61 protein-coding genes and 2 pseudogenes (2 of these 63 only partly in view) are annotated in these 56,846 nt (G+C 70.0%); 30 read left to right on the top strand and 33 right to left on the bottom strand.

What is annotated here, in order from left to right; translation table 11 throughout:
- The 5 genes from R2E43_RS33960 to R2E43_RS33940 form a co-directional block, all read left to right on the top strand.
- A protein-coding gene (locus R2E43_RS33960) for a M15 family metallopeptidase (protein WP_332056909.1) crosses the window boundary here: on the top strand, positions 1–421 show its end. Its footprint begins 815 nt before the window's first position; the window shows 421 of its 1,236 coding nt (coding positions 816–1,236); its start codon lies off the left edge, out of view; its stop codon occupies positions 419–421.
- 68 nt (positions 422–489) lie between these two features.
- Entirely contained in the window at positions 490–927 is a 438-nt protein-coding gene (locus tag R2E43_RS33955) for an ASCH domain-containing protein (RefSeq protein WP_264335109.1), read from the top strand.
- 24 nt (positions 928–951) lie between these two features.
- The gene (locus R2E43_RS33950) at positions 952–1,434 is read left to right on the top strand and encodes an NUDIX domain-containing protein (protein ID WP_264335108.1); all 483 of its coding nucleotides are present in this window, start codon (positions 952–954) and stop codon (positions 1,432–1,434) included.
- A gap of 32 nt (positions 1,435–1,466) precedes the next feature.
- A complete protein-coding gene (locus tag R2E43_RS33945; RefSeq protein WP_264335107.1) occupies positions 1,467–2,642 on the top strand; it encodes a bifunctional class I SAM-dependent methyltransferase/NUDIX hydrolase in 1,176 nt (391 codons plus the stop codon).
- Positions 2,643–2,991: 349 nt separating this feature from the next.
- On the top strand, positions 2,992–3,351 hold the full coding sequence (locus R2E43_RS33940) for a glutamate ligase domain-containing protein (protein WP_264335106.1): 360 nt from the start codon (positions 2,992–2,994) through the stop codon (positions 3,349–3,351).
- Positions 3,352–3,706: 355 nt separating this feature from the next.
- Here R2E43_RS33940 and R2E43_RS33935 read toward each other — a convergent pair whose 3' ends face one another.
- The gene (locus R2E43_RS33935) at positions 3,707–4,162 is read right to left on the bottom strand and encodes a DUF6228 family protein (RefSeq protein ID WP_264335105.1); all 456 of its coding nucleotides are present in this window, start codon (positions 4,160–4,162) and stop codon (positions 3,707–3,709) included.
- A gap of 400 nt (positions 4,163–4,562) precedes the next feature.
- Positions 4,563–5,267: an MmyB family transcriptional regulator gene (locus tag R2E43_RS33930; protein ID WP_264335104.1), complete on the bottom strand. Its 705-nt coding sequence runs from the start codon at positions 5,265–5,267 to the stop codon at positions 4,563–4,565.
- Between the two features lie 1,598 nt (positions 5,268–6,865).
- Here R2E43_RS33930 and R2E43_RS33925 point away from each other — a divergent pair.
- From R2E43_RS33925 to R2E43_RS33885, 9 genes are all read left to right on the top strand, one after another.
- Positions 6,866–7,762 carry a helix-turn-helix domain-containing protein gene (locus tag R2E43_RS33925; protein ID WP_264335103.1) on the top strand — a complete coding sequence of 299 codons (897 nt, stop codon included), beginning with the start codon at positions 6,866–6,868 and terminating at the stop codon, positions 7,760–7,762.
- Between the two features lie 2 nt (positions 7,763–7,764).
- Positions 7,765–8,481: a zinc finger domain-containing protein gene (locus tag R2E43_RS33920; RefSeq protein ID WP_264335102.1), complete on the top strand. Its 717-nt coding sequence runs from the start codon at positions 7,765–7,767 to the stop codon at positions 8,479–8,481.
- A gap of 158 nt (positions 8,482–8,639) precedes the next feature.
- Positions 8,640–9,281, top strand: coding sequence for a WhiB family transcriptional regulator (locus R2E43_RS33915; protein ID WP_264335101.1), 642 nt, complete (start codon positions 8,640–8,642; stop codon positions 9,279–9,281).
- Positions 9,278–10,867, top strand: a complete 1,590-nt coding sequence (locus R2E43_RS33910; RefSeq protein WP_264335100.1) for a hypothetical protein — start codon at positions 9,278–9,280, stop codon at positions 10,865–10,867. Before R2E43_RS33915 ends, R2E43_RS33910 begins: the two co-directional genes overlap by 4 nt.
- The gene (locus R2E43_RS33905; RefSeq protein ID WP_108990598.1) at positions 10,864–11,055 is read left to right on the top strand and encodes a hypothetical protein; all 192 of its coding nucleotides are present in this window, start codon (positions 10,864–10,866) and stop codon (positions 11,053–11,055) included. Before R2E43_RS33910 ends, R2E43_RS33905 begins: the two co-directional genes overlap by 4 nt.
- Positions 11,056–11,580: 525 nt before the next feature.
- On the top strand, positions 11,581–11,976 hold the full coding sequence (locus R2E43_RS33900; RefSeq protein ID WP_061446781.1) for a plasmid mobilization protein: 396 nt from the start codon (positions 11,581–11,583) through the stop codon (positions 11,974–11,976).
- Positions 11,973–13,715 carry a relaxase/mobilization nuclease domain-containing protein gene (locus tag R2E43_RS33895; RefSeq protein ID WP_332056908.1) on the top strand — a complete coding sequence of 581 codons (1,743 nt, stop codon included), beginning with the start codon at positions 11,973–11,975 and terminating at the stop codon, positions 13,713–13,715. The genes R2E43_RS33900 and R2E43_RS33895 overlap by 4 nt, the downstream gene beginning before the upstream one ends.
- A 212-nt stretch (positions 13,716–13,927) precedes the next feature.
- Entirely contained in the window at positions 13,928–14,371 is a 444-nt protein-coding gene (locus R2E43_RS33890) for a hypothetical protein (protein ID WP_332056907.1), read from the top strand.
- A gap of 79 nt (positions 14,372–14,450) precedes the next feature.
- Positions 14,451–15,143: a hypothetical protein gene (locus tag R2E43_RS33885; RefSeq protein ID WP_332056906.1), complete on the top strand. Its 693-nt coding sequence runs from the start codon at positions 14,451–14,453 to the stop codon at positions 15,141–15,143.
- A gap of 169 nt (positions 15,144–15,312) precedes the next feature.
- On the opposite strand, the gene R2E43_RS33880 is transcribed toward R2E43_RS33885, so the two are convergent.
- From R2E43_RS33880 to R2E43_RS33870, 3 genes are all read right to left on the bottom strand, one after another.
- Positions 15,313–16,134: a DUF317 domain-containing protein gene (locus R2E43_RS33880; protein ID WP_332056905.1), complete on the bottom strand. Its 822-nt coding sequence runs from the start codon at positions 16,132–16,134 to the stop codon at positions 15,313–15,315.
- Between the two features lie 15 nt (positions 16,135–16,149).
- Positions 16,150–16,440, bottom strand: coding sequence for a hypothetical protein (locus R2E43_RS33875; protein ID WP_332056904.1), 291 nt, complete (start codon positions 16,438–16,440; stop codon positions 16,150–16,152).
- A 105-nt stretch (positions 16,441–16,545) separates the two neighbouring features.
- On the bottom strand, positions 16,546–16,899 hold the full coding sequence (locus tag R2E43_RS33870; protein ID WP_332056903.1) for a DUF317 domain-containing protein: 354 nt from the start codon (positions 16,897–16,899) through the stop codon (positions 16,546–16,548).
- Between the two features lie 279 nt (positions 16,900–17,178).
- Here R2E43_RS33870 and R2E43_RS33865 point away from each other — a divergent pair, with 279 nt between their 5' ends.
- Positions 17,179–18,039, top strand: coding sequence for an abortive infection family protein (locus R2E43_RS33865; RefSeq protein ID WP_332056902.1), 861 nt, complete (start codon positions 17,179–17,181; stop codon positions 18,037–18,039).
- A gap of 671 nt (positions 18,040–18,710) precedes the next feature.
- Here the strand turns inward: R2E43_RS33865 and R2E43_RS33860 are convergent.
- The 28 genes and pseudogenes from R2E43_RS33860 to R2E43_RS33725 all read right to left on the bottom strand — a co-directional run bounded on the left by R2E43_RS33860 (position 18,711) and on the right by R2E43_RS33725 (position 42,131).
- Positions 18,711–19,584: pseudogene (locus R2E43_RS33860) on the bottom strand (LysR substrate-binding domain-containing protein).
- Between the two features lie 221 nt (positions 19,585–19,805).
- Entirely contained in the window at positions 19,806–20,954 is a 1,149-nt protein-coding gene (locus R2E43_RS33855) for an FAD-dependent monooxygenase (RefSeq protein ID WP_332056901.1), read from the bottom strand.
- Positions 20,955–21,228: 274 nt separating this feature from the next.
- Entirely contained in the window at positions 21,229–22,209 is a 981-nt protein-coding gene (locus tag R2E43_RS33850; RefSeq protein WP_332056900.1) for an SMP-30/gluconolactonase/LRE family protein, read from the bottom strand.
- Positions 22,210–22,400: 191 nt separating this feature from the next.
- Positions 22,401–23,285: an aldo/keto reductase gene (locus R2E43_RS33845; protein WP_184761978.1), complete on the bottom strand. Its 885-nt coding sequence runs from the start codon at positions 23,283–23,285 to the stop codon at positions 22,401–22,403.
- 57 nt (positions 23,286–23,342) lie between these two features.
- Complete coding sequence (locus R2E43_RS33840) at positions 23,343–24,131, bottom strand: SDR family NAD(P)-dependent oxidoreductase (protein WP_332056899.1); 789 nt, start codon at positions 24,129–24,131, stop codon at positions 23,343–23,345.
- A gap of 47 nt (positions 24,132–24,178) precedes the next feature.
- On the bottom strand, positions 24,179–24,493 hold the full coding sequence (locus R2E43_RS33835; protein WP_184761980.1) for a putative quinol monooxygenase: 315 nt from the start codon (positions 24,491–24,493) through the stop codon (positions 24,179–24,181).
- Positions 24,494–24,717: 224 nt separating this feature from the next.
- On the bottom strand, positions 24,718–25,491 hold the full coding sequence (locus tag R2E43_RS33830) for an SDR family oxidoreductase (protein WP_332056898.1): 774 nt from the start codon (positions 25,489–25,491) through the stop codon (positions 24,718–24,720).
- Positions 25,492–25,621: 130 nt separating this feature from the next.
- Complete coding sequence (locus R2E43_RS33825; protein WP_332056897.1) at positions 25,622–26,602, bottom strand: aldo/keto reductase; 981 nt, start codon at positions 26,600–26,602, stop codon at positions 25,622–25,624.
- Positions 26,603–26,737: 135 nt separating this feature from the next.
- A complete protein-coding gene (locus R2E43_RS33820) occupies positions 26,738–27,583 on the bottom strand; it encodes an SDR family oxidoreductase (protein ID WP_332056896.1) in 846 nt (281 codons plus the stop codon).
- 34 nt (positions 27,584–27,617) lie between these two features.
- Complete coding sequence (locus R2E43_RS33815; protein WP_332056895.1) at positions 27,618–27,950, bottom strand: carboxymuconolactone decarboxylase family protein; 333 nt, start codon at positions 27,948–27,950, stop codon at positions 27,618–27,620.
- Between the two features lie 283 nt (positions 27,951–28,233).
- Positions 28,234–29,496, bottom strand: a complete 1,263-nt coding sequence (locus R2E43_RS33810) for an MFS transporter (protein WP_332056894.1) — start codon at positions 29,494–29,496, stop codon at positions 28,234–28,236.
- A 238-nt stretch (positions 29,497–29,734) separates the two neighbouring features.
- Positions 29,735–30,616, bottom strand: a complete 882-nt coding sequence (locus R2E43_RS33805; protein WP_332056893.1) for a helix-turn-helix transcriptional regulator — start codon at positions 30,614–30,616, stop codon at positions 29,735–29,737.
- 163 nt (positions 30,617–30,779) lie between these two features.
- A pseudogene (locus tag R2E43_RS33800) lies at positions 30,780–31,253 on the bottom strand (HAD family phosphatase); the annotation flags it as partial.
- Entirely contained in the window at positions 31,250–32,401 is a 1,152-nt protein-coding gene (locus R2E43_RS33795; RefSeq protein ID WP_332056892.1) for an MFS transporter, read from the bottom strand. The gene R2E43_RS33795 and the pseudogene R2E43_RS33800, both read right to left, overlap by 4 nt.
- Positions 32,398–33,642 (bottom strand): ATP-grasp domain-containing protein, encoded by a 1,245-nt coding sequence (locus R2E43_RS33790; RefSeq protein WP_332056891.1) that lies wholly within the window; start codon positions 33,640–33,642, stop codon positions 32,398–32,400. The genes R2E43_RS33795 and R2E43_RS33790 overlap by 4 nt, the downstream gene beginning before the upstream one ends.
- A 52-nt stretch (positions 33,643–33,694) precedes the next feature.
- A complete protein-coding gene (locus R2E43_RS33785; protein ID WP_332056890.1) occupies positions 33,695–33,997 on the bottom strand; it encodes a hypothetical protein in 303 nt (100 codons plus the stop codon).
- Between the two features lie 29 nt (positions 33,998–34,026).
- Positions 34,027–35,214, bottom strand: coding sequence for an MFS transporter (locus R2E43_RS33780; protein ID WP_408649130.1), 1,188 nt, complete (start codon positions 35,212–35,214; stop codon positions 34,027–34,029).
- Between the two features lie 44 nt (positions 35,215–35,258).
- Entirely contained in the window at positions 35,259–35,774 is a 516-nt protein-coding gene (locus R2E43_RS33775) for a regulator (protein WP_332056888.1), read from the bottom strand.
- A complete protein-coding gene (locus tag R2E43_RS33770; RefSeq protein ID WP_332056887.1) occupies positions 35,771–36,613 on the bottom strand; it encodes a winged helix-turn-helix transcriptional regulator in 843 nt (280 codons plus the stop codon). Before R2E43_RS33770 ends, R2E43_RS33775 begins: the two co-directional genes overlap by 4 nt.
- A gap of 43 nt (positions 36,614–36,656) precedes the next feature.
- Positions 36,657–37,070 (bottom strand): hypothetical protein, encoded by a 414-nt coding sequence (locus tag R2E43_RS33765; RefSeq protein WP_332056886.1) that lies wholly within the window; start codon positions 37,068–37,070, stop codon positions 36,657–36,659.
- A gap of 10 nt (positions 37,071–37,080) precedes the next feature.
- Positions 37,081–37,524, bottom strand: coding sequence for a hypothetical protein (locus tag R2E43_RS33760; protein ID WP_332056885.1), 444 nt, complete (start codon positions 37,522–37,524; stop codon positions 37,081–37,083).
- The gene (locus tag R2E43_RS33755) at positions 37,521–38,003 is read right to left on the bottom strand and encodes a hypothetical protein (RefSeq protein WP_136236450.1); all 483 of its coding nucleotides are present in this window, start codon (positions 38,001–38,003) and stop codon (positions 37,521–37,523) included. The genes R2E43_RS33760 and R2E43_RS33755 overlap by 4 nt, the downstream gene beginning before the upstream one ends.
- Before the next feature lie 100 nt (positions 38,004–38,103).
- Positions 38,104–38,424, bottom strand: coding sequence for an SH3 domain-containing protein (locus tag R2E43_RS33750; RefSeq protein WP_408649145.1), 321 nt, complete (start codon positions 38,422–38,424; stop codon positions 38,104–38,106).
- A 180-nt stretch (positions 38,425–38,604) separates the two neighbouring features.
- Positions 38,605–39,348: a hypothetical protein gene (locus tag R2E43_RS33745; RefSeq protein WP_332056883.1), complete on the bottom strand. Its 744-nt coding sequence runs from the start codon at positions 39,346–39,348 to the stop codon at positions 38,605–38,607.
- A gap of 25 nt (positions 39,349–39,373) precedes the next feature.
- On the bottom strand, positions 39,374–40,072 hold the full coding sequence (locus R2E43_RS33740) for a hypothetical protein (RefSeq protein WP_332056882.1): 699 nt from the start codon (positions 40,070–40,072) through the stop codon (positions 39,374–39,376).
- A gap of 18 nt (positions 40,073–40,090) precedes the next feature.
- The gene (locus tag R2E43_RS33735; protein WP_054100375.1) at positions 40,091–40,576 is read right to left on the bottom strand and encodes a hypothetical protein; all 486 of its coding nucleotides are present in this window, start codon (positions 40,574–40,576) and stop codon (positions 40,091–40,093) included.
- Positions 40,573–41,124 carry a DUF4913 domain-containing protein gene (locus R2E43_RS33730; RefSeq protein ID WP_179342576.1) on the bottom strand — a complete coding sequence of 184 codons (552 nt, stop codon included), beginning with the start codon at positions 41,122–41,124 and terminating at the stop codon, positions 40,573–40,575. Before R2E43_RS33730 ends, R2E43_RS33735 begins: the two co-directional genes overlap by 4 nt.
- Positions 41,125–41,375: 251 nt before the next feature.
- Positions 41,376–42,131 carry a DNA-methyltransferase gene (locus R2E43_RS33725; RefSeq protein ID WP_054100374.1) on the bottom strand — a complete coding sequence of 252 codons (756 nt, stop codon included), beginning with the start codon at positions 42,129–42,131 and terminating at the stop codon, positions 41,376–41,378.
- Positions 42,132–42,645: 514 nt separating this feature from the next.
- On the opposite strand from R2E43_RS33725, the gene R2E43_RS33720 reads away from it, so the two are divergent.
- The 15 genes from R2E43_RS33720 to R2E43_RS33650 form a co-directional block, all read left to right on the top strand.
- Positions 42,646–43,767, top strand: a complete 1,122-nt coding sequence (locus R2E43_RS33720) for a C40 family peptidase (RefSeq protein ID WP_164379538.1) — start codon at positions 42,646–42,648, stop codon at positions 43,765–43,767.
- Between the two features lie 138 nt (positions 43,768–43,905).
- A complete protein-coding gene (locus R2E43_RS33715; protein ID WP_114873026.1) occupies positions 43,906–44,220 on the top strand; it encodes a DUF6112 family protein in 315 nt (104 codons plus the stop codon).
- Positions 44,220–44,912 carry a hypothetical protein gene (locus R2E43_RS33710; protein ID WP_332056881.1) on the top strand — a complete coding sequence of 231 codons (693 nt, stop codon included), beginning with the start codon at positions 44,220–44,222 and terminating at the stop codon, positions 44,910–44,912. Before R2E43_RS33715 ends, R2E43_RS33710 begins: the two co-directional genes overlap by 1 nt.
- Before the next feature lie 36 nt (positions 44,913–44,948).
- Positions 44,949–46,316, top strand: coding sequence for an SCO6881 family protein (locus R2E43_RS33705; RefSeq protein WP_332056880.1), 1,368 nt, complete (start codon positions 44,949–44,951; stop codon positions 46,314–46,316).
- A gap of 82 nt (positions 46,317–46,398) precedes the next feature.
- On the top strand, positions 46,399–47,871 hold the full coding sequence (locus R2E43_RS33700) for an SCO6880 family protein (RefSeq protein WP_332056879.1): 1,473 nt from the start codon (positions 46,399–46,401) through the stop codon (positions 47,869–47,871).
- A 100-nt stretch (positions 47,872–47,971) separates the two neighbouring features.
- Positions 47,972–48,433, top strand: coding sequence for a DUF6238 family protein (locus R2E43_RS33695; RefSeq protein ID WP_332056878.1), 462 nt, complete (start codon positions 47,972–47,974; stop codon positions 48,431–48,433).
- Between the two features lie 28 nt (positions 48,434–48,461).
- On the top strand, positions 48,462–49,976 hold the full coding sequence (locus tag R2E43_RS33690; protein WP_332056877.1) for a VirB4 family type IV secretion system protein: 1,515 nt from the start codon (positions 48,462–48,464) through the stop codon (positions 49,974–49,976).
- Positions 49,977–50,585: 609 nt separating this feature from the next.
- Positions 50,586–51,203, top strand: coding sequence for a hypothetical protein (locus R2E43_RS33685; RefSeq protein ID WP_332056876.1), 618 nt, complete (start codon positions 50,586–50,588; stop codon positions 51,201–51,203).
- Between the two features lie 184 nt (positions 51,204–51,387).
- Positions 51,388–51,954 carry a hypothetical protein gene (locus tag R2E43_RS33680; RefSeq protein WP_332056875.1) on the top strand — a complete coding sequence of 189 codons (567 nt, stop codon included), beginning with the start codon at positions 51,388–51,390 and terminating at the stop codon, positions 51,952–51,954.
- 10 nt (positions 51,955–51,964) lie between these two features.
- A complete protein-coding gene (locus R2E43_RS33675) occupies positions 51,965–53,041 on the top strand; it encodes a hypothetical protein (protein ID WP_332056874.1) in 1,077 nt (358 codons plus the stop codon).
- A gap of 144 nt (positions 53,042–53,185) precedes the next feature.
- Positions 53,186–53,695 carry a hypothetical protein gene (locus R2E43_RS33670; RefSeq protein WP_332056873.1) on the top strand — a complete coding sequence of 170 codons (510 nt, stop codon included), beginning with the start codon at positions 53,186–53,188 and terminating at the stop codon, positions 53,693–53,695.
- A 42-nt stretch (positions 53,696–53,737) separates the two neighbouring features.
- On the top strand, positions 53,738–54,481 hold the full coding sequence (locus R2E43_RS33665) for a glycosyltransferase (protein ID WP_332057142.1): 744 nt from the start codon (positions 53,738–53,740) through the stop codon (positions 54,479–54,481).
- A complete protein-coding gene (locus tag R2E43_RS33660) occupies positions 54,474–55,580 on the top strand; it encodes a hypothetical protein (protein WP_332056872.1) in 1,107 nt (368 codons plus the stop codon). Before R2E43_RS33665 ends, R2E43_RS33660 begins: the two co-directional genes overlap by 8 nt.
- A gap of 36 nt (positions 55,581–55,616) precedes the next feature.
- Positions 55,617–56,075 (top strand): hypothetical protein, encoded by a 459-nt coding sequence (locus R2E43_RS33655; protein WP_332056871.1) that lies wholly within the window; start codon positions 55,617–55,619, stop codon positions 56,073–56,075.
- Positions 56,072–56,846: the 5' portion of a hypothetical protein gene (locus tag R2E43_RS33650; RefSeq protein ID WP_332056870.1), read on the top strand. Its footprint extends 416 nt past the window's final position; 775 of the gene's 1,191 nt are visible here — the first part of the coding sequence; it begins with the start codon at positions 56,072–56,074; its stop codon lies off the right edge, out of view. Before R2E43_RS33655 ends, R2E43_RS33650 begins: the two co-directional genes overlap by 4 nt.

Genomic DNA, 56,846 nt, shown 5'->3' with positions numbered 1-56,846 from the left:
GCTGGCCCTCCAGCAACGCTACTTCACCGAGTACCGCGACGAGCTGGCCGCCGCCCACCCTGACTGGACACCTGAGCAGCTGCACCGGGCCGCCAGCCGGTACGTGTCACCGCCAGAGATCGCGCCTCACTCCGCGGGCGCGGCCGTGGACGTGACCCTCGTCTGCCAGGACGGCCACGAGCTCGACCTCGGCACCCGCGTCAACGCCTCCCCCGAGGAGAGCGACGGGACCTGCTTCACACACGCCCCGAACCTCAGCGACCACGCGCGCCACCACCGCACCCTGCTGCTCAACGCCATGGAAGGCGCGGGATTCACGAACTACGGGACCGAGTTCTGGCACTTCTCGGCAGCAGACCGGTACGACGCCCTGATGCGGCGCCAGCCGCACGCGCGTTACGGACCGGTCGAACTGCCGTAGCTCGCCAATGGGCTCGTCCACGTCGCGCCCACGACCGACCGGCCGGAAAGCATCGAACGGAGGCACGTATGCCTGACGACACCCAGCAAGCCATCCCAGCCATCCCGAGCCCGGCGGCCGGAGACGAAACGCCCGAGCATCACATGCACCTTCTCGGGCGGTACTACCGGCAGGTGGAAGCAGGGCGCAAAACGATCGAAGTGAGGGTGGCCACCCCGGGCAGGCGCGCCGTCGCCGTGGGCGACACGCTCGTCTTTCACGACCGGGACCCCGGGCGGGAACTCGACGTCATCGCGCAGCGGATCACCCCGTACCCCTCCTTCGACGACCTGCTCCGCTCGGAGGACACCGCACGCATCAACCCGGACGGGTCGCCCGGCGAGCTGCTCGCCAACCTCCGCGGCATCTACCCGCCGGACAAGGAAGCCCTCGGCGTTCTCGCCCTCGCCTTCGACCACCGCCCGGCCCGGCCCGGCCGCCCTATCCCGATGACAGCCGAGGAGTAAGCGCGGACCGTCCCTCACCACACGGTGTACGGCTGCCTGTACATCCGTGACGAACACGACCGTCCGGTCCAGCTCCGTTCGGTCTACGGCTCAAGACTCTGGCAGTTCCCCGGCGGCAATCTGGATGCCCCGGGCGAGGACCCGCTGCAGACCGCCCGGCGGGAGACGGTCGAGGAGACCGGCCTGGAACTCACCCTCAACACGCCGCCCCTGCTCCTGACGCACTTCCTCCACGCCGGACCACGCCAGCCGCTGAACAAGGTGGGGCTCATCTTCGACGGAGGCCGGCTGACCGCCGCCCAGCTCGACCGGATCCGCCTCGACCCCGCGGAACACGACCTGTGGGCCGTCCACGACCTCGCGACCTGGCAGGAGCTGATGGCCCCGCGCGCCTCCCAAACCCGTGAACAACGGGCTTCACAACCCGTGAATAAAGCCACGCGCCTCGACGCCATCGAACGAGCCCGACGCGGCGAAGGTCCCGCCTACCTGATCACACACACCTGACCCCCAGAACACCCGCCCACCAGGAGGCAACCGTGCCCGCCGAGGACACCAACACCCGGGCCTGGCAGATCTACGGCCAGCGCCAACTCGCCCGCGCATACACCCCGCCCGTCCCCGAACGGCTCCGCTGGACGCCCTGGCAAGGCATCGGGCCAGGAGCAGAAGTCCTCGGCGACGTCACCGGCCGCCGCGTCCTGGACATCGGCTCCGGGGCCGGCCACCACGCCGTCCACCTCGCCCGGGCACACGGAGCGCGGGTCACCGGCATCGAGCTGTCCCCGACCCAGCACGAGCGCGCCGTCTCCACCCACGCAGGCGTGGACGGCGTGGAGTTCGTCCGAGCAGACGTGGCCGAGTACCTGGGCGGAGCCGAGCCGTTCGACGCCGCGTACGCGATCGGGACGCTCGCCTTCATCGACCCGCACCGCTCGCTGCCTGCGCTGCGCGACGGCCTGCGTCCCGATGCCCCGCTGATCCTTTCGCTCCTACACACCGATCTGCACGGCCACGGTCCGTCCACGGCCGTGGCGCCGCGCGAGGAGATGATCCTGCTGCGCGACGACCCGCCGTTGCCGACGCAGATGTGGGTCCTGGCACCGCAGCTGTGGGAGGACCTGCTCACCGAGTACGGCTTTCGCGTCGAAGCCATCGACCTGTTCCCGCACCCTGACGAGAACGCCAAGGTAGTCCAGCAGCTCATCCGCGCCCGGCGCCTTCCCGACCGGCCGACGCGCGTCTCCAGCCGACCACGCAGCACCCGAGCCCCGGCCGCCCACGCGGCAGTCGGCGTCGGAGCGATCCTGCTCAGCGAGCAGGGCATCCTGCTGGGCCGACATCGCCGCGGCACCCTCGAACTACCCGGCGGCAGCGTGGAGGCCACCGGAGAATCCTTCGAGGAGACGGTCGTCCGAGAACTCGCCGAGGAGACCGGCCTGGTCGCTCGGACCGGCGACGTGGAACTGCTGGGCACGCTTGTCGATCACGTCGAGGGGGTCCTGCGGGTCACCGTCGGCGCGCTCGTCCACGCCTGGCAAGGGCAGCCACTGACGCAGCCGGACGAGAGCGTCGGCGACTGGGCGTGGTACCCCCTCGACCAGCTCCCCAACGGCCTGTTCGCCTGCAGCGCCCAGATCCTCACGTCCTGGCGGCCCGACCTGCCCATCGACCACCCGCCTGCGCACTTCACCGCCTTCGCCCCAGCCAAGTAGGCCGCGCTGACTGCCGGCTCCGATGCCCTCCCGCGACACGACGTACGTGTCGCATCCCCGGTAGCAGCACACACCGCTCAACACCAAGCTGGAGTTCTTCATGCCGCGCCGACAAGGCAGTTGGAGGCTACTTCCGCAACGGTGGCCGGGCCGCGACCCTCAACCCCAATGCCCGGAGCCGGTGTGTCGGGTGCGGCTGGTGCCCGAACACCCTGGAGGCTGCCGCCGATCCGAGGATCCAGGAGGACCAGGGCCTCGATGCACTCCTGCGGGCCCTCAGCGAGCAGCACCCCCGCCGCAATCTGGCCGAATTGGAGGAGGTCACCGTCACGCCCACCACCCTGTCGAGGTGGATGCGGCCCTGGCCGCCGCCCGCCAGGTCGCCCGTGGTGGAAGGGTCCTGGCGGTGTTCCAGCCGCACCTGTTCTCCCGGACACAGCAGTTCCAGGGCGGGTTTCTCGACGTGCTCGCGTCGGCGGACCTCGCGTGGGTCGAGCCCGTCTACCCAGCCCGGGAAAATCCCGAGGTATGGAAGCACGTCGCCGAGCAGCTCGCCGCCGATGTCGCTGACCGGGCACCGCAGATGCAGATGTCCCCGGGCAGAGCAGACCTCGCCCGGCTGCTGCGGGACGAGGCGACGGACGCCGACGTGGTCATGCTAATCGGTGCCGGCGACGTCAACACCCTCGCTGAGGACCTGGTCGGCTGACCCTTCGCACATCACACGCTTCCTCCGGTGCCCACCCCTGTTCGGAGACATGCCAGAGGGCGCACTCGTACGTGCGGATGGGCGCCGACGGCGGTGGCCTGCGCGGGGCCTTCCGGTCCCCAGCCGAGCAGCGGGCTTACCTGAACATTGGGGACGAGGATGCGTCGGTAGGTCTCCCCGGTGTCCGGGTCTGCCGACTCAGACCCACAAACTACCGACCGCCCGTCCATAGGCCCCCGCTGGATGGGCAGGCGTCAGAACACAAGATGGCCGGGCAAAGGTTGATGGGCCAGTCTAGCGGTCTGCCGCAGCACGCACTTCCAGCGGCAGCACACCCGGGGGCACCGGTGGGCATCTAGGCAATCGCCTCTGACTTTCCGTCAAATAGAGCCTGAAACGCTGTGGAAAATTCCCGCATCTCACCCTCGCCCCTGTGGGAGGTGACAGTCTCGAAGTACCACGCACTTTCGGACTCGGTCATCCCTCGCCAGATCCCCCACGTCACGACGATGCGCCCATCCGAACGCTGTGCCGATATCTGCAATTGCCCCTCGCTGGACCGCCAAGTACGAGGTTCACTCCAGCTGCCCGATACGTCAGCCAGTGACGAAATGAATTCCACCAGTCCGTCACCGTCCAGCGTCCGGACCAACTCGCTGACGTCCACCCACGCGCCCTTGGCCCGTACGGTCATATCAAGCGCAGGGTCGTCCCCGTATGGCCGCGCAGGCGTGGAGAACAGCAGGTGGACCCCTTGCCCCGGGTCTCCCACGCGGAGGAGTTGTCCGCCGCGCGCATCGTGAATGATCATTGGCCCATTCTATTGGCTTCTCCCCTTCCCCCTGAAGGGTGACGCTTGCCACGCAGTATTGCTGCTCTCGCAGGCCCATAACAGGAGCCCCTTCCTCTGTCACGGGACGCAATTTGGTGATTGTCGTCACTCTGGCCGAACTTTGCGGAAGTCGGGCTATGGGCTTGTGAGTTGAATGCGTCGCATGAGCGTTGGGACAGTTCAACAGGCGGGAGCTGCTGGAGTTGGCACCCGCCAATACGATATAGCTGAGATCAGCGTCCCGTGGAACGCCAGTCGGCGCTCGGAGAGACCGTCGCCACGGTTGTCCTGGCAACGGGTTGACAGAGGCCGCGCGGGGGCCGCGCACCAGGAATTTCCCCGACCGGGCCGCGGATAGCCGAGCGCCGGCGGAGGCCGGTCACATTGTTTGGACGGCCTGCCGGTCTGCTGGCTCCTGGGGTGCTCGCTGGGTCAGGATTGTCATGCGGCAACCAGGAAGACCGGCGGGTTGCAGCACATGGGTGACCAGTTCGGTCACCTGGCCGTCGAAGAGCGGGAGCGTCATCTGCAGTAGGTGGCCGTCGTAGTGGTCGGCGAAGTCGGCTGCGCCACGGGTCCACAGGTCGCGTACGGCGGGATTCTGACTGGTGTCGCTGATGAGCTGCTGAAGGTCTGGGTCGTGGGGGCGGTCTACGGCCGCGTCGCGGAGCATGCGCACGCACACTTCCGCGTCGGCCTCCCAGTTCAGGTGCTGGTCTCGCGCTTCGGCACTGAGGAGCAGCCACCGCATGAGGTTGGCCCCGGGGGCGGTCGACCACGGGAACAGGGCGGCCATCGACGTGTTGACGGCCAGGACGTTCCAGGTGGCATCGATGACGTAGGCGGGGAAAGGCTGCTGGTCCAGCAGGAGGCGCAGTTCGTCGCTGATGCGTGGTGGCTCTTGGGCTTCCGGGCTGGAGAGGCCGCCGCCGTTGCTGACGAGGAACAGCGCACGTCGCTGGACGCGGTCGAGTCTGAGCAACGTGCCGATGGTGTCGAGTTCGTGGCGGGTGAGGGTCCGGGTGATCGTTCCGCTTTCAAGGTCCCGGTACCATCGCTCGCTTCTATGCAGGGCGTCGGCCACTTCTCTCTGGAGGATCGGGCGGCCGAGCGTGGTGCTGGCGGCGGCCCTAAAGACGCGCAGTAGAGCGCCGACCCCGGTGGGTCCTTCTTCCCCGCCCCCGCCCCTCACGACCCCGCGCATGCCACGTTCCTCGCAGTTCTCGTCTGCACGGTTCCGGTCCTGCAAGATTGCATCTGGGTCTAACCGTGCAAGCCCTCAATGCAATGTCAATCAGGTGCTGCCCCCCCTGCACTGCATGATAGATCGATGGCGGCGCTGCGCGACCGGCAGAAGATTGCCGGTCACCGCATTTTGACCGACTTGTCCCCCATGGACGCAGAGAGCTTGCGGCCGTCGCACCGCTCCGGGCTCGCGAAGTCCGCGTATGCATCGGCAAGTTGAGGGGCATAACGGCGCAGCGATCATTTCGGTAGCAGACATCTTGTTACTCCGCTGTGATCTTTACTGTGCATTGACTAATGATCCGGACCAAGCCCAGGATCTGTTCGTCCATACAGCGGACCGCAGGTCACGGGGGTGAGTCGCGGGGGCGTGAGTGATGCCCTCGCTGGTTCAGCGCGGGTGCTCCCGGTCGGATATGACTTGGATCACTCTGGCTGGGCGGTTGAAGAAGCCGCTGCAGTAGGCGACACGAGGGAGGTCACTTTGAAGATCATCTGTGAGGACGTCGGGGGATTCGAGTTGCCGCCCGCACTCCCGTTCGCCGCCTCTATCGAGGGAGCCGAATTTTGGCGGCCCCTTCACCCCGCAGCGAGCATTTCAGCAAGATCTGAATCTTGGCGCATTCCCCGCACATGTTCGTCACCCCTGCCCCAGCGCCTAGACCGGCACCCGACAGCAGGGCGAGCGTTACGCGAAGGGTGCGAATAGCCGGGCGGACAGAGGGCCGCACAATCAGCGCCGACACTCACAGGGGATTCAACTGCCGGGCGCCGAGCGCCAAATGGCATTCCAGCCCTGCAGAACGGCGGATTTCGGCCCCTTTTGCGCGCTGAACCTCTCCTCCAGGCGCAGGGGCGTCGGCTTCGCCAGGAGGAACGCCCCTAACCCGCCGCCCCGGGCAACGGAACAGCGCTCCTGATCGGCGCGGCAGCCGACCCTCGGCCCCAGATCGAAGTCCGCCGGCCAGCCACCCGCCCTCGGCCGCGGAATGTGATCACTCGGGGACTTTCTGCAACTAGTACAGAGTTTAAGAACCAAGTCTGGATCTTGACGCAGGTCCGTGCGTATGTTCGTCGTCCCCGGGCAGCCCGCCCACGGCGCGAAGGCGAGGAGAGCACGGCACGGACCGCGAAGGTCCAGGAAACAGCGACGGCGCCCGAGAGCGGTAACTCACGGACGCCGAACGCTAAACGGCATGACCGCCCCGGCAAGGGCGGCGACTGCCCACCATCACCACGCTGAGTCCTTCCGAGGGGCGCATCAGCGTGGCAACACTGCACAAGGGAGTATCGCATGTCTCCTGCCCTGCGCATAAGGCCCTTCCGCCTGGCCTGCGCGGCAGCCACCTCCGCCCCGGCGCCTCAGCGCTCCGAGCCGGACCCCACCACCCCGGCGCCGGCGAGTCGCCGGACCCACCGCCTCGTCGGGGGCGGCCGATGAGCAGCGAAGCCCGCGATTGGGTATGGGAGCACAGCTCCAGCCGAGGGGCCGCGCGTCTGGTCCTGCTGTCGATCGCCGACCGGGTGGCCGACGAGCAGTGCATCTCCTGGGCCTCGCTGTCCAGCCTGGCCAAGCGCACGCGCGCCTCGGTCTCCACGGTGCGCGAAGCCATCGAGCGTCTGCTCCTGGCCGGCGAGCTGGAGCAGCTCGACGACCTGGTGGGCCCGCAGCGCAGCACGGTCTACCGCCTGCCTCTCGCCGCCGAAGCGGTCCCACAGGCGCTGCGAGAGCAGCGGGAGGAAGCGGGTGACACGGCGGTGTCGGACGCGGCCGACGGCCCTGCGAAGCTCCGGCTGTCGGCTCTGCGGCGGTACGGGATCCGCCCACGTGAGGTGCCGGAATCCCCCGCGAGGGTCCGGAAACCGGCAGTACCGGAAACCGTCAGGTCCAGGCGGAAACCGGCACAGCGGCGTACCGGCCACCGGCACAGCGATGTACCGGCCACCGGCACACAGAACCGTAGTGAACCTGATTTGAACCGGAGGTACAGCAGTGGTGGTGCTGCCGTCCTCCCGGCTACCGAGTGGCAGGTCGACCCCGCCACCCACACCTGGGCCCGCCAGCAGGGACACCTCGACCGCCTCGGCGAGCAGGGCCTGCAGGCCGCCGACGCGAAGTGGCGTGCACACCGGGCGGGCCATGCCCCAAGGCCGGCGGAAGCCTGGGCGGCCGACTGGCGCTCCTGGATCACCCGGGAGCACTCCCCCAGCCGCCCGAACCTCTACGCCGTGCCCGGCCAGAACACCGCCGCGCCCGGTGGCATGACGCGGGCCGAAAAGCACACCGCCGCCCTTCTCGCCGCCCTGGACGAGCCGACCGGAACGGAGGGCTGAACATGGACCGCCGCGAAATCGCCGCCCTGCTGGCCTACATCGGCCGGCTCGACCCCCGCAGCACCCGCACCGACGAGGGCGAGGCACGCGACCAGCTCGCCCAGTGGCACGAGCTGCTCGGCGACGTGCCGATGGCCACCCCTCACGGCTGGGACGCCCGCGTCGCCGCCCGCCAGCACTTCCGCGCCTCGCCGTACCAGATCCAGCCCGCCGACGTGGTGCGCCCCTGGGAGAGCTACCGGCGCAACCGCCTGGCCCTCCACTGGGACCCCACACCGTCCGCGGATCCGGACGACCAGGCCGCCTGGACCGCCGAGCTGGTCGGCACCCGGCGCGCCGTCGCCGCCGGTATGGCGCAGCCCGCGCAGGCCCCGGCCATCACCAGCAGCCAGGAAGGGATCAACCCGAGGCTGCAGGCTCGGCTGGACCAGATCGGCTCCTGCATACCGCCTGCCGCCCGAGCCGCCCTCGCACCGTTCCGGCCGGCCCGGGCAGCACGCGAAGCCGCCGTCGCGCAAGGGCGGCCCGATGCCCTGAGCGTGCGATGCGAGTGGTGTCTGGCCCCGGTCGGCGAGCCGTGCCGACGCCGCCGGATCGGCCCCAACGACGGGGTACGCGCCATCACTCCACGCACCGACCCGCACCCGGGCCGCTTCGACCTCGCCGCCGCTCAGCAGGCTCAGCGCACGGAGCAGGCCCAGCAGCCCGCCCTGGCCTGACCGGCGCTGCGGGCGCGTGCATCCCGTCCGCTGCACCGCCGCAACATCACCGTCCCGCACCGGCTGCGGTGCACGCCCTGTGCCGCATCCGGCACTCGACGCCGCACCCCGAGTACCGCCCTAGCCCGGCCGGTGCGGCAGCACATCGGAGATCTGCCTTGCGCCACATCACCACCCACGACGCGCCGGCCACCGGCCTGCGCGGCATCGGAGACACCAGCTGGCACGTCCGCGGTGCGTGCCACGGCATGGACGCCGAGGACGCCGACGCCGTGTTCTTCCCCGGGCCTCGGGATCACGAGGAGATCGCGGAGGCGAAGGAGCTTTGCGGCTGGTGCCCCGTACGCCGCGAGTGCCTGGACTTCGCTCTGGAGAACGTCCTCAAGGAGGGCGTCTGGGGCGGGCTCACTGAAGCCGAGAGGCGCCCGCTGCACGACAACCTGCACCAGCGTATGGACTATCGGCGTGTGACCGCGTTCTTCCAGGGACGCGACGTGCACCTGACGGAGGCCGAGCGGCAGGTGGTCATCGACCACGCCTACGTCCGGGGCTGGCAGCCCGACCGGCTCGCCGCCGCCCTGCAGATCAGTCACAAGCACGCTCGCGACCTGCTCCGGCAAGCGGCCAACAAGGTCTTCGACCGCGACCGCAATTACGGCGTGCCCCGCTCCAGGAAGAAGCGGAAGAAGACCTCCAAGGCCAAGGGCACCCCCGCTCCCGCAGCTCTCGGCACTCAGCAGCCGACAGGCCGCCCGGCGGCGTCGGCCCCGGCGCAGGCCCCTCTCGGAAAGGCAGCATGACCCATCCTGTCCTCGCCTTCGGTGCAACTTCGGACCTCCCTCTCCTCCTCGCCGCCGTCGTGCCCGCCGCCCTCGCGCTCGTGCTGACCGCCTGGGCGATCCGGCGCCGGGGGACCCGTCCGCAGAAACGTCTCGGCGGCCCGGCGGTCAAGGTCGCCGCCGTCGCCGCCCTGGGCTGCACCGCCTACAGCGCCGACACCAGCTGGCGCTTCGCCGCCGACTACCTCGACATGGCCGGCACCGCCGAGCGCGCCGGAATGTTCGCCGCCGCCGAACTCGCCCTATTCGCCACCGCGCTGATGGCACGGCAGAACCTCGCCGTCCAAGGCGCCCCCGGCCTGCCGGGCACGCTGGTCTGGGTGATCACCACGGTGCAGGTGATCCCCGCCTACGCTGAGAGCGGCCCCGTCGGCGGCACGGTCCGCGCCTTCGTCGGACCGGTCATGGCGGCGATGCTGTGGCACCTGGCCATGGGCATCGAACTGCGCCTGCGCACCCCGGGTGCCGCCTCGCACGGACTGCTCGCCGTCCTGGGCCGGGAGGCACGCGAGCGGCTGCTGTCCCGCCTGGGCATCGCCGCGCGAGACCGCGACGCCGCGCAGATCACCCGGGACCGGGCCACCGCCCGTGCGGTCACCCTCGCCGCCCGCCTCGCCGAGCGCACATCCGAGCAGCAGCAGAGCCGTCGCGGCCGACGGCTGACGCGACGGCTGTCGAAGGCGGTCGGCAGGGCTTCGGTCGGCACCGACCCTCTCCAGCGGGCGCAGCTGCTCGACCAGCTCGCCGCCCGGCGACACGCACTCGCGCTCGCCACGGTCCCGCTCCCTTCTCCCTGGTTCCCAGCGCACAGCAGCGCATCGGCGGCCACGGTCCCCGCACAGCCGACATCGAATGTGCCGGTCTCCGTCCCCGGTCCCGACGGTTCTGACGAGCCGGTCCGGGACCGAGGGCCGAGGGCTACTCGGGGACCGGTCCCCGAGGAGGCGGACCAGGAATCCGGGGTCGACACAAGGACCAAGAGCGACGCAACGGGGACGGCCGCGGGAACTGAACCGTCTGAAGACGGTGCGGTCCCCGGGACCGAACTCGCGGGACCGGAAGCCGCAGCGCGGGACGCAGCGGCCATGAGGACCGACCACAGCATACGAGAAGTAGCAGCTCAGGACCCGCCTCATCGAGGACCGGGCATCGCGAAGACGGGGACCGAGGCCATCGAGGACCGAGGACCGACCGCCCCACAATCCGGGACCGAGACCACCCAGGACCGAGGACACAAGGTCCCGCTTCGCCGGAAGCCGACCAGGACGTCCCGGACGAAGAACAAGGACAAGCGGGCCCGGTCCCGCTCTCCGCAGACGGAGCGCCAGGCACGCGAGCTGGGTGAGTCCGAGCGTCAGCTTGTCCGTGAGGTGCGCCCCCATGTTCCCGCCCTGCTCGAACGGGACGGCAACGGCGCGATCACCCGAGTGCAGCTACGCGAAATCATCCGCCGCCAGGGCCTGACGGGAGTCGGTAACGACCGACTCGGCCTGGTCCTCCACGAGCTGCGGAACGAGGACGACACGACGAGGAGCACAGCCCGATGAAGACCTGCCACCAGTTCAACACCGTCCGTGCGGAGTACGAGCGAGAGATCAGATTCATGCTCGCTCACTCCGAGCGGCACGCGGGCAGGCCGGCGGCGAAGTCCAGTGCGAAGCAAGCTGCCTCCGCGAAGCAGCGGATGGCCCGCGCGCTCAATAGCCATGTCGGGCGCTGCCCCGAGTGCGGCTGAACCGGCAAAGCCCCAGCTCAAGGCCCGCATCGGTAAAGGTGGCCCGGCTCAAGCCGGGCCACCGCCCCTCTCAGGAGGTACGCCATGATTCCTCGTCCGCCGACACCTCCTCCACGCCGTCGTCCTCATGCCGACCGGGCAGTGGCTCGTCCAGGACCTTCCCAACAAGCCGGTCCGCGTCCTTGCCAGCCCCGCCGAAGTCCTTGCGCTGGCCGCAACCATCCAGCAACGCACCCGCTCTACGAGGCCCGAATGCCGATGACGAACGCACCCAAGAACGGCACCACCCTGGAACCTGATCCCGGATCCAACTCGGTCTCGGGGCGAGCAAGTTATCGCAAGAGCAATGCTCCCGAGGGGAGCAATGCTCTTGCGTTCCCCGCCCCTGGAGTGGCGGGAGCGGAACGGCACCGGGGGGCGCCGATCCGTGAGGATGCGACCGAGGGCGGCTCGCATCCCGAGGGGCAGGACCAGCACGCCTGCCACAGTGCGCACTGCACGCACACCGCCCCTTCAAAGCCGCATGTGCAACAGCGTGAGCGCCTGCGCGACGAGAACAAGCGCATGCGCCAGCCCAGCTGCCGCATGAACGACGACGAGTACCAACTCCTAGCTCGTGCAGCCGCCGTGTGCCACATGAGCGTCGCCAGTTTCCTCGCCCACGCCGCTCTCAAAGCCGCCCACGATCTCGACCGTACGGCGGCGGAAATCGCCGCCCAACGAGAAGTCCACAACGAGCTCTTCGCTGTGCGCCGGCACCTCGGCCACATCGGCAACAACGTCAACCAGGTAGCTAAGGCGGCCAACTCCGGTGCCGACGTCCCCTACGCCGAAGCCGTACTCGGCGCCGTCCAGCGCGCCACCCAGCGCGTGGACGCCTTCATCCAGCACTACCTCGACACCGAAAGGCGAACCGGTTGATCCCTCGCGTCCACAAGCGTGGCTCGAACACGTTTGGCCTGCTCATCTACCTCTACGGCAAAGGGACCCATGAGGAGCACGTCGATCCGCATCTCGTGGCGGCATGGGACAGCTTCGCTCCCGACCCCGGTCGCGATCCTCAAGCTACGAAGAGACAGTTGCAGCAGCTCCTGGACCAGCCCGTCCAGACGCTCGCGGAGTCGCGCCGCCCGGCCAAGCACGTCTGGCACCTATCCGTCCGGGCCGCACCCGACGACCCGGTTCTCTCCGACGAGCAATGGGGGGAGATCGCCCGACGCATGGTCGCCGCGACCGGCATCGCTCCGGCCGCCGACGAGGCGGGATGCCGCTGGGCAGCCGTGCGCCACGCCGACGACCACATCCACATCATCGCCACGCTCGTCCGCGAAGACGGCCGGCGCCCCCGACTCAACAACGACGCCAAGCGATCCCAGGCCGAAGCCCGCCTGATCGAAGCCGAGTACGGGCTCAAGCAGCTCAGCACCGGGGACGGGACCGCAGCGCAACGACCGACCAGCGCCGAGCACCACAAGGCCCAGCGCCAGGGCCGCGAGCGCACCGCCCGCGAGGAACTGCGGGAATCCGTGCGGCGTGCGGTGGCCGGCGCGAGAAGCGACGAGGAGTTCTTCGACCGCCTCGCCGCCGCCGGCCTCCTGATCCGCAAGCGCGCCGCGCCCTCCGGTGACCTGCTCGGATACAAGGTCGCCCTGCCCGACGACCTGAACAAGGACGGCGAGCCGGTGTTCTACCCCGGCGCGCGCCTCGCTCCCGACCTGTCCTTGCCTCGCATCCGCGAGCGGTGGTCCGGTGATGCGCAGGATGTCCCTGCGGCCCGGCGGGAGGAAGCGATTCGTACGGGGCCGGGCAGTCCGGCCTCCGCGCGCCGCGGCACGGCATCGGCCGTGTGGCAGGCCGTGCTCGTCGTCGACCACGGCGAGGACGGGGTCGCCGCCGCCCACATCGCCGCGGTCGGCGAGGTCCTGGACGCCCTCGCGAAGACGTCCGCCGCTCACACCCGCCGCGAACTGCACGACGCCGCAACGGCCTTCGAACGGGCCTCGCGCTCTCACGTCCGCGCCGCACGCGGGCACGATCGAGCCCTGCGACAGGCCGCCCGCGACCTCGTCCAGGGCGGCCCGGCCCTCGGCCGCGGTGAGGACGGAGCCACCACGGCGATGGCGATCGACATGCTGTTCTTCCTGATCACCGCCACCGCGCACTGGCACGCCCGGAAGGGCCACGCCCAGCAGGCCGAGGCCGCCACCCGAGCTGCCGAACACCTGCGCACCGCTTACCAGGCCGCCTCGGCCCAGCCGCTCGGTGTGCTATACCAGCGCGGCCGACGTCTGAGCCGGCCGATGCTCCAGCGGCAGACCGCGCTGCTGCGCGAGGCGCTCCCGGAACTGGCCGAGCAGATCCTCGCCGAACCCGGCTGGTACGCCCTGGCCGCGACCATCACGGAAGCCGAAGCCGCCGGCCACGACCCGGCCGCCCTCCTGTCCGACGTTGCCGCTCGGCGCGAACTGGGCACCGCGGACTCCATCAGCGACGTGCTCGTATGGCGGATGCGACGGACAGCCGACCTGCCCGCCGATGCCTCCCAGCTTCCCGAGACCAGCACCGCAGCGAACCGGTCCGCGACGCGCAGGGCGACGACCAGGCCCTCCGCGCCCGGCAGGCGGCGCAGCGGAGAGGAGTCACCGCGTCAGGCCCGATAAGTACACCAGACGGCACGCAGGCTCCCCGGATCGCCGCTGTGCCGTACCGAGACATGCGTCGTGGCCTCCTCGTCACCCGGGCAGCCGAGAGGCCACACCCGTGCTGACCTGGCCGAAGGGACTGTGGACGTTGTGAATTGAAACCGCCGACGACGTGGGGCACGATCATGAAACGCGCAGGACGAGGTGCCGAGGTAGAGGAGGACGCCAGGGTGTTTCACCGAATACGCCGCAGGGTCAAGGGGCCGAGCGAAGCTCAGAAACGGTTCGCCGAGCTGCACGCGCAGATGCAGGGACAGGTCCCGCCCGGCATCGGAGTGCCGGCGCCCGAGCCGCAGCCCGCCGAGCCGACCGCCATCGTGGACGACTTCCTCCCGCCGGAGCTGCGGGTGCCGAGCCACGACCAGGTCGAGGGCAAGATGATGCCGTGGAAGCAGCCCCTGGTCCTCGACGGCGAGATGGCCACCTGCGCCGAGTGCGGCGCGTACCGGGACTGGCTCATCCTCTCCACCCGCGGTGAGATCTGGCTGCGCTGCAGGGCCGGACACCAGCAGCTGGAGACGCGCATCGACACCGCCTGGTACAACCGACACTCCGGGCCGGCGGACTTGACGCACGCCACGTTCGAGGACTGCCTGCGCCACCTCGGGCACTGACCACCACTCCTACGACCCCACCGGGCCCGCGGGCCCGCACTGACCACCCGTCGCCTAGCACCAAGGGGTCAGTTCCGTCATGCGCGTTCGCGTCGCCACCACCGCATTCGGCATCACCGCCGCCCTCCTCGCCGTGCCCGCCTGCTCCACCGACACCCCCGGGTCCAAGCACCGGACAGCCTCCTCCCGTACGGGAAAGCCGACCGAGGTCGCCCAGGAGCCGGCCGCGCTCTCCTCGGCCGCGCTCGAGTCCCGCCTGCTCGACCCGCGCGACCTCGGCAGCGGCTACCTTCCCAAGCCGGAGCGTCCGGCCCAGCACGATGACGTCACCGTCATCGGCTGCCCGGCCCTGAGCGAGCTGGGCGGTGACGCGGCGACTGGCGGCACACTCGCCTTCCCGCACAAGGCGAAGGCGGACTTCACCTACGGCTACAGCTCCTCGGAGATCTCCGAGGAGCTGTACAGCGACAGCGTGAAGAAGCTCTCCGACGGCACCGGCCGGATCTTCGATGCCATGACAGGCTGCCCGGCCTATCAGGTCGTCGCCGGTGGCACCCCGGTCGACGTGACCTCGCAGAAGGTGCCCGCGCCCAGCGTCGGCGGTGATGAGCAGTGGAGCCTGCTTCTGACGTTCATCGCCGGGGGCCGGAGCACCGTGGTCAAGCAGACCGCGATCCGCGACGGCAGCCTGCTGCTGGTCCTCTCCGGCTCCCCGGCCCTCGTCGACCGCCACCTCGACAAGGCCCTCGCCAAGGCCACGGCAACGAGCTGACCTGCGCGCGTCACGCTGCTGCCTCCGACCGTCGCGGTCGGGGGCAGCAGTGCGTTATGGGCTAAGCACTAACGACCCGACCGGCCACTTCGCCCGGGAAACAAGAAAGTCCGGCACCCCCAACTGGGAGGATGCCGGACTGCGATCGTCGAGAGTCATGCGCGGGACGTTAGATGGCCGGCGCGCGCAGGAGGCGCTCCTGGGTGGCCTCGGGCAGGACCCGCCGCAGGACCGGTGCGGTCGAGCTGAGGGAGGCGGCGAAGGCGGCGACGAGATCGTGCGGGACGCTGGCGGCGAACGAGGCCACCCACAGAAGCGGGGCGCCGAGTACGGGCTCGGCCCACGCCTGCCATCCGGCCGGTGCCGTCTCGTCGTCCTCGGCGGACAGGGCCCGTAGGTCGCCGTCCTGGATGAGGGGCGGCACCTCCCCCAGGCTGATGTGCGAGGTGAACGTCGGGTCCATCGCCGCCGCCTGGGGTTGGTCGATGTCGCGGAACCAGCCGTGGGCGGCGACAGCGTCAAGGACCAGCTCGGGTCCGGCGAGCGCCGAGGCAGGCTGGTTGCTTGCGTCGAGCGCGACGAGGAAGTCGAACACCGCCTCGCCGGGGACGTCACGGGTGAAGTAGGCCGACCACTGGGCGAGCGGGCTGCTCGCCTCGGCTCGGGCGGAGATCTGCCAGGCGATCGGCAGCCCACCCAGGTGGAACGGCTCGTCCGCCAGCCCCCACTGGGCCCAGCGCAAGGCGTCGGGGCTGATGTGCAGGACGGTGCTGCGCAGGACCTGGCGGTCCTCCGGTTCCTCGTCCGGCTCGTGCCGTCCGCGGACGATCGTCAGGCTCGTCCACCCCAGGCCGGCGAGCGCGTCGGCGACGACGTCGTAGAGGCGTCCATCGTCACCGGCTAGGTGCCGGGGGCCGACCCAGAACGCGGGCTGGCCGCCGCGCGGGTCGGACGGGTCGGGCGGAAGGTCGGGGTACAGGGGCGCCTCCAAGGGCTCGGTGCGTATCTAGTTGCCGCCGGCGCGGCGGCGAGGACGGCGCGGGGGCGCCTGGACAGGGCCCTGCCACGTCAGGGCGATGGCGACCTCCGGCGGAAGGTGACCGAGCTGCGCGTCCTCGTCCCGCCCTTCGGCGAGGTAGACAACGGTCCGGCCGGTCCCGTCGACCGACTGCAGGACCTGCGCCAAGCGGTGCGCCATCGGGAAGAACGGGTTCATGGCCTGGCGGACCGGAGCGCTCCGGTCGCAGCCGGACAACAGATCGATGAGATCGCCGACGGTCATCTCCGGGGACGTCACGGACAGCCTCCTGGGGTTCGAGGGAAACGGGGGCGGTGGAGCCGGGCCGGCCTACGGCACCGCCAGCGCTCATAGGACGGGCGCTATGTATCGGTGGCCGCGCTGTCAGAGGCGGCGTGAGGTCTCCAGCACCCTCGCCACGGCGGCGGCGACGATGTCGGCCGGCGTCTCGGTGTCGAACGACAGGTGGTAGCCGCGGACCCGGGCGGTACCGGTGACAGCGATCTTCCATCCCTCGCCGTCCGTGCCGGGTCGGCCGTGCGGGAACCAGCCGAGGTAGAACCGGCCGTCCTTGGAGCTGACGTGCACGTCCGCGCGGTCATCGACGATCAGGTGGAAGTCCTCGGCGGAGAACTGGTCCATGACCAGAGTCGGCTGACCGGGGCCGAGCTGCCACTGCCGCGGTCGCAGGGCTTCGACGGTGGTGGAGAAACCGGGGCCCGCAGGGGCTACGGTCACGAGCAATCACCTCTCTGACCTGGGGTTTCTTGCAAGGTCGTCTACGTTGACATGCCCTCGCGCCCGTTGGCCAGTCTTTCCCGGGAACATTTCTGTCTGCCCCCGGCGAACTGCCGTCCGTCGACAGTGTGGGATCTCAGATTCCGTGGCCGAATCACACGACCAACGGCCAAATCAGCCGCAACCACAGACTGGTTGGCTAGACAGGCTCGGCATGGATCAGACATCACCTTGGGAAAAGACAGTGACGGTGTCAGGGTCTGCTCCTATCTTCAGACCATGACCGTCACCGCACGGCGGGAGCTGGTGAGCCCGGCGACCCGCAACGCCTTCCGCTCTCTGGCCACGGACCTGACCGTCCGGATTGTCTCCGAACTGTGGGAGGACCACGGGTTCGCGCCCATCCCGCCAGATGAGCTGAAGTACCAGGACTCAGGCCAGCGGCGGACTGAATTCATGCTCTACGCGGAGGGTGTGGACTGGTCGGATCCGAACCAGGTTCGACGTGTACTCCTGGTCTTCGAGGACTTCATCCGCGCGTACCGGAACCCGGACGATCAGGGAACTCCTAAGTGGCTTGACGACATCAGGGTCCGCTTGGAGCGGGACGGCTTCACTCTCGATAAGGAGGGGAGGATCTCCTGGTCCAACCCGCCAGTGCTGGTCCGCGACCTCAGCACCCTGAGCGACGCCTCCGGCATCACGATCGAGTTGGAGCGCATTCGGAGGGACCTGACCACCGATCCCCATGGGGCCATCGGCGCGGCCAAGCAGCTCATCGAGGCAACGGCGAAGACCGCCCTTGGGGAGCTGAACATCGAGGTCGACCGGAACGCCGCGCTCCCGGCCCTGATCAGCACGGTCCAGAAGGCGCTGAAGCTCGACGCTGGCTCGGCTCCTGATGGGCCGGACGGCAGCAAGGCCGTGAAGAGAATCCTTTCGGGCTCGGTGAACATCGCAGTCGGCGTCGCCGAACTGCGCAACCAGGGCTTCGGCAGCGGTCACGGTCAGGCGAGCGCACCGTCTGGGCTTGGAGTGCGTCATGCCCGCCTGACGGTCAATGCTGCCGTGACCTGGTGCGAGCTGATCCTCGACACGCTCTCGGACCCCGCCGCGCCGTGGCGCAAGACAAAGGTCTGATTACTTCGCGAAGAGGGCCAGGTTTCGGGGTGGAGCAGATCGCGCCACCCCGCGGGCGTGTATTCAGCTCGCCAACTTGGCCCTCCCGCCACCGGTCCCGGCGGGCCTACTACACCCTGAGGAAATGCCCCGGCCGTGAGACGGACCGGCTGTGCCATCAACTTGAGACAGCGTAGGAGCTGCTGGTCAGCAAGGACGGCCCGTACCACGAGCCGCGAGATCCTACAGACAGCTATGGGATCTCAGATTCCGTGGCCGTAACACCAACTGCCCCCGCGCCGGGGACTACGCCGTACAGCCCGTCGGCGACCTTGTCCCGAGCCGGGACACGCGGCGTGTCCCGACTCGGGACACCGGATCCGTCCCGAATCGGGACAGGTATCCCACGATGACTTTGCTGCTGGTTCCCCCAAGCGTCACCAGCCCGAGGAGGGACACCGCCCCTCTGGGCTTCAGAGGCTCTCTGGCGAGCCTGCCTCATCCACTGGCGAGACGGATCTCGAAGCGTCGGTCCGCCAGAGGCCCCAAGGTCGGCAAGATGCTGGCGAAGGGCGCCGCGCTGCTCCTCAAGGTCCTGCGAGGCGGGAGACAGAACAAAGACACATGCCCGAATTGCCCTGGAGCCGCTTCAAGCCGGATGAGTGGGTCCAGGCGCACCGATAAAGCCAGATTTAGATCCTCACGTGGGTGAGGAAGGTGGTGCGGCTGGGGCATGTGGTGTGCGGGAGGTAGAGCGCGTGGAGTGGCGCGTGGATGGGGAGTTCGAGGGCGAGACGTGCGCTTTGCCGCCTGCGGCGGGGCCCGGTGGTGTGGTGACGAAGGCGAGGTGGCGGGTGCCGATGACGGCTGTGATGGGGGTGTGCCTTGGCGGGCGGTGCGTTCGGTGTTCGGTTCGAAGCCGGCGTTGCGGCAGTGGTCGATGAGGAGGTCGGTGTAGCCGGAGCGGCCGGGGGTGCCCCAGACCAGGAAGGTCTCTTGGGCGAGTTCGGGCAGGGTCACGGATGTGCGGGCGGCCACGGGATGGTCGCTCGCGACGGCGATGTGCAGGCGATGGTGGCCGAGGGCGGTGCGGGTCAGACCGTGGGTGGGCTTCATTGCGCGGCACAGTCCGATGTCGAGGTCGCCGGCGAGGAGAGCGTCGGTCAGCTCCGAGGGGTAGCGCTGGTGGATCTCGGGGGTGATGTCGGGGTGGGCTTCGGTCACCGGTGCGAGCAGGGTGACGAGTTCGTCGCCGGTGACGGCGGGGGTGTAGCCGATACGCAGGGCCTGGGTCTCGCCGCGCCCGATCTGCCGGGCGCGGTGAAGGGCTGCGCGGGCCACGCCGTTGAGGACACGGGCGTCCTCGATCAGGGCCGCTCCGGCGGGCAGTACGGTGACGCCCGCGCTGCCACGCTCCAGCAGCGGAACCCCGACTTCGCGCTCGAGGACCCGGATGGAGGTGGACAGGGCCTGCTGGGACAGGTGGAGCCGGGCGGCAGCGCGGGTGAGGCTGCCTTCCTCGGCGACGGCGATCAGGTGGTCGAGTTTGTTCAGGTCCAGGCGCACCTCAACGCCCTTCGGCTCGATAGCGGACAGTGAAGAGGTTGGCTGCCAGTGTGGCGGCCACCGTCAGGCCCATGCCCAGGTGGCCGCGCATGGCGACGCGCCGCAGTGCTGGGCTCCGATCGGATCCCTACTGGGACGTGTCGGTGCCCGCCGGCTGTAGCGGACCGGTTGTACGGCCCCGAATCGAGGGCCAGCAAGGTGGTGCCGTTCGGGCAGGGTGTTCAGGCAGCCGCACTGGCGAAGGAGCGGCTGAACTGCTGTCCTGACTGGACCATGCTGCGAACGCTGTGGAGGCGTTCCCTCTCGTAGCCGCGCAGTGCCTGCGCCATGGGTGTTGCACCCATGGCTTCGCTTACGGCTGCGGCGATGGACTCGGCGTCGTGGAGCGATGCGCTGAAGCCCGAGCCGGTCATCGGGGTCGGCACATGCGCGGCATCTCCCACGAGGGCAAGACGTCCGTTGACGAGTTTGTCGGGGACGTATTCGGCGATGGGGGTGCCGATGACGGCACGGCGCTCGATGCAATCGAGGATGGCCTCGCGCCAGGGCGAGGGCCACAGGTTCTTGGCTTTGTCCGCGAGCTCGCGGAAGGTGGCCTCCGGTATGTCGGCGGAGGTGAGCGACCGGTGCACGACGTTGCCGACAACACTGCCCGTCTCGCGTAGGAGATCGTTGTGGTTCGCGTCGTACCAGGCCCAGCCGACTTGGCGGGAGCCTGGGGTGACGGAACCGTCGGGGCCGGGCAGTGGGTAGCCGAGGAGATAGTCCTCATCGCCGCTGAGGATGTCGACGTCCCGTGGCAGGCGGCGTGAGGACGCGAGCGAGGACTCGTTGGTGAGGCCGAGCCAGATCAGATAGCCGGCGAACGTCGCGTCGGGCTTGTCGGGTGCGACACTGGCGCGCACCACACTGCGGTGGCCGTCCGCCCCGATCACGACATCGCCTCGGAATGTCTGCTGGTCCGAGGTGATCACCCACGCGGAATCCGCGTCCTGGTCGACGCTCCGTACGAGCGTGTGGGGGCGCAGCTCGATATAGGGGTCGGCGCCGACGGCCTCCCGGAGCCGGGCGTGGACCGCCATCCAGCTCTGCACACCGGGGGCCACTGAACTCAGTGGCGTCGAACCGGCCCGGGAGTGACGGGATCGCGTGATTCTGCTGAGGAGGCCCTCACTCACCCCGCCGAGAGCAGCCCCCTTCCGAGCCCGAGGGGCGGCCGCCGATCGCTCCAGCATCGTCACGTCGACTCCGGCGTGCGACAGGGCCAATGCGGTCATCAGGCCCGCGAGAGATGCACCGACGACGATGGCGGCGCCCTGGCGCTCGTTCCGGTTCCCGGAACGGGGCACGTCGCGCATAGCTGTGGTCATGCTGTTGTTCTCCTCACGTAGTCGTCACGGTGGTGGTCTGGGCGGGCGCGCTGTGGCGGGCGCCGAGGCTCGGGGTTGACATCTCGGCGGCGCTGTCCAGCGTGCTCACCGGGCTCTTGCCAGTTGGGGCCCGTCCCCAGCGGAAGGCGGCACTGACCATGCAACCGGCAATGGCGATGACGTGGGAGTCTCGGTTGTGAGGGGTACCTGCAGGGACCCCTGGCTGGCATCCCTGCAGGCCACGCCCTCTGAATTTCTGGGAACTGCCGGACGCTCAGTGTGAGAGCAGCGCGCCGAGGTCGATCTTCCCGCTCTGCACTTGCGCGTCGTGGGGCTCGTTGAGTCCGCCGTCGGTGATGTACAGCCGCTTGCCGCGCACCGCGGTGGCGGTGGGCGAGGCGAGGCCGTCCGAGGCGGTCAGCACGGTCCTGGTGGTGCCGTTCGGGTAGACGACCGCGACCTTGTTCTGTGCGTTCAGCGCGGCGAACACGACGTTGGAGTGGTCGCTGAGGAAGTTGAAGTCATCGATGCCAGTGAGGCCGCTGGCGACCGTGTGGATCCGGCCCGGAGTTCCGGTGGCGGTGACGGGGATCCGCAGCAGGGTGCCCTTGCTGAGGTTCGAAACCCATACGGCGCCGTTGTGGAAGCGGAGTCCGTTCGCGCCGTACGGCACGGGTGCGGACGCCTCGATCGCGAGGGCGGGGTCGACCAGCCAGGCGGTCGCGGGACCGCCGGAGACCGGTACGGCCCAGACGGTGCCCTTCTGGCTGTCGGCGACGTACAAGGTGCGCCCGGCCGGATCGATGGCCAGACCGTTGGGGACTCCGCCGACGGGCAGGGCCGCGATGCGGTGGGGGGTGCCGCCGGGCGGCAGCTTCCACACCCCGTTCCGGGAGTCGTCGGAGGACCACACGTTGTAGTAGACGGTGCCGTCGTGGCCGCGAGTGTTGCCGGTAATTCCGTCGCCCTTCTGCCCGGTGACCAGCACCGTGCGGTGCCCGGACGGTGCGATCCGCACCAGTGCCGGCCGTTCACCCGCGGGCGTGCCCACCATCGAGACGGTCAGTGACTTGTCCGGGGCGACGGTGATGTTCTCGGGCACGTCGCCGGTGGCGAAGTCGAAGGCGGCCACGGTCTTCACGTGGGTGACGGCGGGCCGCGCGTCCGCGTGTCCGGTCGCGGCGGACGCGTACGGTGCCGAGACGATGACGGCTGCCGTCGCGGAGATCGCCGCGAGCTTGATCGGCCTCTTCATAGATATGTTTTTCGGGGTCATTGCGCTCTTTCGTTCTTTGCGTCAGCGCCGCACGGGTACCAGGTGTCAGGGGCTTGGAGTCAGAAGCGGGGAGAGCCACGCCCCACCAGGCCCAGGCCCGTGGGCCGTTCAGGCCCGGCCGGAGTGGGGCGTCAGCGGCGCTGACGACCTGCCTGATCAGCTGGGGAGCCCTAGTCGGGGATCGGGAAGCCGGCGTTCTCCAGGTCGAGCGAGTCCGGGTCGGGTCCGCCGCGTACGCCGGTGTCGAGGGCGTCGATCGCGGCCACCTCGTCGGGGGTCAGGGCGAAGTCGAAGACGTCGAAGTTCTCGGCGATGCGATGGGCTTTGACGGACTTGGGGATCGCGCAGAAGCCGTGGTCGAGGTGCCAGCGCAGTACGACCTGCGCGGGTGTCTTCGCGTACTTGTCGGCCAGGGCGGTGATGACGGGGTCTTCGAGCGGGTTGGTGTCGGCGCCCCGGTAGACGTAGGAGCCGCCGATGGGCGACCACGACTGGGTCAGAATGCCGTGGCTTTCGTTCGCCGCCCGCCACTCGGGCTGCGTGTAGTAGGGATGCACCTGAATCTGGTTGACGGCCGGGACGATGCCGGTGCGGGAGATGAGTTCGTCGAGCTGCTTGGGCGTCTGGTTCGACACGCCGATCGCACGGACGCGCCCCTCGGCAAGCAGCTTCTCCGCCGCCTTGTACGCCGCGATCGTCTTCTCGAAGTCGGACGGCAGCGGCTGGTGCAGCAGCCACAGGTCGAGCTGCTCGATGCCCAGTTTGCGCAGACTCACGTCGAAGGCTCGCAGCGCGGAGTCGTAGCCGTAGTCGCTGATCCATACCTTGGTCGTCACGAAGATCTCGGAGCGGTCCACGTCGGAGCGGGCGATCGCCTCGCCGACCTCCCGCTCGTTGAAGTAGGCGGCGGCGGTGTCGATCAGCCGGTAGCCGTTGTGCAGCGCGGTCAGGACCGCGTCGGTGGTCTCCTCGGGGGCGCTCTGGTACACGCCGAGTCCCAGGGCGGGGATCTGGACGCCGTTGTTCAGGGTGATGAGTGGGTTCGTTGCGGTCATGGTTGCTCCAATCAAGGTGGGCGCACGCAGCCCGCCTGCGGGGAGAGAGGCGCGGGCTCAGTCGGCAGAGACCGCTGTCGGCAGCTCGACCTTGGTGAGGTCGGCGCAGTACTTCAGCAGCCGGTCCTGCACTTGGGGCGACTGCGTCGCCGGGTGCGGACGGCGGGACTGTTGGTGGTGGAAGTAGCGGCCCGTGACCAGCGCCGCCGCGTCATCGCCAGCCGCCAGCCACACCTGAGTCACCGGAGCCAGCTGCAGGTCGTCGGTGGCGCTGTTCCCGCCCATCTTTGTCGGGACCCAGCCGGGGTCGACCGCGTTGGAGAGCGTGGTGGGCCACCGGCGCGCGACGGCGAAGGCGAGGGTGGTGACGTAGAACTTGGACTCCGAGTACGCCTGGGCTCCCTGCCACGGGCGCCGGGTCCACTGCGCATCACGCAGCTCGGTCTCGCCGCTGTGGTGCATGCCGGAGCTGAGGTAGACGAGTCGCTCGGGCGGTGTGATCAGCGCGGTGAGGAGGTAGGGGGCGAGAACGTTTACGGCGAAGACGTCGGACAGGCCGTCCTCGGTCTCCACGCGGCTGCGTCCGTAGTAGCCGACGCCGGCGTTGTGGATGACGGCGTCGAAGGGGCCGATGTCATTGACTTGACCGGCGATTTCACGGGTCTGGGTGATGCTGGAGAGGTCACCGACGGCGACACCGGCGTTGTCGGGGAGCGCGGCCTGCGCGTCGCGGGCCCTGGCGTCGTTGCGCGCGTGGAGTGCCACGGTGTGGCCTTGGTCGGAGAGGAGTTGGGCGGCCATCAGGCCAAGGCCGTCGGTCGAACCGGTGATGAAGATGCGGGCCACGGATCCTCCCTGATGGGTGTTGGGTGCGCGTCGGGGCGTGGCTCGCCCTACTGCGGGTCGCTGACGCGAGTGCTGGTGGTCACCTTGAGGGGGACCTCGAGCAGAGGGGTCAGCTGGTCGACGACACGGGTGACGTTCGGGTGGTCGGCGTGCTCGGCGATCGCTTCCGTCGAGGTCCAGCCGTCGATGATGAAGAAGGTGCCGGGCGTATCGGCTTGCTCGTACAGGTCGTAGTAGAGGCAGCCGGCTTCCGCGCGCGCTGGGCCGACGAGCTCCAGCAGGAGTTCCTTGACCTGTTCGCGGTTCGGAGCCTTCGCCCGTACCTCACAGATGATGTGGCGTTCTTGGGTTTTGGCACTCATGGGTCCTGCCTTCGTGGGGTGTGGGTGGAGCCGGTCACGGCGCCGGCGGATGGCATGACAGCCTTTCCCGGCAGGCGGCCGGTGCGGAGAAGACCGGCTACGGTGACGTGTTCGGTCCGGGACCGGGTCTGGCCGATGACCGTGGGGGACGACCGCCGGAAGGTCCTTCCGGCGGAGCCCGGCGATGCTCCTGGCTCTGGGTGAACCGAAGGAGACGCTGATGTTCAGTTCTGGCCGGCGTAGACGCGGGTCATGCCGCCGTCGACGATGAGGTCGATGCCGTTGATGTAGCTGCTGGCGTCGGAGGCCAGGAAGACGACGGCGTTGCCGATGTCCTCCGCCGTTCCGACGCGGCCGGCCGGGATCTCCTTGGCGACCCGCTCGACGTAGGCAGCGATGTCGGCGTCGCTGAGCTTCTGCTCATGTCCGTAGCCCTCGGTGGGCACGACGCCGGGGCTGACGGAGTTGACCCGGATCCGTCGGTCCTTGAGGTCGGTCGTCCAGCTGCGGGCGAGAGATCGCACCGCTGCCTTCGACGAGGCGTAGGCGGCGAAGCCGGGCAGGCCCATGTCTGCGGTGATCGATGCGTTGAGGATGATGGACGCGCCGTCGCCGAGGACGTCCAGCATGCTCTGCACCGTCAGGATGACGCCCTTGACGTTGATGCCCAGTTCGCTGTCGATCTGCTCTTCGGTGAGCTCGGCCAGCGGTGTCGCGTGCCCGCCGCCCGCGTTGGCGAAGACGATGTCGAGATGGCCGTGGCCCGCCTTGATGGTCTCGGCCACACCGAGCATGTCGCTCTTGCTCGATACGTCGGCCTGGATGCCCCGGGCGGATGGACCGAGCCGTTCGGCGGCGGCGTCGAGGACGTCTCGACGGCGGCCGGTGATGTAGACGAATGCGCCCTCTTCTATGAGGCGCTTGGCGGCGCCGAAACCGAGTCCGGTCGTGCCGCCGGTGACCAGAGCGACACGGCCCTGGAGTACGTGCTGTTCCATGAGTCTTTCCTTATGAGCGGGGTTCCCCTCCCCGGTGCAGCGCTCATGAGCGCTGCACCGGGGAGGAGGGTGGGTGTTCGGAGAGCCGGGCTCGGTTGAGGAACCGGCTTCTTTCTGCTGGTGCGGTGTCCTACCGGTTGATGGTGCTCTGCTGCTGTGCGGTGTACCGGTCACCCTTGATCTGCACCTCGGACAGGGCAGATTCGATGCGCTGCAGGTCCTGAGTGGTCAGCTCGACGTTGTCGGCGCCGATGTTCTCCTCCAGCCGGTGCAGCTTCGTGGTGCCCGGGATCGGGGTGATCCACGGCTTCTGCGCGAGGAGCCAGGCGATGGCGACCTGTGCCTGGGTGGCCTGCTTGGCCTCGGCGATGTCGCCGATCAGCGCGATCAGCGCGAGGTTGGCCTGGCGGGCTTCGTCCTCGAAACGCGGCAGGATGTTGCGGATGTCGTTCTCCGCGAACTTCGTGTCTTCCTTGATGGCGCCGGTCAGGAAGCCCTTGCCGAGCGGACTGAACGGCACAAAGCCGATGCCGAGCTCTTCGAGGGTCGGCAGGATGACCTGCTCGGGCTCGCGCCACCACATCGAGTACTCGCTCTGCACGGCCGTGACCGGCTGCACCGCGTGGGCCCGGCGGATGATGTCTGCGCCAGCCTCCGACAGGCCGAAGTGCTTGACCTTGCCCTCTTGGATGAGCTCGCGGACGGTGCCCGCGACCTCCTCGATGGGGACGGCGGGGTCCACCCGGTGCTGGTAGAACAGGTCGATCCGGTCAGTCTGCATCCGCTGCAAGGACTGCTCGGCAACCAGGCGGATCCGCTCCGGGCGACTGTCCAGGCCGGCTGCGGAGTTGCCGTCCTTGAAGCCGAACTTCGTGGCGATGACGACCTGGTCCCGCACGGGGGCCAGAGCCTCGCCCACCAGCTTCTCGTTCGCTTCGCCGTAGGCTTCGGCGCTGTCGAACAGGGTCACACCGCGCTCGGCAGCCGCGCGGATCAGCTTGATCGCTTCACCGGTGTCGGCGGCGGCCCCGTAGCCGAAGGTCATGCCCATGCAGCCGAGTCCGATCGAGGACACTTCCAGGCCGCTGGTTCCCAGTTCACGCTTGTTCATGTCGTTTCTCCTCTCAAGTGGCCACCTGCGGCGTGGGGTGGCGCGCCGCGTGGTCATGGCCGTACATCCGGCTCTGTGGCATGCCGCAGAGCCCTTCGTGTTCCCTGACGTAGCAGGTCCTCGTGGTGGTGCTTCTCAGGCCGGGCCGTCGTCGTGGGCAAGGTCCATTCCCAGGGCGCGCGAGGCGTCCACCTGGGCGAGCAGTTCCGTGGCGTGGGCCTCGATCGAGGCGATGGCGTCGGCACCGGCCACGAACCGTACCGGCGGCTCCGCCTGGCCGGTGATCTTCAGCAGTACCTCGGCGAGCTTGGCCGGGTCACCGGCCTGCTGGCCGTTCATCGTCTTCCAGCCCGCGATCTGCGCCGCGGTGTTCTCGGCGTAGTCATCGACCGTCAGCTCCGGCCAGGTGGTGGAGGCTTCCACGAGCAGCTCGGTGCGGAAGAACCCCGGCTCCACCGTCGTGGTGCGGATCCCGAACGGCGCCACGTCCAGGTGCAGGGCCTCCATCCAGCCCTCCACGGCGAACTTCGACGTCGTATAGGCGGCGGTGAACTCCTGGCCGACCAGGCCGGCCAGCGACGAGATCGTCATGATGTGCCCGGCGCGCTGCTTGCGCATGACGGGCAGCACGGCTCGGGTGACGTTCATCGGCCCGAACACGTTGGTCTCGATCTGCTGGCGCATCTGCTGGTCGGATACGACCTCGAAGTAGCCGGCGTAGAAGTTCGCCGCGTTGTTCACCAGGACGTCGATCCGCCCGAACCGGTCGACAGCCGCGGTGACCGCCGCGTCGGCGGTGGTGGGGTCGGTGAGGTCCAGGGCGGCGACCAGGAGGTTGTCGTGCTCGCCGCCCAGCGCCTTGAGGACGGTGTCGGGGCGGCGGCCGGTGGCCACCACCTGGTGCCCGTTTTCCAGCGCCTGGCGGGCGATGTCGACGCCCAGGCCGCGGCCTGCGCCGGTGATGAAGAAGACCTTGCTCATGGGACGGGTGCTCCGAACGGTGTTGGTGCGCGATTCAGCGGGAGTCGGGCTCCGACTCGACGATGTTCTTCAGCTGGGAGATCGCAGACATGGCGTTGGGCCATCCGGCGTAGAAAGCGATGTGGGTGATCGCCTCGACCAGCTCGTTCTTGGTGACCCCGTTCTCCAGGGCCTTGGGCAGGTGGAAGGCGAGCTGGTCGGCTCGGTAGAGCGCGACCAGGACGGAGACGGTGATCAGGCTGCGGTCCCGCTGGGACAGGCCCTCGCCTGCCCACACCTCACCGAACAGGACGTCGTCGGTCAGCCGCACCAGCTCGGGCGCGAAGTCACCGAGCATCTTCTGGACGGCGGTCTGTTCCTCAGCCATGGCGCACAACCTCTCGGGCGTGATGGAGCAAATGATGTGATCTGCCGGTTCGCACGGGGCACGGTGCGGCGGGTCCGGTGAACCGGAGGCCCTGTGAAAGCGGGGCAGCAACCATGCAACCGCGAACGGAGGGAATGAGGGAGCCTCTGCTGTGAGGGGTACTGGCAGGGACCCCCGCCCTCATTTCCGCAGGTCAGAGCGCTATGCCAGGAGGCAGTGCCGGGCGGCGAGGCCGCCCGGTTCCTCAAGGACGGGGCACTGCCGTGCCGGGTGGACCGGCGGCTCAGGCCAGGACCCGGTCGACGGCCTCATCCTGCGAAGGCTCCTCGGCCAGCGCATCGGGAACGTCCGCTTCAGTGGTGTTCGTGCGGGTGGCGCGCAGGGCGGCCAGGACCAGCAGCGGAATCATGCCGAGGGCGGCCATGATCAGGCCGACGGTCTCCGGGCCCCTCACACCGAGTGAAGAGTCCAAGGCACTGCCCGCGAGCCAGGTGCCGACGGCGATGCCAACGTTGAATCCCGACACGGTCAGCGCGGCGGCGAGACCGGGGGCGGAGTGCCCGAACCGCACGGCCAGCGGCGTCGCGATCGACGTGACCGCCATGCCGGTCAGGCCCAGCAGCACCACCAGAACGACGGTCGCGGGAACGCTCGTGGACAACGGGATCAGCAGGAGCATGACGAGCCCGGAGCCGGCGGCAATGGTCAGGAACGTGGTCAGCGGCCTGCGGTCACCGAAGCGTCCCCCCAGGTTCGTGCCCAGCAGCGCGCCGATACCGAAGCCGACCAGGACCAGCGGTACGACACCCTCGGACAGTCCGGTCCGCTCCGTGAGCAGCGGCGAGATATAGCTGTAGGCGGCCAGGAATCCGCCGGAGACGAGCGCGGTCGCGGCCAGCACGAGCCACATCCGCCCGTGCCGCAGTACACCGAGCTGGGACCTTACGGAGGGTGCTTCGCGGTGTTCCTCGACGGGGATGAACCGGACGATCACCACGGCGACGATCGCGGCCAGGACGGTAAGCGCCCAGAAGGTGCCGCGCCAGCCGATCGATTGGCCGACGAACGAGCCCAGCGGGACACCGGCCACGATGGCCAGGCCCATGCCGCTCATCATCACGCCCATGGCGCGGGACGCGGCGGCCGGTCCCGCGGCGGAGGTGGCGACGACGGAGGCGACCGACAAGAACGCGCCAGTGGCCAGCGCGGTCAGGACTCGGGCCGCGAGCACGACGGTGAACGACGAGCTGAGCGCCGCGATCATGTGGCCGGCGGCGAACGTGCCCAGCGCCAGGACCAGAGTCGACCTGCGGGGCAGACGCAGCGTGGCGAGCGAGATCGTGGGCCCGCCGACGATCATGCCGATGGCGAAGGCCGTGATGAGCAAACCAGCCTGGGAAACGCTGACGCCCAGGTCGGAGGCCATGTCAGGCAGGATGCCCGCGATGATGAACTCCGTCGTGCTCATCAGGAATGTGCCCAGGGCCAGCAGCGGGACGACGAAGGGCAGCTTGGAGGATGCGGATTCTGGTCGCAGAGGGGACATGCGGAAACAGCCTTTGCTGTACGGGTGGATGGCAGCGGGACCAGCAGAAGCGGTCGCCGGCTCGAACCCCGAAACGCGGGGCGACCACCATGCAACCGCGATTCCCCACAACGAGGGAGCCTCCGCTGTGAGGGGCCCTCGCAGGGACCCCCAGCTGCGCATCCTGGGCCGCCGAAAGGCGCTGGCTCCCGGCCGCAGGATGCGGCCGGGAGCCAGGAAGTCAAGCAGACGGCAAGGGTCAGCTTTCGGAGTTCGCCTCGGTGTCTAGCGGTGCCTCGGACGGCGCGGACCAACTGGCGAGCAGCTTCAGTGCGTCCTCGGCAGCCGTTCCCGGGGCAGCGCTGTACGCGGCGATGATGAGCCCGCTATCGCCCGGCAGATCCATCGACTCATGGTCCAGCTCCAGATCTCCGACGAGAGGATGGTTGAACCGCTTCCTGCCCTCGCGGAAGACATGCACGTCATGGGCACCCCACAGCACCCGGAAGGCGTCGCTGCGGGTCGACAGCTCACCGATCAGGTTCGACAGCTCCCGGTCATAGGGGTTCTTACCCGCCTCTATCCGCAGCGCACCGACCGCGCCCCGGGCGATGCGCTCCCAGTCGGTGTAGAACCGCCTCGCGGCCGGGCTGAGGAACACGAACCGAGCCGTATTCGCACCGCACGCCGGGTCGGCGTACATCTCCGAGTACAAAGCCCGCCCGAGCGGATTGCAGACCAGGATGTCGAACCGGTTGTTCTGCACGAACGCCGGCAGCCCCGGCATCCCCTCCACGATCCGCGCCACGCTCGGTCGCACACCCGCCCGGACCGGCTGACGCTTGGCCCGCGCCGGCGGCGTGTTCGCAGCCCGGGCCAGATCGTCCAGGTGACGGCGCTCGGTGTCGTCGAGCCGCAGAGCCTGCGCAAGCGCGTCCAGCACCCCCTCGGACACCCCGCCGAGATTCCCGCGCTCCAGCCGGGTGTAGTACTCCACACTCACCCCGGCCAACATCGCGACCTCACTCCGCCGCAAACCACTCACCCGGCGATTTCCGTACGAAGGCAGGCCGACCTCCTCGGGTGTGATCTTGTCACGGCGAGACCTGAGGAAAGCACGCACTTCAGCCTGATTGTCCATAGACCCAGGCTAGGCACGAGCACCCGAAACTGAGAGACCCTGCCAGTACCCCCACCAGCAGTAACCCCGGCTTGCCGCTACCCGACCTGACCACAACACAGCGTTACGGAAGCAAGATCCGCTAACTGCTGCGCTCGTCCGCCAAGTAAAAATCTCGGTCGCAGTGCTGGTAGGCGGCCGGGTCGGGTTTGCAGACCTGGAGCCGGGCCGAGTAAAAGGCGTGGGTCATCAGGCGGCGCCACGGGCGGCGGTCGAGGACATCGCTGAGGTGGCGGGGTGCGTTCGACAGCAAGACCAGCGGCAGCCCGGACTCGTGGGCCTGGTGGAGAACATCGGTGACGTGATCGTCGATGGACGTCCACATGTCGGTATCGGCGTCGCGGAGTTCACGCAGCCTGCGGGCACCGGGGTGGTGGCCGAGGACCGTGGCCCAGTACGCAAGGTCGCTGAGGTGGCCTGCGTCGTAGGCGGTGCGGGCGTTCCAGAAGGCGTTCTGGAAGGCGGGGAGGTCGTCCTCGGGCCACAGGGCGGTGCGGGCCAGGCGGAGCCACTGGTCGGTGGTGGGTTGCAGGCCGATGACGCCGTTGTAGTCGAGGATGACGGCGTCCAGGCCCGCGTGGGCAGTGGTGGGTGTCAAGGGGTGGTGTTCTCCAGGGCGCGGTGGGCGAGGGCGGCGACGGCGGCTGCGAGGAGGGCGGGCAGCAGCAGGGCCGTGGGCAGGGTGGTGGCGCTGGCCAGGGCTCCGATGAGGGCCGGGCCGGCGAGGAGGCCGAGGTAGCCGGTGGCGGTGACCGTGGCCACGGCCTTGGCGCCTCCGGCGCCGGCCGCGGTGATGAGCGAGGGGACGGTGGTGGACAGGCCGAGTCCGAAGACCGCCCAGCCCGTCAGCGCCAGTGGGGTGCTGTTCCCGATGACGCCGATGGTGAGTCCGGCCGTGGCGAGAAGGGCTCCGGCCCGTACGACTGTCGGGGCGCCGAAGGCAGCGGTGAGCCGGTCACCGGTCAGCCGTCCGGCCGCCATGGCCGCGCTGTACAGTGCGAACGCGGTGGCGCTCGCGGCCGTCGGGGCGCCCAGGGTGTGCAGGTGCACGGCGGCCCAGTCAGCGGCGGCTCCCTCGCCCAGCAGGCTCGCAGCGGCCAGAGCGGCCAGAAGCCAGAGCTTCCCCGGCGACGAAAGCAGGGGCAGCTTCCCGGCGCCAGCGCGCATTGCGGGTCGGTCTGCGCCGCTCAGGCTTCGGGTGACCGGCACCGCTGCGACAGCGGCCCCGGCCAGGAGGGCGCCTGTTGCGGTGAAGAGTGTGCTGTGCGGGGCCTGGGCGGTGAGGGCGGCCAGGGCGGCGCCGGCGAGGGCGCCGAGGGAGTATGCGGCGTGAAGACCAGACATGATGGGCCGGCCGAAGGCGTTCTGGCAGCGGACGGCCGCAGTGTTGGCGGCCACATCGAGGACGCCGTGCGCGAGACCGAACGCGAGAGCCGCCAGCAGCAACGCGGACAGACTCTCGCCTTGCCCCACCAGGACGAGGCACCCGGCCAGGGCGATGGACCCACTGGTGAGCTGGGCTGGTAGCCGCGCCGGGCGGGCGTAGCGGCCTCCGAGCTGCAGTCCAGCGACCATGCCGACGGCGGCCGCCAGCAGGACCAGGGCCAGCCCTGCGGTGCCGAGGTGGGCAGCCTGCTGCACGGCGGGCATCCGGGCGCCCCACACCGCCATGATGGCCCCCAGGCCGAGGAAATAGCCGGTCAGCAATGCCCGGCTATGCCGGTCAGCCGCAGACACCGCGCTCACGCCGCAGCGCTACGGGGGCCGGAGGTCCGGTCGAGGACCGCGGTGACGGCACGAGCAGCCTGGTCGGCGCGTGCACGCGCCTGCTGGCCGGTGGTGGCGGTGGTGATGAGGTAGCCGATCCGGCCGGTGTACAGGTTTCCTCCGTCGGCGGGGAGGAGGAGCTGGTCACCGGGGCGGCACTGGTAGTGCAGCCGGTCCAGCCACGTCGGACGGGGCCCGTCGTAGGTGAGGTGGGTGAGGGTGCCGGAGGTGTCCGGATAGAGAAGCCGGATGGCGGCGGCCGAGGACCTGGTGGGCGTGAGGTCGGGGGCACGGTCGCAGGCGATGTCGGCGGCGGCACGGACCAGGTCGATGCCGGTGGCGAGACGCACGAGGTGGCCGATCATGTCTCCGGCCAGGCGAGCGTTGACCTCGATGAGGCGGGGCCTGCCGTCGACGAGGCGCATCTCTATGTGGCTGACGCCGTCGGTGATGCCGAGGGCGTTGATCGCCGCCCGGGCGGCCGGCGCGACGGTCTCCCGGAGCGGGTCGTCGGCGTCCACACTGTGGGCCAGCTGCTCGAAGTGCGGCGGAGGGCTGATGGTCTTGCGGTTGACCGCCACCGCCGTGGTGGCGCCGCGGTAGGTGACACACTCCACGGAGATCTCCGGCCCGTCGAGGAACTCCTCGACGAGGACGCTGGTGCTCTCGGTGCCCTGACCGGCCGTCCGTTCGGCCGCCCGGTAGGCGGCCGTGAGCTGGTCGCGGTCATCGACGCGGAGCACGCCGATGGCACCCGCGTGTGAGGCAGGCTTCAGCACCACGGGATAGCCGATCCGGTCGGCGGCGGCTTCGGCCTCCTGCCGGGTACGCACGCTCACCGAAGCGGCCGAGGGCACGCCGTGGCGGGCGAACAGCGACCGAGCGGTGGCCTTGTTGCGGCACCCCTGCATCACTTCGGGCGCGGTGGTGGACAAGCCGAGCTGGCGGGCGAGTCGGGCGGTCGGGACCACACTCCACTCGTCCCAGGTCATGACACCGGCGAGGTCGTGGCGTGCGGCCAGGGCCCGGCCCCCCGCCAACAGCGCGGCAGGATCGCTGAGGTCCACGACGGCGTGATCGGTGATGTGCGGCTTCTCCCACGAGGGTTCGGTGCCGGTGAGCAGCACGACTCTGTAGGCGTCGGCGACCTGCTCAAGGCAGTAGCCGCGGTAGTTCTCATCTCCGGGAGCGACGACGAGTACAACAGGGCGAGCGGGCAAGAGGGAATTCTCCGTATCGAGGGACGGCAGGGCAGGGAAAAGGCGGTGTGTCTCAGGCGGCGCGGCGCCGGCGCAGCTCGAACGCGTGGGACCAGTGGGGGTGGTCGTCGATGAGGCGACGGGCGTAGAGAGCGGTGAAGTTGTTGTTCAGCCCGGCCACGCTGTACGGGAGTTGGCGGCGAAGGTCTTCGAAGAGGTCCTTGAGGCTGATCCGGGTTGCTCCGGCGGCCAGGCGGCGGGCGGCCATGCGTTCGAGGGATCGGTACACGTGCGGGTTGCGGGCATCGAAGGCGTGGAACTGCTCGGTGATGGTGCGGCCGGTCGCGCGGTGCGACCCGAGGGCGGCGATGGTCATAGGGGTCCTCCACGGGCGGGACAGCCGGGTCAGGCGCGCAGGGCAGGGTCGGTGCGCAGGCGGGCGAAGGCGCAGAACAGGCCGAGGGTTTGCAGGGCGGCACAGGCGGTGATGACGTGGCCCAGCGCGTCGGGCGGGGTGAGCGCGGTGAGCACGCCGGCGAGGGGGAAGGGCAGCAGGAGGATGAGGATGGTGGCCGACAGGGTGCTGCCGAATGCCTCCGGGGGGATCAGGCGGGAGCGCAGGGTGCGCAGGACGACCGCCAAGCCGCCATCGGCTGCCATCAGGACCGCGACCATGACCAGGTAGGACAGGTAGTCGGGGGCCAGGGGGGCTGCGAGACAGGCGAGCGAAGCGATGACGGAGCAGGCGACTCCCACCGGCCACAGGCCCAGGCGGTCCAACGCGAACCGACAGACGGTGACGGCCACCAAAGTGGCCGCCGCTGCGGCGGACCACACCAGGCCGACGGCCGTGGTGGACTGCCCGAAGTGCTGGACGACGATCACCGGACCGGCTGCCTGGAGAAGGCCGATAGACAGGTTGGACAGGGTCAGCCCGGCCACCAACCAGCCGAGCGCGGGGAGCGCGCGGATGGTGCGCCACCCGGTGACGAGCCCGGCGCCGGGCCGCCCCTTCGGCGTGCGGGCCGGGGCCACGGGTGAGGGCGGTGTGCGCAGGGCGAGCAGCGCGGCCAGCAGCGAGAGCACGGTGACCACCGCGAGCATCGACGGCGGACCGGCGAGCAGCAGCACGCCGGCGAGCGCCGGTCCGGCCAAGGTCGCCGTCTGGTCGATGCCGAGCAGGGCAGCCTGGACACGGTGAGCCCGAGGCCCCGCTCGGCGGCCGGCGGCGGCACCTGCAGTCTCGACGGCGATGTAACTGAACTCAGTGAGCACACCGGTCGCCGCCGCCAGCACCATCACCGTCACGCTCGCCGCAGCACCGGACGGGTAGAGGTACAGCAGGACCGCGCCGGCGGCGAGAACCAGCGCCCGCCCCAGTGAGGCGAGGTGGAAGACCACCGAGGCGCCGCGCCGGTCGACGATCGACCCGGCCCACCCGAACGCTGCCAGGCGCGGGATCCACTCCAGGGCGAACGCGGCCCCCGTCAGCACGGCGGAGCCAGTCGTGGCCAGAACGAGCAACGGAATGCCGTAGGTGGACATCGCGAACGCCAACGCGTCCGCCGCGCGCGGCAGGTAAATGCTGCTCATCAGCCCGGCAGTGTGGCGTGCGTGCCGGGGTGTGACCGCTGCGCTCACGCGGCCCGCTCGGGCTCGGCCCTGGTCACCTGGGGGTTGCCGGCCAGCCACTGGATCAGGTGCGTGCGGACGCGCGCTAGGTCCGCCTCAGCCTCCGCGCTGATCGGGTGCGCGTCGGGCAGGGGTGCGGGGCGGTCGGCGTTCCCGGGGGTGAGTGAGGGTGCCAGCAGGCCGAGAACGTGCTGGATGCGGCTGCTGAACTCGCAGACGGCGGCGGGGGCCGAGTGACGCCGCTCCCACCGGGCTAGCGCGTCGTACAAGTCGGCCAGTTCCATCCCGGAGTCCGTGAGTTCCAGACCGGCGCCGGGCGCGACCCGGACGAGGCCGTGGGCACGGGCCGTGTCGGATGCACTGCGCAGTTGGTGCGCGGAAAGGTCGGGCAGGGTGCCGGCGAGCCGTCGCGGCGGTATGGCGCCGTTGTCGTCGATCTCGGTGACCAGACGGATCAAGGAGCGTGAGGCCAGCAGGTCGATGACCTGGCGCGCTTCGGCAGGGGGGAAGGAAGTGCTCATCGGCGCGGGCCTCCCGCCGGGATGGCTGCCGTCGGGCGGCCGGTGGCAGCGTGCGAGAAGAGGTCGCGGTGGTGCCACACCGGGGACGACCCAACCGCCCGAGCAGGTGGAAGCGCCACGGGCGCCGGCCGTGACGGGCTGCTGACCCACGGCCTCGGCGCGCTCTTGGCCTGCGGCTGCCCCCAGACGGGGTGGCTGGCTGCCTGGTCGAGGGGTTGCCCGGCGGACCAGGCGGACAGCGTGCCGAGCACGGGGCCCAGGGCATCGCCGGCGGCGGACAGCCGGTACGGCTGGCCGTTTCCCTCGGTGTCGGCCAGACCGTCGGCAACGAGCTGGCGCAACGGCGGATAGATGTTAGTCCAGTCGCTGCTGGGCATCACGATCCGGGCCAGAACCCGGCCGCTGACCTCCTTACGCGACTTGAGCACCCACAGGATGGCGGCGGCGTGGCGCCGGGTGAGCAGGGTGAGACTGTCCTCGATCTGCTCGATCGCGGCCAGCGGGCGATCGGCCTTCTCCAAGTGCTCCTCGGCCCAGGTGACGATCACCGGCAGGATCGGCAACAGGGCAGTGGCTCGCTCGGTGTGGCCGTAGGTCACGTGCCGTGCGGTGTGTTCGGTGCGCTCGACGAGTCCGGCGTCGCACAGCGCCGTGAGCTTGGGGTGGAGCTGTCCGTTCTGCAGCCAGGACACCTTGGCCGCCAGCTCGCTGTAGCGCAGCGGCGGGCCGGAGAGGGCCAGCAGGATCCTCACGTTCCAGCGCGGGGTGATCATGGCGAGGGCCTCGGTGACCCTGGCGATGTCGGCGTCGGCATCGGGTGGCAGAGCGGTGATGGCCAAGGGAGGAACTCCTGGGTGAAAGGAAAGGGGGATCGCCTGGGGGTCAGCGGCTGCGCGCCGCGCTCTGCGCCACCGGGGGCGCGGCCGGAGCAGGCGGCGCGGGAGTAGGAGAGGCAGACGTCGGGGCCGGAGCGCGGGCCAGGCTCTGCAGGACGGCGGCGACCGATGTGGCCTGGGCCTCGCGGACGGCAACAGCTTCGGCGAGCCGACGGGTGCCGTCGAGGAGGTGGGAGACCTCGTGCGGGCCGATCTGCCGCTCAGGGTGGATGAGCTGGGTGAGGTGGTCGCGATGGAAGTCGATGCTGCGCTCGGCCAGGGCGAGAGCGTCGTGCATGCCGAGCAGGGCGGAAAGCATGCCGGGTGGCTGATCCTGGGCATGAGCTTCGAGGTCGGCGAGCGGTGCGCCGTACAGGTCCTCGATCCGTCCGGCTATGTCGGTGGACGTGAGTTGGGGCAATCAGGGGCCTTCACGGTCGGCGGGCCCGGGCCGCCCCGGCACGCAGGAGTGCCGGGGCGGCAGACGGGGGCAGGGTTGCGGTGGCCCTGAGCTGCGCCGTGCGGACAGGCCGGACCTGCTGGGCAGGCGGGGGCATGGTGCGCAGCAGCTCGCCGAGGGCTGCGCGGTAGCCGTCGCGGGCCTCCAGCGCTGCTTCCAGCCACTGCGCGTCGAAGCGGAGCTTGTCCGCCGACAGTTCGTCCATGTCACGGTCGGGATCCATGTCGGCGTGGACGCGGTCGCGGACGCGGGCGACCTGCTCCTCGGTGAGCGCCAGGAACGAGCGCAGCTCCAGGGCCCGGGCGAGCGCGGGTGAAACATCGTGGCCGGCAACCGCCTCGTACAGCTCGGGTACCGGGTTCCCGAAGACCTTCTGCAGGTCGGTGTCCATGGTGCTGGCCTTGTCCCGGCTCATCGGGCGGACCTCGCCGGCCGCCACGCCGACGCCGGTGCGAGTGTCCCTGCCGGCCGGTTGGGGGCGCTGGTCTGCACCGCCGGGCCGCTTCGGGGCCGGAGGCGGGCCAGGCGCTCTGCGGCGAGGTCCTTCTTTCCCGGGGCGTCCGGGTCGAGGAGCCACCGCACGACCATGGCCCGGCCGTCGCGGGTGGTGACGGCGGCGTTCACCCGATGGGCGAGGCCCATCGTCGGGTCGTCGACCTCGCTGGGCTGGGTCTCAAGGGCGGCGAGGAGGTCTTCCTCTGCGCGCTCCAGCACGGACTGGGCCTCGACGAGAAGGCCGTGCCACTTGACGACGTCGGTGGCGTTGGGGTTCGCGGTCGGAGCGGCGGCGACCGCGGCCTTCAACTGGTCCATGCCCATGTCGAAGCGGGCCTCGATCCGTTCGGTGAGTACGCCCACGACATCCGCAGACTCATCGGATATGCCGTCGGTCAAAAGGGATCTCCTGTTCTGGATGGGCCGGTGCCTGCGGAATGTGAGGGGCGGCTGTACTCGATGCCCCCGCCGCTAGGCGGGACGTGCTGGATCCGGTCAGTCAGTCCAGACACATGCGGACGTCGCGGTAGACGTAGGTGCCGGAGACCCAGCCCTTGACGCCGGTCGTCTTGTCCGTGATGTAGAGCCAGTTGCCGCTCTTCTTGGACACGCTGAACTTGTGGCTCTTGTAGAGCACACCGAGCGCGGTGGACTTCGAGCTGGCCTTGGACCGGATGGTCACGGCCTTGGTGTGCACCGCGTACAGGAGCGGCGGCAGGTTGTGGCAGCTCACGGCAGGGGTGGCGGTTGCTGCGGTGGGTACGGTCGCGGCGCTGGCGGGCGTGGCGGACAGCGCCGGCAGCGCGAGCGTGCCGAGCATCGCCGCGGATATGGCGATTCGGGTGGAGCGCATGCGGAAGAAACCTCCGTGAAGGCACAGGGAATGCGGGGAAGTGGCCGCAGGAGTTGTCCCGGCGGCTGTATAAGAGTCCGGAGAATCGGCGGTTTGGCTAACCGGCGATCGTCGGCTATGTTGCGCCGCCCGCGACTGGAACTGCGCTCAGCGAGAGCGGCCGGGCGGGTGTGGGGCAGGGGCCTTCGCTACACCGGCCGGGCGGCTGGGGGTGGCTGCCGGGCGGATCGGCGGGAGCGGCCCGGCCTTGCCGGTGAGGCGGTCGTCGCACCACTGCAGGGCCTCACCGGCCGTGTCGAAGCCGCCCTCCCGCAGGGTGTGCGTCCACCACTCGGTATCGACCTCCTCGACCACCACGCGGAACGGGCTGGGGACTTGCTCGTCCTGTGCACGCAGTACCACGACGATGACCATGTCGTCCGGGTCGTCGCTGGTGTAGGAGTAGCCCATGGCGTAGTGGTCGCCGTCGCCGACGAGGCGTCGCTCCAGTGCTCGCGTGGCCTCGTCCGCCGGTGGCGGGCCCAGTTCGGGGTGGAGGCCGATGGCGTCGGGCGGGCAGCCGCGGTGGATGAGCCAGGACTGCGCCATCGCAGGCAGCGGCAGCTGAGCGTGCTCGAAGCTGAACATGCCTTTTTCGTGGTCCCGTTGCAGATGCACGGCGAGCACCTGGGGCATGCCGGGGCGTCCCCAGGTGGCGGTGCGGTCGAACAGCACGTAGTAGCTGTTCGGGCCGTCGTGGTGTTCGGCGAGGGGGACGAGCATGTCCTCGTGGACAGCGACCTTGCGGTAGAAGTCGAGGTACCTCTCCTCGTCGGAGTCGAGGTTGTCCAGCTCGAAGCCGACGTGGGGGATGGTCTTCCGGGCCGGCGCCGGTTCGGTGGGGGACAACAAGAGCCTTTCGGTGGATCGGTGCAGTTCAGCGCCGCTTCGCTGGAGTGGACGGCGGGGCGCCGGGGCGAGCCGGGCTCGTCGGCGCATGCGTTGCAAGAGTCCGGCGGGCGTCCAGCAGTGCGGCTCGTCCGGCGTCGGTGAGGGAGACGGGCTGGCCGGCGTGCACAGGGTGGCTGGTGTCCCGGACGGTGAGGCCGGCGCGTTCCAGCTGCTGCATCTGGGGATAGGGGATGCGGGTGCCGGAGGAGGCGGTCACGGACAGTCGGCCTGTCAGCAGGTGTTCGTGGAGCTTGGCACCGCCGGCGATGGCGAGCAGTGCCGCCCGGTCGTCGGTCGAGAGTCGTCCTTCGTCGGGCGTCGATGCTGCGGCGGCGGCCTCGATGGGCTCCAGGGCGGCGAGCACCTCTTGGGCGGCGGCGTCGCGCGCGTTGGCGGCTTCCTCTAGCTGGTCCACGGTGCGGTCGATGCGTACGAAGAGGGCACCGTCGACAGGGAACTCACCGCTCGTGAGACGGTTGAGCAGCTTGAGGTAGAAGGTGACGCCGATCTGGGCGTTGGCCAGGGTGCGGTGCCGGTCGACCAGTTGGGTGTGTGGCTCGTCGAGGGCGCCGCGGTCGCGGTAGGTCCACAGGGTGTCGATGTCGTGGCCGGTGACCGCTTCGAGGCGGTGGTCGAGCTGCGTGACCGCACGCCGGGTGGGTGTCGGCGCGGGTTGAGGGGGCATGGGCGGCGCTCCGTGCATTCAGCGGGTGGGATGGTGCGCGGGGTTGGGTGCGGGACGGGGCAGGCCAGGCAGTGCGGCAGGCGGCGGACCGGGCCGGGGCTTGGGAGGACGGGTGGTCAGCTGCGGGGAACGCGAGCGGGCCGCGTGCGTCCGAGCGCTCAGCGGCCGGCGGGTCATCCCCAGGCGGCGGCCGACCTCGTCGTAGACGTCGTTGCCCGCACGCGGCCGTACCGCGACGACGTGGATCTCCTTGGGGTGGGCGGATTCCGCGGGCGCCGGGCGGACGCCGTAGACGACGCGCCAGTCCTTGCGGCGGTCCACGAACAGCTTCCGGAATCCCTCCAGGTCGCCGTCGAGGCGCTGTCCGAAGCGCTGGGCGTTCACGACTTCCTGCAGGTAGGCGAGGGTGAGGTCGCGGATATCGCTGGGGGCCTGAAGGAGATCGGTCAGCGCGCGAGGGTCGAAGCTCAGTCCGAAGGCGGGCTGTCCCGCTCCCGCGGTCATGGCGTCGGCTCGCCCGGCTCGGCAGTGCCGGCGCCATCCGCCGTGGCCGCGGTCTCGGTGCGCACGGACGGCGGCGGGCCGGGCAGGAGACGGTGAGCGGGCCGGTCGGGGGAGGTCATGCAGGCCGACAGCGGTCCGCCCGGCGCGCGAATCGCGGCGACGGCGTGGGTGAGGAAGTCGCGGTGCCACACGAACAGGCCGGAGAGCCCGGCTTCGGGGTCCTTGTGCTGCTGGTAGGCGAGCCACAGGGCGTGCAGCCAGGCCACGACGTCGTCGTGCTCCTGCCACTGCAGGCACCAAGGTGCCGCGGTGGTGACCTCCGCTCCGTAGACCGGGAGGAAGAAGTCGTCGACCCAGTCCGAGAGGGCGTCGAGTTCGTCTTCCCGTTCCTCCCCGTCGAGTTCCAGGATTGGGCGAGGCTCCGGCGGAACGGCGGCCGGAGGCCCGCCGAGTCCCGGCATACCGAACGCGGCGAACGGTGACCCGCTCGGCGCCGGCGCGGATGCGAGGTGGTCGAGCTGCTGAGCCTGTTGCGCCGACTGCTCCATGAGCCGCCGCACGCTCGCCTCGATTCCCTCCAACTGCGGATCCGGAATACGAACCGGCTCCAGCTCCCCATCGTCAGACGGCCTTGCGGATTCGGACATTGAAAGTTCAGCCTCCTACGAGACACGGGTTGGGAGAAAGGCGAAGGCGTCCTTGCACGGACCGGGCAGTGAAATTGCACGTCCACTCCGGCGGTGCTCCGCCGGCGGCTCAGCAGGGAGCCGGTTGCCTTGGCGGCAGGAGAGGACGCGGCTCAGGTTGCGAGAACCACGTCGTCCTTGGTGAGGGTGGCGCGGATCGTCTCGGTGAGCCGGTCGGCCGCGATCGACGCGTAGTGCTCGGTCTTCTCCACGCCGATGAAGTCCCGGCCTTCCAGCAGGGCGGCGACGCCCGTGGAGCCGGAGCCGGCGCAGAAGTCGAGGACCGTGCCGCCTTCGGGGCTGATCTTGACCAGCTCGCGCATCACCTCCACCGGCTTCTGCGTGATGTGCTGGCGCTTGGACCCCGAGGGCTGCGAAGCCGAGTACATACCCGGTAGGTAGACCGGGTTCCGGGAGCCGTCGATCGGCCCCTTGGACGCCCAGACGATGAATTCGCAGTTCTGGGTGAACCGGCCCTTCTGGGGCCTGGCCTGCGGCTTGTGCCAGGCCAGCACACCCCGCCACAGCCACCCGGCCGCCTGGATCGCGTCCGTCGTCGTGGGGAGCTGGCGCCAGTCGGTGAACAGCAGGGCGGTCCCGCCGGTCTTCGTCAGCCGGTGCGCTTCGGTCATGATCTGCGTCAACCAGAAGCCGTAGGAGCGCTGGTCCATGTTCTCGCCGGTGAAGTCGGCAAGGTCGTTCTTGGCATCGGCGGAGGTGTACTTCTGCTTCGCGGAGCGGGTGGTGCGCTCCTTCGCGGTCCGGCCGCCGCTGTTGTACGGCGGGTCGGTGATGACGGAGTCGACGCAGCCGTCCGGTAGGCCGGAGAGAACGGCCAGAGCGTCGCCCTGGTGCAGGGAAAAAGGCAAAGAGGAAACCCCTATTCGGGTGCGGAAATCGCGGAGGGAAACTCCGCCTCACACAGGAGTCCTCGCGGGCCGAAAGCAGGCATGCAGAAGCCCGTGGCCGCAGACCGAGGAGGGCGAGGGGGAGTCAAAAAACTGTAGAGGCGAATCCGCCGACGACCAAGAAACCCTTACCGATGTACCGGTTTTCGGCACCTCACGCCGAGCTTTTTGGTCAACCGCCGATCCGCACCTACTGTTTTTGAACCGCCCGGCGCACACCGCCGCTGGCTACATCCTCGCCACACCTCACGGAGATACCCCTGCCCCGGCACACCTAGCTCACAGCACAGCCGCGCGGAGCGAGCGGCAACTCCCCCGCACCGGCCCGCCTCCGATCGCCCACCCCGGCTGCCGCGCCCTTCCACCACGCCTCGCGAACGCGACACGCCGGACACCACATCCCGAAGGACTCGTTCATGACGTCTGACCACCCATCCATGCCCGAACCCGCTGACCGGCGAGCGGTCCGCTCGGGTTGAAGGCACTCGCCGCCGGCATCGGCGTCGTCTTCCTCTCCCCGATCCTGCTCGCCGGCACCGGCATGATGCTCGCCTCCTCCGCCGAAGCCGTACAGAGCAGCAGCTCCTTCAGCAACTGCCTGACCGACATCGACAGCGACAAGGTCGCCGAGCAGGTCATCAAGATCCTCGACGGCGCGTCCGGCAAGGACGTTGACATTGAGGGCCTGGACCTGCCCGCCGAGCAGGTCCCCAACGCGGCGACGATCGTGGCCGCCGGCCTCTCGCTCGACGTTCCCAAGAAGGGCCAGATCATCGCGCTCGCCACGGCGATGCAGGAGAGCCGGCTGCGCAACCTGGGCTACGGGGACCGCGACTCCCTCGGTCTCTTCCAGCAGCGTCCGTCCCAGGGGTGGGGCAGCGCCCAGCAGATCCGCGACCCAACCTACGCGAGCGAGCAGTTCTACAAGCACCTGCTCAAGGTGGACGGCTGGCAGCAGATGACCGTCACCCAGGCCGCGCAAGCCGTGCAGAAATCCGGCCTGCCGGACGCGTACGCGCAGTGGGAGAACCTGGCCACCGCGCTGCAGGCCGCCATCGTCAAGACCTTCCCCGGCGCCGGGGATGCCACGGATGACAAGGACGAGAAGCCGTCGACCAGTACGACCGGCTGCGCGCCGGGCCAGGACGGTTCCGGCTTCGGCCGCATCCCCGAAGGGAGCGTCCCCAAGGGCTACTCGATCCCCAAGGACGCCGACCCGAAGGCCCGTAAGGCCATCGAGTGGGCGATGCACCAGCTCGGCACGCTCTACCAGTGGGGCGGATCCTGCACCAACGCGCACGGCCCCGACCCCATGGGCCGCTGCGACTGCTCCAGCCTGATGCAGCAGGCGTACGCCCATGCTGGCATCACGCTCACCCGCACCACGTACACGCAGGTCAACGAAGGCAAGGCTGTCTCGCCCGCTCACCTCAAGCCCGGCGACCTGATCTTCAGCCGCGGTACCGCCGCACGGCCTGAGCACGTCGGCATGTACATGGGCGAGGGCCTCGTGATCGAGGCGCCGCGCACCACCAAGCCGGTGCGGATCACCCCGATCAAGGACTGGGACATTCTCGCCGTCCGCCGCGTCCTCTGACGCCGCCCCGCCCGGTGTCAGCCCGGGCGGGCCGGGCTGACGCGGCCACTTCCGTGCCCTTCGCTCGCCTCTCCCTCCGCTTTCACCTTCCCGTTGGGCCTCGCCGGGCCCGCGTATGCAAGGAGCCTCGCCACACCTATGTCCATCCCTCTCGCAGACCGCGTCATCCAGCTCGCCTACGACCCAGGAATCACACCCAAAGGCGGCGGGTTGCCTGGCCTCGCCGTGCTGAAGAACGTGGTCAACAGCATCAACATGTTCGGGATCATCGCCGTCGTCGGCGCCCTCGCCGTCTCGCTCGGCGTATGGGCCTGGGGCCACCACACCGGTGGACACCAGGCCGAGGCCAACGGGAAGAAGGGCGCCGTCGTCGCCGCCGGCGCCGCCCTCGGTCTGGGTGCCGCGAACGGCATCGTGGCCTTCTTCTCCGGCCTGGGATCGCAGGTCCACTGATGCGGAAACGCTTCCCCTCCTCTTCGCTGTCCTCGTACGGCTCGGGCTGGACGACGAACCAGCGCATCGCGATCGGCGCCACCGTTGTCGCCGTTCTGCTTGCCCTCGCCGGGATCGTTGCCCTGCTGACCGGCGGTGGCAACGGCCAGCAGACTCCCGATGCCGCGCCACCGGCTCCCACGGACGGCCCATCCCACTCCGAGGCTGCTCCCAAGCCTTCCTCCGGGGCCGGGTCAGTGCCCAAGCCGCCGCAGATCGCCGAGCCGGTCGCCTACGCCAAGGCCGCGGCTCAGATGCTCTGGTCCTACGACACCCGCGACACCAGCCGCGACCAGCAACTCGCCGGCATGCGCGCCTGGATGACCACCGAGACCAAGTACGCCGACTGGACCTCGGTCGCAGGCCAGGTCCCCGACCCCGTGCTGTGGTCACGGATGGCCGACCAGGACCAGCACGCCACCGCCCACATCACCGAAGGCCACTACCCCGGCGCGTTCAAACAGGCGCTGGCCGAGGATCCGTCCGCGATCACCGAGGCGTACATCTACGTCGTCACCGTCAACGGCAAGCAGACCCTCAGCTGGAAGAAGGGCGGCGGCGGAGCCGAGGAACGCGCCGTGACCCTGGCCGTCCAGTGCCGCCCGAACCACGACTGCACCCTGGCCGCCATCGCACCGAGCGTCACGCAGTGACCCGCGCCTGAGACACGAAAGAAGGAGTAACTCCTCGTGGGTTTCTGTGATTTCCCCCTGGCGGACAAACTGTGCGCCGTCGGTGACGCGGTGGACTTCGCCTCGGACCCGGGCAAAGCCATCGGTGACTGGATGGCGAAGTCCGCCGGTGAACTGGCAGCCGCCGCAGCCGACCTGGCCGCCGAAGCCGTCAACACCACCACCAAGGTCGATCTGAACGCCGGGTGGTTCCGCGACAACTACGAAATGCTGTTGCCGCTGGGCCTGGTCCTGCTGGTCGCCACCTTCTGCGCGCAACTGGTCCGGGCCGCCATCAGACGCGACGGGCAAGCCCTTACCCAAGCATTCACGGGCACCGCGTCCGGAGTCCTGTTCGCCTTCTGCGCCATCGCCCTGACCACAGTCGCCATCGAGGTCGTGGACGCCGTCAGCGACGGCCTGTTCAAAGCCGCACACCTGAACATCGAATCGGCCGTGCGCCGCGTGGTGAAGGTCAGCCAAATCGGGGCGCTGTCCGGTCTCGGCTGGCTCGTCCCGGTCGTCACCGGGCTCGGCGCCGCCATCGGCGCCTTCCTCTACTGGTGCGTGATGATGGTCCGCAAGGTCGGCATCCTCGTCATGGTCACCCTCGCGGTCTTCGCCTCCGCCGGCGGCGGCTGGGAAGTCGCCCGGCGCTGGCGCAAGGGCTGGATCGAAGCCACCGCCACCCTCGTCGTCTCCAAGCTCCTGATGACCGTCATCTTCGTCCTCGGTATCGCCGCCATGGGCAAGACCGAAGCCAATGACGGCATCGCCGCGCTCGCCGACGTCATGTCCGGCATCGTGATCATGGTCCTGGTGCTGCTGTGCCCGTACGCCGTCTTCAAATTCGTGCACTGGGCGGCCGACGGCACCGACGGCGAGTCCATCCACCGTGCCGGTGGCGCCGGGGCCCAGATCGCCAAGGCGCACGCCGAGAAGGCCGCCCGCAAGGCCGCCGCAGCCGCGGCCACCGCCGGCACCGGTGGTGCCGCAGCCGGAGCGGGCGCCGCACCGCAGGGTCCTGATGCCGGCGGAGGCTTCCCCGGCGACGTCGCCGCCAACCCGACCGGCGGTGGCGGAGAAGGCAAGGACGGTGCGCAGGGCGGCGGAACGGGAGGCTCACCCGGCGGTGATGCCGTCAAGTCCGGCCTGGAGAAGGCCGTCCAGCCCGCGCCGACCAGCGTGTCCGACGACACCAGCGGCCAGGTGGGAGGCAGCCCCGGACCCGGCGGATCCGGCGCGAATGCCGCGTCCGGCCAGGGCGGCGGATGGCAGACCACTCCGCCGACAACGACACCGCCTCCGCAGGGCGCACCCCCGTCCTCCGGCTCGCAGGATGCCGCGTCGAACGGCTCGGCTCCGCCGCCTCCGACCGGCCTCTGATCCCCCGCCCGACTTTCGGGGGCGGGACGTGTACACCACCTCCCGCCCCCGGATTCCACCCGCGCCTCCAGGATCCGCCCCCATGTCTGATCTTTCTGTCGCCCCGGTCACGGTGAAGTTTCCTCACCGGAGCCGCCGCGGCATCCTCCTTGGCCTCTCCCTGCCCCAGCTCGTCCTCGTCTCCTGCACACTGGCCCTGCTGCTGATGACGGTGATCTCCACCGGGTTGCTCGGCGCCGTTGCCCTGGCACCGCTGTGGGCGGCATCCGGTGCACTCGTCGCGATCCGCCGGCACGGCCGCTCTCTCATCGACTGGGCGCCGATCGTCACCCGGTACGCGCACCGCCGCCACACCGGCCAGACCCTCTGGCTCGCCCGACCTGTCACCAGGCCCCGGCAGGACGGCCTCCTCCATCTGCCCGGCACCGCCGCTTCCCTCAAAGTCGTCACCCCCGGCGATTCCGCCAACGGAGCCGCAGCCGTCCACGACCCGCACCAGCAGACCCTGACCGCCATCGCCCGCGTCACCAGCCGTGCCTTCGCCCTCCTCGACCCAGCCACCCAGAACCACAACGTGAGCAGCTGGGGGCGCGCGCTGGCAGGTATCGCCCGCACCGGGCACGTCGCCACCGTGCAGGTGCTGGAGCGCACCGTGCCCGACAGCGGTGACACGCTCACCCGCCACTGGACCCAGAACGGGCAGCCCCAGACCCCCGTCGCCGGACAGATCTACTCCGAACTGGTCGCCTCGGCCGGCCCGGCCGCCGCTCCGCACGAGACCTACCTCGCCATCTCCCTCGACCTCAAGGCCGCCCGGCGCCTGATCAACCAGGCCGGCGGAGGGCTGCCCGGGGCATTCACCGTCATGCAGCAGACCACCGCCTCCATCGCCCAGGCCGCCCGCAACGCCGGCCTGATGGTCACCGGATGGCTGAGCGCGCGGGAGATCGCCGCCGTCATCCGCACCGCCTACGACCCCAAGGCGCTCGCCGCGCTCCAGCAGTGGTCCGAGACCGGCCGCGCTGAGGCCGACCCCGCAGCCGCCGGTCCCGTCGTGCAGTTCGAGGAGTACGACCGCCTCGCCACCGACAGCGCGCGGCACGCGACGTACTGGGTGGAGAACTGGCCGCGCACCGAGATGGGGGCAGGGTTCCTACACGGGATCATGTTCACGGCCGGCGTGCGCCGCACCCTGTCCCTTGTTTACGTGCCGCAGGGGCTCGAGTCCGCGCTGCGGGACGTCCAGCGCAAGAAGGCCGCGATCATCGCCGACGCCAACGAACGCGCCCGCCGCGGACAGGTCGACTCCGAAGAGGATTCCGTCGAGTACGCCGACGTCAAGACCCGCGAACGCCAGCTCATCGCCGGGCACGCGGACGTGGCCCTGACCGGCCTGGTCACCGTCACCGCCGAGACCGACGCCCTCCTGGACGCCGCCTGCGCACAGATCGAGACCCACGCCGTCACCTCCGGCGTCGATCTGCGCAGGCTCAACTACCAGCAGCCGGACGCCTTCGCCCTCTCCGCGCTCCCACTCGCCCGCACCGCCCTGTGAACCAGCAGTTCCCGTGCACGCCCTGGCCCACTGCACTCCGGATCACCCGCGACGGAACACCCGTCGCCGCCCTGCCGACCGGCAGGAAGGACCACCACCTTTGACCTCTCCCCCGCGCCCCGACGACGCGCACCCCTACCTCCGCGCCGCGAGCGCCGGCATCCGCCACCACACACGCGCCCTGGCGCCGCCGGACGCAGACCCGCCCCGGCCCGTGGACCGGGTGCACCTCGACGTACTGCACGCCCACCTCACCGCCCTGCTCCAGCTCCTGGACCGGCTCGCCAACCACACCCGGCCCCCTCACCCGGCCGCCGGACGCCACCTGGCCACCGCCCACACCAGGCTCTGGCAGGCCACCACCGAAGTCCACGCCGCCTTCCACCTGCTGCCCGGCACACCCCAGGCCGACGCCGAGACCAGCGCCTGTCATCCGGAACGGCTCCCCGAGGGCCCGCCCGTGCTGACGATCTGCCAACGCCACCTCGCCGCCGGACACGTCGTCCGCCGCAAGACCACCCCCACCGACCTCCGCCCGCACACCACAGCCTGCGTGCGATGAGCACCACCCGCAGAATCGAGGGCCCCCGATGAGCCACCGGCCCGCCCGCCGCGCCCGCCGCGCGTCCGCCAGCCCGCTGTTCACCCCCCACGGCACCGACCGCGCCAGCCGCAAGGCCGCACGCCGCCAGCTCGCCGAGGCCACCGCCAAAGCCCGCGCCGAAGCCAGCGCCCACCAGAGCGAAAGCACCCTCCCCGAGCAGCAGATGCCCGCCCCGCTCTACCCACCGAGCGGACGCCCCGGTCCCGCCTCCGCCCGCGGGAACCGGCTGAAGCTCCCCGCCCACCGCATGACCACCGCCGTCGCAGCCGGCGCCTACCCCTTCCTCGCCGAAGGCGGACTCGGCGCCGAGGGCATCTACATCGGCCGCGACGTCCACGCCGAAGCATCCTTCGTCTTCGACCCGTTCGCTCTGTACGGCAAGGTCGAGGGGTTCACCAACCCGAACCTGCTGCTCGCCGGCGTGATCGGCCAGGGCAAGAGCGCGCTGGCCAAGTCCTTCGCGCTGCGATCGGTCGCCTTCGGGTACCGCGTCTACGTCCCGTGCGACCCGAAGGGCGAGTGGACTCCGGTGGCCGAAGCCCTCGGCGGCCGGTCCGTCGCCCTCGGGCCCGGACTGCCCGGACGCCTGAACCCCCTGGACGCAGCCCCGCGCCCGGACAGCGTGGCCGAGGCCGACTGGGTCGGCGAGATCCGCAAGCGGCGCCTGCTCCTGCTCGGCTCCCTGGCCAGGACCGTACTGGGCCGGGACCTGATGCCCATGGAGCACACCGCCCTGGACGTCGCCCTCGACGCCGTCGTCACCCGCGCCGCCGACACACACCGCACCCCGCTCCTCGGCGACATCGCCGCCACCCTCAACAACCCGACCGACCTCGATGAGGCCGCCGGGATAATGTCGGGCCAACTCGGCGACGCAGCCCGCGACCTGGCCCACGCCATGCGGCGCCTGGTCCACGGCGACCTGGCCGGCATGTTCGACGCCCCCTCCACCGTCGCCTTCGACCCGAACGCGCCGATGCTCACCATCGACCTCTCCCGCCTCGGCGGATCCGGAGACGACACCGCCCTCGTCCTCGCGATGACCTGCGCGAGCGCCTGGATGGAATCCGCCCTCTCCGACCCCGGCGGCGGCCGACGCTGGATCGTGTACGACGAGGCATGGCGCCTGATGCGGCACGTCGGCCTGCTCCAGCGCATGCAAGCCCAATGGAAACTCTCCCGCGGCCTCGGCATCGCCAACCTCATGGTGATCCACCGGCTGTCCGACCTGCTCACCGCCGGCGACGCCGGATCACAGGGCCGCGCCCTGGCCGAGGGCCTCCTGGCGGACTGCTCCACCCGGATCATCTACCGCCAGGAGACCGACCAGCTCCACGCCGCCGCCTCCCTGCTCGGCCTGACCTCCGTCGAGATGGACGCCATCGCCCACCTCAACCGAGGGCGCGGACTGTGGAAAGTCGCAGGTCGGAGCTTCATCGTGCAGCACCTCCTGCACAGCCACGAACTGGCGCTCTTCGACACCGACGCCCGTATGCACTGAGGAGCAAAAGGCCCGTGAAGCCCGATTTCCAACGCGCCCTGATACCGCGGACGACGCGCTCCACCTTATCGGCGCACTCAACGCCATGAAGGACAAACTGCACGAGCCGCCCAGCGGTGGGAGCTGCTCGACGAGAACGGGCACGTTCCGGTCGCGCCGTCCTACACCGCGCTGCTCCAGCACGCCACCGATGCGCAGGACCTCTCACGCGAGGTCCTCCGCCTGGCCGACGCCTTCGCCCGGAGCCCTCACCACACCACCCGGACCAGCCGGACCGTCCTGAAGCAACTCGCCACGGCCGCGACCATCTCCAGCCACGCAGCCCCGCACTTCACCGAGACCGCAGAGGCCGCCCTGACCCTGCCCCGGACCACCAACCCCACCGACCGGCACTACCTCACGAATCGCATGGTCATCGACCACGCCTCAGCGCGAGCCTTTCTGCGGCGTGCCTCGGAATCCCTCCGCGACGCAGCCAAGGAACTCGACGACCACCTCGGCGTCCAGCGCTTCCTTGCGCCTCTGACCCGCCGGGAGGGACCGCCGGAACCACCGCCGTCCCGGCCTGGCGGTCTCCACCGCTGACCGCACCAGAGCCGTGAACTGCTCGTGCAACAGATCGCCACCCCGGTGCAGTCCGCCCGCAACGACCCGCAGCCCGCACCAGCCCCGAAGGACTCCTGCATCATCCCCCGCGACCCAGACTTCGAGCTCTACGACAACGTCGGCCGCGACGCCGACCAGATCCAAGCCGCCCGGTACAACCTCGCCATCCGCGGCGACTTGAAGCGGTGGGCACAACGCGACGCACAGCCCTTCCGCGCCGCGTACCCCCTACCCGACCAGCCCTGGCCAGCGCCCGACCTCACCCCGTACCTGGACGCCCTCGCCGCAGCCCGGACCCCGGCGGAGATCGACGCGGTCACCGACCACGTCCTGGACGCCGCCGAACCCGCACTGCGCGCCCTGAGTGACTACCTCGTCGCCGCAGCACGGTGGAAGCAGGAAAACCGCGACGCGGCCAAGGGATCGCCTTCGCACCTGCTGATGACAGCGGCCAGCCGGGCGCTGTCCGCCCTCGCTCTCGCCGACGAAGCCGGTCTGAACAGGCTGCGCGCCGCTTATGACCCGGCCCCCGCCCCCACAGCGTCGGCCGACGCCTCGCGTGGAGCTACCGCGAGCTTGCCGCCCGCTCCTCCCTCCACCGGCCCCGGGCCTCGCCGTTAGCTCTTCTCCATCGGTCGTGCCCGTGCGCGCCCTGACCCACTGCACTCCGGCTCACCCCGACGCCACAGCCGTCGCCGCTCTGCCCGCCGGCAGGAAGGAGCACACCCTTTGACCTCTCCCCCACGCCCCGACGACCCGCACGCCTACCTCCGGGCCGCAAGCGGCGGCAGCCGCAGGAGGAGCCATGGCCGCTGACGAAACGACCACTCCAGAACCCGGCCAGGTACCGCTCGCACCGCTGCCCGACCACCGCAACGTGCACACGCCGTGGTGGCAGGAGCTGTGGCGTCGCCACGCACACGTCATCACGCCGCTTCGGGCACGCGGGCTGCAGTGCGACATCGAATTCGGCCTCAGCACCTACAACGTGCGCGTCTCGCTCCCCGACGACAGCTACCTGGTCATCAGTCCGCCGCACGACCCGCCCTCCGAGCGACCGCCCGGAGAGCCGGAGGGCTGGATCGCCACTCGCGAGCACCCCGACGACCAGACGCTGTTCGAGGTCATCTACGACTCGGCGCCCTCCAACGATCCCGGTGCTCCCCAGCGGCCCGAAGCCCGCCACGGCGGCAGCGCCCAACCTCTGATCGAGGCGATCGACCACCGCCTCGCCCAGCTGGGGCTGCTACCGCACCCCGTCTTGCCCCACGAAAACTCACACGTTCCCCCAGCCCAGCCGTCACCCCTCCCGCCACGGGTCCTCCCGCCGGCATCGCCGAAAGCCGCCCCACCGGCCAGACGCACGCCCTGACTTCTTCCCCTTGCGAACCCTTGGAGCCTCCATCCGCACCGCCCGCCGTACTCTGCCGCTGATCATCGGCGCCGCCTGCCTCACCCTGGCCCTCACTGGCTGCTCCGACAAAGACGGCCCAGCCCAGGCCCGGCAGACGCCCAGCGCCAGCACCGCCCCGAAGCCCGCGCCCGCTCTCAACGCTGCTCAGGCCCGCGACGTCATCACCCGCTATTCCAAGATCAACAACGAGGCCAACGCGGACCGCGACCGGCGCCTCCTCGACACCGTCGAGGACGGACCCCTGTACGCGATGTCCGTCTCGGACTACACCGAGACCGAAGGACTCCCCGCCAAGGACCGCGAGCCGTACGAGCGCTGGTCCTACGACCTCGCCAGCGCCAAGCTGTACATCCCCCGCCTGGCCGACGGACAGGACCGCTGGTTCGCTGCCGCCCTCTCCAGCGAGAAGGGCAAGGCCCCCTCTCGCCTGGCCGTGTTCGCCGAACAGCCCCACCACAAGCGCTGGGAGATGGTGTCCGTCGTCGACCTCGACAGCCAGAAGCTGCCCGACGTCGCCCTGGACCGCGAGGGATACGCGACCGCCGTCGCCGCCAACGACAACAAGCAGCTGGCCGCCGACGCCGACCTGCTGCGTACTGCCGTGCTGGACAACTTCACCACCGGAGGCACGAACACCGGAAGCAAGGTGTTCGCGCCGACCAAGGCCAGCAAGCGGCAAGTCAAGGTCCACAGCGATGCCGCAACACGCTTCGGCGACAAGGGAACCAGCGTCTTCGACGAAGCCGACAACCGCTTCACGGACGCCTACGCCCTCAAGACGGAAGACGGCGGCGCGCTGGTCCTCTTCTCCCACACGCACACCCAGACCGACGCCGTCGCGCACTCCGGCCTGCAGATCAACCCCGGCAAGGAAGACCGGGCCTGGCTCCACGACGTGCCCCGCATGTCCATCCAGTACACGTTCGTGTGCAACGACGCCGCCACCGTCCCCGCGAAGGCCGAGCCCTCCCGCCTGATCGGCTACACCTGCGCCCGCACCGACGCCTCCGGCCCCCCGGTCCCCTCCTGGTCACACCGCGCGTAGCCGCACCCGCCCGCCACTTCGACGGCCACCGAGGACATCCCCCGCCCCCTCCTCGCTCCGGAGATCTCCCTGTCCACACACTCCTTCATCGCCCGCCCCACCGCCGGCACGGGGTACAGCGGCATCCACGTCCAGCTCGACGGCGTGCCCAGCAACCACCTCCCGCTCCTCCTGGCCGCCTACCAGTACAAGTTCGGACGCGACGTCGAGGCCATGGCCCAGCACCTCATCGACGACATCGCCGTCGGCTGGGACGAACTCGGCACCAATCTCCTCGACGACGCCCCGCCCACGCTCGTGGCCACGCTGACCGGCGGCGAACACTGGCCCAGCCGGACCCTCGATCACCTGATCACTCCGGACGGCTCGCCCCCGGTGCGCATGACGGTCACCGACACCACCGCCAGCGACCTGGGCATGCCGTGGGGCTACATCCTGCATCCGCAGGGCATCGAAGTGATCAGCATGGCTCACACAGGCACGGGCCCCCTCGTGGCCTGGGACACCGACCCCAGCACCCCCTTCAGCGACCACCCGGCGCACTGGCCCGCCATCACCACACGCCGGACGCCCACCACCTCGCGCACCGCGCGCCCACCGCGGCCCGCTGCCGGTGCAGCGCCGACCGGGCCTCGCACGGCTGCCCGCCGCTGACCCGCACCGCTCTCATTGCCGGAGACTTCCCTGCCCGCTCCCCTGATTACGGTCGTCATCGCCACCCGCCTGCGCGACGACCGCCTCGACTACCTGACCGCTATGCACGCCAGCCTCACCCGGCAGTCCGTGCCGTGGGAGGCCGTGATCGCGCTCGACGGCACCACACCCGAGCGCCTGCCGGCCGCGCTCGCGCAGGATTCCCGCATCCGCACACTGACGCTGCCCCGGCCGGTCGGCGCCGCCTGCGCCAGGAACCTGGCGCTCACACACGTGCGCACCCCCTACGTCAACTGGGCCGACGATGACGACCAGTTCACCGATGACGCCATGTCCGTACGGCTGGACATCCTGGAATCCACCGGAGTCGGCTGGTGCGCGGGCTGGAGCGAGGACCAGCACCCCGATGGCTCGACCCGTCTGTGGCGCTGCCCGACCCCGCCCGGCTGGCACGAGGCCGGCGACGTGTGGACCTATTGGAAGACGCCGACGGACACGATCCCCATCGGGCCGACCACGATCCTCGCCCGCACCGACCTCGTGCGCGCAGCGCCGATGGGCGGCCTCGTCCAGGGCGAGGACTACTGCGCGGCCCTCGGCGTCACCACGCTCGCGCCCGGAATCCTGCTGCCGGTGCCCGTGTACCGCTACCGCAAGCACCCCGGGCAGATGACGGCCCAGGTCGGATATGACCAGCTGGAGGCGGCGGCCCGGGAGCACGCCTGGGCGTACGGCCGCAGCCTGCGCGCCGTCCTGCGCGGTGGCGAGGACCTGGTCCGTGGCTGAGGCGCAGATCATCCTGTCGCACAGCCGGGAGTCGGGGATCGTCGCCATCGCCTCGGGCGAGCAGTATCCATGGGCGCACACCGCCCTCACCGAGAGCGGCTTCCAGCGAGCCGACGACGGCGTCTGGCACCTGCCCGCGGACGGCACCCAGACCACCGTGGTCGATCTGGTCACGTGCGCGAAGCGGCACCGCGCCAGCGTGCACACGAGCAGCCGGCGGTACATCGGCGACGCCGCCCGTGACCTCGCGCGCCTGCTGCCCGGCCAGTGGCACGCCTCGGTCGAGATCTATGCGCACCCGGCCTGGCAGGAGGACCTGGTCCCGTGGATCTGGGACAGCGGCGACCTCGTCCGCGCCGTCCAGAGCGAGCGGATCCCTTACGCCGCGGTCCTCACCGACGCGGCGCAGGGCACCACACTGTTGTTCGTCGAGCGGCCCGGCCATCATCTCGGCTACCTGGTGGGCGCCTTCTCGCCGGAAGGGCTCGAAGGAGGCTACGGCGATCCCCACGCTCCGCCCAGCATCGTCCTGCCGCCGTTTCCCGGGCGGGCTGCCCAGGCCCTCACCGACCGGTACCTTCCCGCCTACGAGCAGGCCGTCCATGCCCGCCAGACGGCGGCCATCGCCGGCGTGCTCGCAGACATCCGCTCCGAGCACGACGCCTGGCAGGCCATGAACGCCTCCGGCAGCTACAGCGACGCCACCCCGCTGAGCGCCGCCGCCCTCGGCGCCTCGACGGAGCTGTTCCTCGACCACGCCTGGCGCCGTTTCCTGACCGTCGTCGACCACGCCCCGACGCTGCTCGACCGGTGCCGGCCCGCGAACAGCCCGTGGCCCGACGACGCCTCAGCCCTCTCCCGTCTGGCCGACGCCGTGAGCGATGCCGAAGCCCTGCTCGACGAGATCGTCCACGGTGATGCCGTACCGGAGCAGGAGCGCCGAGCACGCGCGTGGCCGGCGATCGAGACGTGGCTCACCGACGGCGACGCGTTCTTGCGCCAGGCCCGCCTGAGCGCACCCCACCGCCGCCCGGCCCTCCCCGTCACAGCCCCAGCCCGCCCCCTCGCTGCGGCCCGGCCGGCGTACCGCAGCCACTGACCGTTCCCCACGACAAGTCTGGAGATTCCCGCCCCTTTGCAACCCGGCACCCACTTCTCCTTCGGCGACCACAAGGAACACGGCTTCGTCGCCTCCTTCACTTCCTCGATTCCCCAGCACCTCGCCCACTGGTTCCTGGAGCGCGAGCAGTTCGAGCCCGTTCCCGGTGAACCCGGGCTGTACCGCCTCAGCGAGCCCGAGCGCGACGGAGTCCGCCGCACCCGCCAGGCCGTCCACGACCTGCGCCGCCACGGTTACACCGTGCAGGCCGACATCCGCCTCAATCCGGCCCTCTCCGCCGGTCCGCCGCGCCCTGTCCGGCCCCACGGGCTCCAGGAGCGCCGCAGCAGGCTCGCCCAGGCCGCCGCCGGCCGAACGACGCAGCGCTCCACCCCGCCCACCACCTACCCTCCGTCGGCCCGGCCGATCCCGCCGAAGCCCACCTACGCTCCCACCGTCCACCTGACGGCCGCAGCCGGCGGGCGGTCCCGATGACACCCACGAACAGCCCGGCCCCCGACAGTCCTTTGCCGACAGCGTCCGCACTGGCCAGCAAGGCACGCGACTTCCGGCTGCGGATGGCCGTCATCGACTGCGAGACCGATGCCGCCCTCGACATGACACGCGACCGCCACGGCCGCACCGTCCACGCAGACGCCGCCGCAGCCGCACGAGCCCACCGTGACAAGGCGGCGGTGGAGGCGTACACCACCCATCTCGCCCCGCACGCCGAGGCTCTCCTCGATGCCGCCCGACTCGCGCTCGACGAGTTGCCGCCCGCCCGGCACCTGACCGGGTGGCGGGCCGTCCTGGACGGCCTGGAATCCTCCGCCGCCGAAATCCGCCGAGCCCTCGACCGGCCCGCCGCGCCCGGCTCCCCCGCCGAACGCGCTCAGCACGCGGCCCTGTGGCCGCACCTCACCGCCTGGGCGGACCACAGCCCGATCGCCAGCAACCTCGCCGACCAACGCGACGGCCAGCACCACCAGGCTCCGCTGACCGACGAGGAACAGCAGCTGTGGACCGACAGGGCCCGGGCCGCGCAGACGCGTGGCGCGCTGGAGCTGACCGAGTCGTGGTATGCCGCCGACGGACAGCCGATCACCCTCGCTTACCTGGTCGAGGACGACGACTCCACAGTGGTCGCGCTGCGCGGCGCCCCGGGCGTACCGGGCTGGCAGGTGATCGGGCACTTCGCCCACGAGTACGAGGCAGGCAAGGCCCTGCCCGCTCCGGTTCCGCCCGGTGTGCTGCGCTCGGACATCT

It is taken from the genome of Streptomyces violaceoruber, assembly GCF_033406955.1.
Taxonomy (GTDB): Bacteria; Actinomycetota; Actinomycetes; order Streptomycetales; family Streptomycetaceae; genus Streptomyces; species Streptomyces violaceoruber.
The sequence above is the reverse complement of the archived record's forward strand: the minus strand, read 5'-3'. Positions and strand labels throughout refer to the sequence as shown.

Bases quoted from the DNA above. Each gene is read 5' to 3' on its own strand.
- R2E43_RS33905 (WP_108990598.1), top strand. From the start codon at position 10,864: ATGAAGACCTGCCACCAGTTCAACACCGTCCGTGCGGAGTACGAGCGA.
- R2E43_RS33805 (WP_332056893.1), bottom strand. From the start codon at position 30,616: ATGGACAATCAGGCTGAAGTGCGTGCTTTCCTCAGGTCTCGCCGTGAC.
- R2E43_RS33785 (WP_332056890.1), bottom strand. From the start codon at position 33,997: ATGACCATCGCCGCCCTCGGGTCGCACCGCGCGACCGGCCGCACCATC.
- R2E43_RS33740 (WP_332056882.1), bottom strand. From the start codon at position 40,072: ATGCCCCCTCAACCCGCGCCGACACCCACCCGGCGTGCGGTCACGCAG.
- R2E43_RS33850 (WP_332056900.1), bottom strand. From the start codon at position 22,209: ATGAAGAGGCCGATCAAGCTCGCGGCGATCTCCGCGACGGCAGCCGTC.
- R2E43_RS33780 (WP_408649130.1), bottom strand. From the start codon at position 35,214: ATGAGCAGCATTTACCTGCCGCGCGCGGCGGACGCGTTGGCGTTCGCG.
- R2E43_RS33700 (WP_332056879.1), top strand. From the start codon at position 46,399: ATGTCTGATCTTTCTGTCGCCCCGGTCACGGTGAAGTTTCCTCACCGG.
- R2E43_RS33775 (WP_332056888.1), bottom strand. From the start codon at position 35,774: ATGAGCACTTCCTTCCCCCCTGCCGAAGCGCGCCAGGTCATCGACCTG.
- R2E43_RS33910 (WP_264335100.1), top strand. From the start codon at position 9,278: ATGACCCATCCTGTCCTCGCCTTCGGTGCAACTTCGGACCTCCCTCTC.
- R2E43_RS33925 (WP_264335103.1), top strand. From the start codon at position 6,866: ATGAGCAGCGAAGCCCGCGATTGGGTATGGGAGCACAGCTCCAGCCGA.
- R2E43_RS33920 (WP_264335102.1), top strand. From the start codon at position 7,765: ATGGACCGCCGCGAAATCGCCGCCCTGCTGGCCTACATCGGCCGGCTC.
- R2E43_RS33955 (WP_264335109.1), top strand. From the start codon at position 490: ATGCCTGACGACACCCAGCAAGCCATCCCAGCCATCCCGAGCCCGGCG.
- R2E43_RS33690 (WP_332056877.1), top strand. From the start codon at position 48,462: ATGAGCCACCGGCCCGCCCGCCGCGCCCGCCGCGCGTCCGCCAGCCCG.
- R2E43_RS33825 (WP_332056897.1), bottom strand. From the start codon at position 26,602: ATGAACAAGCGTGAACTGGGAACCAGCGGCCTGGAAGTGTCCTCGATC.
- R2E43_RS33750 (WP_408649145.1), bottom strand. From the start codon at position 38,424: ATGCTCGGCACGCTCGCGCTGCCGGCGCTGTCCGCCACGCCCGCCAGC.
- R2E43_RS33885 (WP_332056906.1), top strand. From the start codon at position 14,451: ATGCGCGTTCGCGTCGCCACCACCGCATTCGGCATCACCGCCGCCCTC.
- R2E43_RS33735 (WP_054100375.1), bottom strand. From the start codon at position 40,576: ATGACCGCGGGAGCGGGACAGCCCGCCTTCGGACTGAGCTTCGACCCT.
- R2E43_RS33715 (WP_114873026.1), top strand. From the start codon at position 43,906: ATGTCCATCCCTCTCGCAGACCGCGTCATCCAGCTCGCCTACGACCCA.
- R2E43_RS33830 (WP_332056898.1), bottom strand. From the start codon at position 25,491: ATGGAACAGCACGTACTCCAGGGCCGTGTCGCTCTGGTCACCGGCGGC.
- R2E43_RS33820 (WP_332056896.1), bottom strand. From the start codon at position 27,583: ATGAGCAAGGTCTTCTTCATCACCGGCGCAGGCCGCGGCCTGGGCGTC.
- R2E43_RS33845 (WP_184761978.1), bottom strand. From the start codon at position 23,285: ATGACCGCAACGAACCCACTCATCACCCTGAACAACGGCGTCCAGATC.
- R2E43_RS33710 (WP_332056881.1), top strand. From the start codon at position 44,220: ATGCGGAAACGCTTCCCCTCCTCTTCGCTGTCCTCGTACGGCTCGGGC.
- R2E43_RS33680 (WP_332056875.1), top strand. From the start codon at position 51,388: ATGGCCGCTGACGAAACGACCACTCCAGAACCCGGCCAGGTACCGCTC.
- R2E43_RS33730 (WP_179342576.1), bottom strand. From the start codon at position 41,124: ATGGAGCAGTCGGCGCAACAGGCTCAGCAGCTCGACCACCTCGCATCC.
- R2E43_RS33935 (WP_264335105.1), bottom strand. From the start codon at position 4,162: ATGATCATTCACGATGCGCGCGGCGGACAACTCCTCCGCGTGGGAGAC.
- R2E43_RS33815 (WP_332056895.1), bottom strand. From the start codon at position 27,950: ATGGCTGAGGAACAGACCGCCGTCCAGAAGATGCTCGGTGACTTCGCG.
- R2E43_RS33810 (WP_332056894.1), bottom strand. From the start codon at position 29,496: ATGTCCCCTCTGCGACCAGAATCCGCATCCTCCAAGCTGCCCTTCGTC.
- R2E43_RS33760 (WP_332056885.1), bottom strand. From the start codon at position 37,524: ATGAGCCGGGACAAGGCCAGCACCATGGACACCGACCTGCAGAAGGTC.
- R2E43_RS33865 (WP_332056902.1), top strand. From the start codon at position 17,179: ATGACCGTCACCGCACGGCGGGAGCTGGTGAGCCCGGCGACCCGCAAC.
- R2E43_RS33855 (WP_332056901.1), bottom strand. From the start codon at position 20,954: ATGACCACAGCTATGCGCGACGTGCCCCGTTCCGGGAACCGGAACGAG.
- R2E43_RS33835 (WP_184761980.1), bottom strand. From the start codon at position 24,493: ATGAGTGCCAAAACCCAAGAACGCCACATCATCTGTGAGGTACGGGCG.